54 protein-coding genes are annotated in these 49,380 nt (G+C 29.2%); 21 read left to right on the forward strand and 33 right to left on the reverse strand.

The genetic code is table 11. The features are described from left to right. The coding region (locus CAMP18497_RS05335; RefSeq protein WP_337212946.1) for a rhomboid family intramembrane serine protease at nt 1–391 on the reverse strand (391 nt) is incomplete at its 3' end. A 114-nt stretch (nt 392–505) separates the two neighbouring features. On the opposite strand from CAMP18497_RS05335, the gene CAMP18497_RS05340 reads away from it, so the two are divergent. Next, entirely contained in the window at nt 506–916 is a 411-nt protein-coding gene (locus CAMP18497_RS05340; RefSeq protein WP_074692021.1) for a PepSY-like domain-containing protein, read from the forward strand. 4 nt (nt 917–920) lie between these two features. Here the strand turns inward: CAMP18497_RS05340 and CAMP18497_RS05345 are convergent, their stop codons facing one another. Continuing rightward, on the reverse strand, nt 921–1,889 hold the full coding sequence (locus tag CAMP18497_RS05345; RefSeq protein WP_337212949.1) for a DUF3298 and DUF4163 domain-containing protein: 969 nt from the start codon (nt 1,887–1,889) through the stop codon (nt 921–923). Beyond that, nucleotides 1,890–2,300 carry an rRNA maturation RNase YbeY gene (gene ybeY, locus CAMP18497_RS05350; protein WP_263675504.1) on the reverse strand — a complete coding sequence of 137 codons (411 nt, stop codon included), beginning with the start codon at nt 2,298–2,300 and terminating at the stop codon, nt 1,890–1,892. Between the two features lie 52 nt (nt 2,301–2,352). On the opposite strand from ybeY, the gene queC reads away from it, so the two are divergent. Both queC and CAMP18497_RS05360 read left to right on the forward strand, forming a co-directional pair. After that, the gene (gene queC, locus CAMP18497_RS05355; RefSeq protein WP_337212952.1) at nt 2,353–3,018 is read left to right on the forward strand and encodes a 7-cyano-7-deazaguanine synthase QueC; all 666 of its coding nucleotides are present in this window, start codon (nt 2,353–2,355) and stop codon (nt 3,016–3,018) included. A gap of 62 nt (nt 3,019–3,080) precedes the next feature. Next, nucleotides 3,081–3,653 carry a YceI family protein gene (locus CAMP18497_RS05360; protein WP_337212954.1) on the forward strand — a complete coding sequence of 191 codons (573 nt, stop codon included), beginning with the start codon at nt 3,081–3,083 and terminating at the stop codon, nt 3,651–3,653. A gap of 60 nt (nt 3,654–3,713) precedes the next feature. On the opposite strand, the gene CAMP18497_RS05365 is transcribed toward CAMP18497_RS05360, so the two are convergent. Genes CAMP18497_RS05365 through mobB form a run of 5 tightly spaced genes read right to left on the reverse strand, consistent with a single transcriptional unit; the run spans nt 3,714 to nt 8,087 of the window. Then, complete coding sequence (locus CAMP18497_RS05365; protein ID WP_337212956.1) at nt 3,714–4,655, reverse strand: hypothetical protein; 942 nt, start codon at nt 4,653–4,655, stop codon at nt 3,714–3,716. Then, entirely contained in the window at nt 4,656–6,542 is a 1,887-nt protein-coding gene (metG, locus tag CAMP18497_RS05370) for a methionine--tRNA ligase (RefSeq protein ID WP_337212958.1), read from the reverse strand. Between the two features lie 13 nt (nt 6,543–6,555). Next, complete coding sequence (locus CAMP18497_RS05375) at nt 6,556–6,750, reverse strand: hypothetical protein (protein WP_149062294.1); 195 nt, start codon at nt 6,748–6,750, stop codon at nt 6,556–6,558. Next, entirely contained in the window at nt 6,750–7,598 is an 849-nt protein-coding gene (locus CAMP18497_RS05380; RefSeq protein ID WP_337212960.1) for a class 1 fructose-bisphosphatase, read from the reverse strand. Before CAMP18497_RS05380 ends, CAMP18497_RS05375 begins: the two co-directional genes overlap by 1 nt. A gap of 9 nt (nt 7,599–7,607) precedes the next feature. After that, complete coding sequence (mobB, locus tag CAMP18497_RS05385) at nt 7,608–8,087, reverse strand: molybdopterin-guanine dinucleotide biosynthesis protein B (RefSeq protein WP_220566249.1); 480 nt, start codon at nt 8,085–8,087, stop codon at nt 7,608–7,610. Nucleotides 8,088–8,173: 86 nt separating this feature from the next. Here mobB and CAMP18497_RS05390 point away from each other — a divergent pair, with 86 nt between their 5' ends. Then, complete coding sequence (locus tag CAMP18497_RS05390) at nt 8,174–8,668, forward strand: hypothetical protein (RefSeq protein ID WP_337212963.1); 495 nt, start codon at nt 8,174–8,176, stop codon at nt 8,666–8,668. Here CAMP18497_RS05390 and CAMP18497_RS05395 read toward each other — a convergent pair. Genes CAMP18497_RS05395 through gltX form a run of 3 tightly spaced genes read right to left on the reverse strand, consistent with a single transcriptional unit; the run spans nt 8,556 to nt 11,778 of the window. Beyond that, the gene (locus tag CAMP18497_RS05395; RefSeq protein WP_337212965.1) at nt 8,556–10,193 is read right to left on the reverse strand and encodes a lytic transglycosylase domain-containing protein; all 1,638 of its coding nucleotides are present in this window, start codon (nt 10,191–10,193) and stop codon (nt 8,556–8,558) included. The two genes, CAMP18497_RS05390 and CAMP18497_RS05395, sit on opposite strands and share 113 nt — an antisense overlap. Beyond that, complete coding sequence (locus tag CAMP18497_RS05400; protein WP_012661430.1) at nt 10,194–10,481, reverse strand: YggT family protein; 288 nt, start codon at nt 10,479–10,481, stop codon at nt 10,194–10,196. Nucleotide 10,482: 1 nt separating this feature from the next. Then, a complete protein-coding gene (gene gltX, locus CAMP18497_RS05405; protein WP_337212967.1) occupies nt 10,483–11,778 on the reverse strand; it encodes a glutamate--tRNA ligase in 1,296 nt (431 codons plus the stop codon). A gap of 133 nt (nt 11,779–11,911) precedes the next feature. Between gltX and CAMP18497_RS05410 the strand changes: the two genes are divergently transcribed. Beyond that, nucleotides 11,912–12,334, forward strand: coding sequence for a PepSY-like domain-containing protein (locus CAMP18497_RS05410; RefSeq protein ID WP_337212969.1), 423 nt, complete (start codon nt 11,912–11,914; stop codon nt 12,332–12,334). A 21-nt stretch (nt 12,335–12,355) separates the two neighbouring features. Here the strand turns inward: CAMP18497_RS05410 and CAMP18497_RS05415 are convergent, their stop codons facing one another. From CAMP18497_RS05415 to CAMP18497_RS05435, 5 genes are all read right to left on the reverse strand, one after another. After that, nucleotides 12,356–12,889 carry a HyaD/HybD family hydrogenase maturation endopeptidase gene (locus CAMP18497_RS05415; protein WP_263676787.1) on the reverse strand — a complete coding sequence of 178 codons (534 nt, stop codon included), beginning with the start codon at nt 12,887–12,889 and terminating at the stop codon, nt 12,356–12,358. Next, complete coding sequence (gene cybH, locus CAMP18497_RS05420) at nt 12,886–13,578, reverse strand: Ni/Fe-hydrogenase, b-type cytochrome subunit (protein ID WP_263676788.1); 693 nt, start codon at nt 13,576–13,578, stop codon at nt 12,886–12,888. The genes CAMP18497_RS05415 and cybH overlap by 4 nt, the downstream gene beginning before the upstream one ends. A 15-nt stretch (nt 13,579–13,593) precedes the next feature. Beyond that, nucleotides 13,594–15,309: a nickel-dependent hydrogenase large subunit gene (locus tag CAMP18497_RS05425; protein WP_263676791.1), complete on the reverse strand. Its 1,716-nt coding sequence runs from the start codon at nt 15,307–15,309 to the stop codon at nt 13,594–13,596. A gap of 2 nt (nt 15,310–15,311) precedes the next feature. After that, on the reverse strand, nt 15,312–16,451 hold the full coding sequence (locus CAMP18497_RS05430; protein ID WP_263676793.1) for a hydrogenase small subunit: 1,140 nt from the start codon (nt 16,449–16,451) through the stop codon (nt 15,312–15,314). A gap of 161 nt (nt 16,452–16,612) precedes the next feature. Next, nucleotides 16,613–19,186 (reverse strand): ATP-dependent Clp protease ATP-binding subunit, encoded by a 2,574-nt coding sequence (locus CAMP18497_RS05435; RefSeq protein WP_337212973.1) that lies wholly within the window; start codon nt 19,184–19,186, stop codon nt 16,613–16,615. A 206-nt stretch (nt 19,187–19,392) separates the two neighbouring features. On the opposite strand from CAMP18497_RS05435, the gene CAMP18497_RS05440 reads away from it, so the two are divergent. Genes CAMP18497_RS05440 through CAMP18497_RS05485 form a run of 10 tightly spaced genes read left to right on the forward strand, consistent with a single transcriptional unit; the run spans nt 19,393 to nt 27,094 of the window. Next, nucleotides 19,393–20,709, forward strand: a complete 1,317-nt coding sequence (locus tag CAMP18497_RS05440) for a S41 family peptidase (protein ID WP_337212975.1) — start codon at nt 19,393–19,395, stop codon at nt 20,707–20,709. A gap of 1 nt (nt 20,710) precedes the next feature. Beyond that, nucleotides 20,711–21,424: a phosphoribosylaminoimidazolesuccinocarboxamide synthase gene (purC, locus tag CAMP18497_RS05445; protein WP_337212977.1), complete on the forward strand. Its 714-nt coding sequence runs from the start codon at nt 20,711–20,713 to the stop codon at nt 21,422–21,424. A gap of 8 nt (nt 21,425–21,432) precedes the next feature. Further along, nucleotides 21,433–21,669 (forward strand): phosphoribosylformylglycinamidine synthase subunit PurS, encoded by a 237-nt coding sequence (gene purS / locus CAMP18497_RS05450; RefSeq protein ID WP_039618190.1) that lies wholly within the window; start codon nt 21,433–21,435, stop codon nt 21,667–21,669. Beyond that, nucleotides 21,666–22,316 (forward strand): phosphoribosylformylglycinamidine synthase I, encoded by a 651-nt coding sequence (gene purQ, locus CAMP18497_RS05455; RefSeq protein ID WP_337212980.1) that lies wholly within the window; start codon nt 21,666–21,668, stop codon nt 22,314–22,316. Before purS ends, purQ begins: the two co-directional genes overlap by 4 nt. Then, nucleotides 22,310–23,515 (forward strand): hypothetical protein, encoded by a 1,206-nt coding sequence (locus CAMP18497_RS05460; protein WP_337212982.1) that lies wholly within the window; start codon nt 22,310–22,312, stop codon nt 23,513–23,515. Before purQ ends, CAMP18497_RS05460 begins: the two co-directional genes overlap by 7 nt. Further along, nucleotides 23,493–24,182 carry a lysophospholipid acyltransferase family protein gene (locus CAMP18497_RS05465; RefSeq protein WP_337212984.1) on the forward strand — a complete coding sequence of 230 codons (690 nt, stop codon included), beginning with the start codon at nt 23,493–23,495 and terminating at the stop codon, nt 24,180–24,182. Before CAMP18497_RS05460 ends, CAMP18497_RS05465 begins: the two co-directional genes overlap by 23 nt. Further along, nucleotides 24,179–24,547 (forward strand): fluoride efflux transporter CrcB, encoded by a 369-nt coding sequence (crcB, locus tag CAMP18497_RS05470; protein ID WP_039668336.1) that lies wholly within the window; start codon nt 24,179–24,181, stop codon nt 24,545–24,547. Before CAMP18497_RS05465 ends, crcB begins: the two co-directional genes overlap by 4 nt. Nucleotides 24,548–24,558: 11 nt before the next feature. Next, entirely contained in the window at nt 24,559–26,388 is a 1,830-nt protein-coding gene (gene htpG, locus CAMP18497_RS05475) for a molecular chaperone HtpG (RefSeq protein WP_337212987.1), read from the forward strand. Next, nucleotides 26,385–26,717: a rhodanese-like domain-containing protein gene (locus CAMP18497_RS05480; protein WP_337212989.1), complete on the forward strand. Its 333-nt coding sequence runs from the start codon at nt 26,385–26,387 to the stop codon at nt 26,715–26,717. The genes htpG and CAMP18497_RS05480 overlap by 4 nt, the downstream gene beginning before the upstream one ends. A gap of 2 nt (nt 26,718–26,719) precedes the next feature. Further along, on the forward strand, nt 26,720–27,094 hold the full coding sequence (locus tag CAMP18497_RS05485; RefSeq protein WP_337212992.1) for a rhodanese-like domain-containing protein: 375 nt from the start codon (nt 26,720–26,722) through the stop codon (nt 27,092–27,094). 12 nt (nt 27,095–27,106) lie between these two features. On the opposite strand, the gene mog is transcribed toward CAMP18497_RS05485, so the two are convergent. The 15 genes from mog to CAMP18497_RS05560 form a co-directional block, all read right to left on the reverse strand. Continuing rightward, entirely contained in the window at nt 27,107–27,634 is a 528-nt protein-coding gene (mog, locus tag CAMP18497_RS05490; protein ID WP_263676804.1) for a molybdopterin adenylyltransferase, read from the reverse strand. Between the two features lie 2 nt (nt 27,635–27,636). After that, nucleotides 27,637–29,235 carry an AAA family ATPase gene (locus CAMP18497_RS05495; protein WP_337212994.1) on the reverse strand — a complete coding sequence of 533 codons (1,599 nt, stop codon included), beginning with the start codon at nt 29,233–29,235 and terminating at the stop codon, nt 27,637–27,639. Beyond that, the gene (mtaB, locus tag CAMP18497_RS05500) at nt 29,225–30,481 is read right to left on the reverse strand and encodes a tRNA (N(6)-L-threonylcarbamoyladenosine(37)-C(2))-methylthiotransferase MtaB (RefSeq protein ID WP_263676808.1); all 1,257 of its coding nucleotides are present in this window, start codon (nt 30,479–30,481) and stop codon (nt 29,225–29,227) included. The genes CAMP18497_RS05495 and mtaB overlap by 11 nt, the downstream gene beginning before the upstream one ends. Continuing rightward, nucleotides 30,478–32,007 (reverse strand): mechanosensitive ion channel domain-containing protein, encoded by a 1,530-nt coding sequence (locus CAMP18497_RS05505; protein ID WP_337212997.1) that lies wholly within the window; start codon nt 32,005–32,007, stop codon nt 30,478–30,480. Before CAMP18497_RS05505 ends, mtaB begins: the two co-directional genes overlap by 4 nt. Beyond that, nucleotides 32,004–33,062: a 3-dehydroquinate synthase gene (gene aroB / locus CAMP18497_RS05510; RefSeq protein ID WP_337212999.1), complete on the reverse strand. Its 1,059-nt coding sequence runs from the start codon at nt 33,060–33,062 to the stop codon at nt 32,004–32,006. Before aroB ends, CAMP18497_RS05505 begins: the two co-directional genes overlap by 4 nt. A gap of 7 nt (nt 33,063–33,069) precedes the next feature. Continuing rightward, complete coding sequence (locus CAMP18497_RS05515) at nt 33,070–34,476, reverse strand: COG3400 family protein (RefSeq protein ID WP_263676810.1); 1,407 nt, start codon at nt 34,474–34,476, stop codon at nt 33,070–33,072. Nucleotides 34,477–34,513: 37 nt separating this feature from the next. Further along, nucleotides 34,514–35,764, reverse strand: a complete 1,251-nt coding sequence (locus CAMP18497_RS05520; protein WP_337213002.1) for an MFS transporter — start codon at nt 35,762–35,764, stop codon at nt 34,514–34,516. Between the two features lie 2 nt (nt 35,765–35,766). Further along, nucleotides 35,767–36,594: a cysteine ABC transporter substrate-binding protein gene (locus CAMP18497_RS05525; RefSeq protein ID WP_337213004.1), complete on the reverse strand. Its 828-nt coding sequence runs from the start codon at nt 36,592–36,594 to the stop codon at nt 35,767–35,769. A gap of 78 nt (nt 36,595–36,672) precedes the next feature. Next, nucleotides 36,673–37,410 carry an amino acid ABC transporter ATP-binding protein gene (locus CAMP18497_RS05530; protein WP_337213006.1) on the reverse strand — a complete coding sequence of 246 codons (738 nt, stop codon included), beginning with the start codon at nt 37,408–37,410 and terminating at the stop codon, nt 36,673–36,675. 1 nt (nt 37,411) lies between these two features. Next, nucleotides 37,412–38,071 carry an amino acid ABC transporter permease gene (locus CAMP18497_RS05535; protein WP_039618154.1) on the reverse strand — a complete coding sequence of 220 codons (660 nt, stop codon included), beginning with the start codon at nt 38,069–38,071 and terminating at the stop codon, nt 37,412–37,414. Next, nucleotides 38,064–38,711, reverse strand: a complete 648-nt coding sequence (locus CAMP18497_RS05540) for an amino acid ABC transporter permease (RefSeq protein ID WP_263676815.1) — start codon at nt 38,709–38,711, stop codon at nt 38,064–38,066. Before CAMP18497_RS05540 ends, CAMP18497_RS05535 begins: the two co-directional genes overlap by 8 nt. A 43-nt stretch (nt 38,712–38,754) precedes the next feature. Beyond that, the gene (locus CAMP18497_RS05545; RefSeq protein WP_337213017.1) at nt 38,755–39,357 is read right to left on the reverse strand and encodes a Crp/Fnr family transcriptional regulator; all 603 of its coding nucleotides are present in this window, start codon (nt 39,355–39,357) and stop codon (nt 38,755–38,757) included. Continuing rightward, complete coding sequence (recG, locus tag CAMP18497_RS05550) at nt 39,350–41,173, reverse strand: ATP-dependent DNA helicase RecG (protein WP_263676817.1); 1,824 nt, start codon at nt 41,171–41,173, stop codon at nt 39,350–39,352. Before recG ends, CAMP18497_RS05545 begins: the two co-directional genes overlap by 8 nt. Further along, the gene (locus CAMP18497_RS05555; RefSeq protein ID WP_337213019.1) at nt 41,163–42,383 is read right to left on the reverse strand and encodes a M16 family metallopeptidase; all 1,221 of its coding nucleotides are present in this window, start codon (nt 42,381–42,383) and stop codon (nt 41,163–41,165) included. The genes recG and CAMP18497_RS05555 overlap by 11 nt, the downstream gene beginning before the upstream one ends. Beyond that, the gene (locus tag CAMP18497_RS05560; RefSeq protein WP_039618147.1) at nt 42,383–43,429 is read right to left on the reverse strand and encodes a dehypoxanthine futalosine cyclase; all 1,047 of its coding nucleotides are present in this window, start codon (nt 43,427–43,429) and stop codon (nt 42,383–42,385) included. The genes CAMP18497_RS05555 and CAMP18497_RS05560 overlap by 1 nt, the downstream gene beginning before the upstream one ends. A 104-nt stretch (nt 43,430–43,533) precedes the next feature. Here CAMP18497_RS05560 and CAMP18497_RS05565 point away from each other — a divergent pair, with 104 nt between their 5' ends. Continuing rightward, a complete protein-coding gene (locus tag CAMP18497_RS05565; protein ID WP_337213021.1) occupies nt 43,534–44,727 on the forward strand; it encodes an MFS transporter in 1,194 nt (397 codons plus the stop codon). On the opposite strand, the gene CAMP18497_RS05570 is transcribed toward CAMP18497_RS05565, so the two are convergent. Both CAMP18497_RS05570 and CAMP18497_RS05575 read right to left on the reverse strand, forming a co-directional pair. Then, nucleotides 44,724–45,506, reverse strand: a complete 783-nt coding sequence (locus CAMP18497_RS05570; RefSeq protein ID WP_263676820.1) for a CheR family methyltransferase — start codon at nt 45,504–45,506, stop codon at nt 44,724–44,726. The genes CAMP18497_RS05565 and CAMP18497_RS05570 overlap by 4 nt on opposite strands. Nucleotides 45,507–45,515: 9 nt before the next feature. After that, nucleotides 45,516–46,067 carry a CheB methylesterase domain-containing protein gene (locus tag CAMP18497_RS05575; RefSeq protein WP_337213024.1) on the reverse strand — a complete coding sequence of 184 codons (552 nt, stop codon included), beginning with the start codon at nt 46,065–46,067 and terminating at the stop codon, nt 45,516–45,518. Between the two features lie 141 nt (nt 46,068–46,208). Between CAMP18497_RS05575 and rpiB the strand changes: the two genes are divergently transcribed. From rpiB to CAMP18497_RS05600, 5 genes are all read left to right on the forward strand, one after another. Next, nucleotides 46,209–46,646: a ribose 5-phosphate isomerase B gene (gene rpiB / locus CAMP18497_RS05580; protein WP_337213026.1), complete on the forward strand. Its 438-nt coding sequence runs from the start codon at nt 46,209–46,211 to the stop codon at nt 46,644–46,646. Then, on the forward strand, nt 46,643–46,975 hold the full coding sequence (locus CAMP18497_RS05585) for a hypothetical protein (protein WP_337213028.1): 333 nt from the start codon (nt 46,643–46,645) through the stop codon (nt 46,973–46,975). The genes rpiB and CAMP18497_RS05585 overlap by 4 nt, the downstream gene beginning before the upstream one ends. Continuing rightward, nucleotides 46,975–47,511 carry an adenine phosphoribosyltransferase gene (gene apt / locus CAMP18497_RS05590; RefSeq protein ID WP_263675729.1) on the forward strand — a complete coding sequence of 179 codons (537 nt, stop codon included), beginning with the start codon at nt 46,975–46,977 and terminating at the stop codon, nt 47,509–47,511. Before CAMP18497_RS05585 ends, apt begins: the two co-directional genes overlap by 1 nt. Nucleotide 47,512: 1 nt before the next feature. Beyond that, a complete protein-coding gene (locus CAMP18497_RS05595) occupies nt 47,513–48,106 on the forward strand; it encodes a DedA family protein (protein WP_263676822.1) in 594 nt (197 codons plus the stop codon). Beyond that, a partial coding sequence (locus tag CAMP18497_RS05600; RefSeq protein ID WP_337213031.1) for a leucyl aminopeptidase occupies nt 48,103–49,380 on the forward strand: 1,278 nt, incomplete at its 3' end. The genes CAMP18497_RS05595 and CAMP18497_RS05600, both read left to right, overlap by 4 nt.

The raw sequence follows: 49,380 nt of genomic DNA on the forward strand, positions 1-49,380 counted from the left end.
TTTTATCTAAATATGCATAATATCCCATTAAAACACATATAGCACCACTTGCACCCACTACATTTACAAAACTACCATCAAAACTTAAATACACATAAAAAGCACTAAGTAAAGAACAAAGAATTCCGCCAATTAAATAAAGCAAAGCGAATTTAAAACTTTTTAAGTATTTTTCAAGCATAGAACCAAATTGAAAAAGCACTATCATATTTAAAATCAAATGAGGCCAATTTCCATGCATAAACATTGAGCTTAGAATTTGCCAGTAAAATCCTTGAAAGAAAAATAAATTTAAACCTAAAATAGCATCTAAATTTAAAGATCCAAAATAAAGATAATTAACAAAGACAAATATCACAATATTTAAAGCGATTAAAAAAGAAGCTATCATTGCCCTACTTTGTATTTTTAATAATTATAACAAAAAGCTATTTAAATTCTAGCTTACACATAAAATTCACACTAATAAGATACAATATCGTCAAAAAATAAAATAAGGTTAAAAATGAAAAAACTAGCTTTAGCTTTTTTTATCGCTCTAAATACTCTTAATGCAGGCATAGTCATAGCACCTGATTCTTTACCGGTAAACATCAAACAATTTATTAAAGATTATTTTAATGCAGAAATAGGTCTAGTAGAGCAAGATGGTTATTCTTATGAGATTTATTTAAGCGATGGGAGCGAGATTGAATTTTCACTTAATGGAGAGTTTAAAGAGGCTGAAAATTTTAGATCGCTAAATTATGCGATTTTACCCCTAGCAATACAAAATACTATTAAAAATATCTATCCTAATACAGCAATCATAGAGATAGAAAGAAAAATCTCTTATTATAAAATCAAACTTAATAATCAAATGAAACTTTACATAGATGATAACGGAACGATTTTAAGGCAAAAATTTGATGATTAAAAGCTTATTTGATTTTACTCAAATAAGCTAATTTTGAATTATTTTTCCAAAAAGGTTTTAACTCATCATAACTTATAAAAATTTCAATTACTCCTGTTGAATATGGAGCTATATCATAAGGCTCCCATATCAAAACTAATCCGTTTTTTCTCACTTCAAAAATTTCACTCATTTTAAGCTCTTTAATATCAAATAACTCATTTTCATTATATAAACTTAAAATCTTTTGCTTAATCATATCCTGAAAATCTTCATTTTCTATTTTTAACTCATTTTTCAATCTAAGAAGTTTCATATCATCAATGCTATAAGTTTTTCTTAAAAAATTAGTCATACCATGGGCACCACCTTTATACTCATAAATATTTTTTCCCAAAGAGATAATATGCTCATCTTGATAAAATATATAAGCTTGAGAAAAAAACTCATTATTAGAAATATCTTCTTTATTCCATTTATCAAAACTTTCTTTTGCTTTTTGTTTTAATGAATTTTTATCCAAATTCTCATTAAAATCATCAATAATTTTTTCTAAATTTTTATTTTGACTTGATAGTTTTAATATATCTTCACTAAAATCAAACTCAATATTCTTATTGTCTTCTACTTGTTTTTGTTCTTTAAGTGATAATTGATAAATACTTGCGTTGGATTTATTAGCTAAAAAGCTAAATTCTTTTTTTATACCATCTATTTTACATAGGGCTTCAAATTTATTTTTGTATATATCTTTTAAAACGCAAGTTCCAAAATCTGCTATATCTATATAATACTCATCATTTTTAGCACTACCCCAAAAACTGTATTGTTTTTGTTTTGCTTGGACAAATCCATAACTAGTGTTACTTTTACTAGAGCTATATAGGTAAATATCAAATTCCTTTCCATTTAAAATATTTAAAGTAAATGTATTTTCATTATAAGCATACAAACTCGCACACAAACTTAAGCTAAAAGCAATCTTTTTAAACATTTAATCCCCTTGCACTCTTATAATCAAACTTTTTGGCAATTTAAAATATTCAATCCATTCTTGTTCTTTTTGTCTCATTTGTCCTTGATCTACCTCATGATCATAACCTTGTAAATGAAGCATAGCATGTATAAAAAGCAATGCCATCTCTTCTTCGTTACTATGTTTATATTCCATAGCTTTTTTACTTACTTCATCTAAATTTATCACTATACTTCCAAGTAAATTTTCACAATTTTGCACTAAAGGAAAAGACAAAACATCTGTAGTTTTATCTACTCCCCTTTGATTAAGATTAATTTCATGCATGGTTTTTTCATCTACCAAAACAAGTTCTATATTTTGATCACTCATTTTTTGGGCAATTTTTTCAAGAAAAGAAATATCCATTTCTTCTTCGCAAAAAATCATTATTATCCTTTTGATTTTATAATTTCAAATTATATCAAAATTAAGGAAAAGTATGAAAAAAGCTCTTTGTATTATAAGTGGTGGTATGGATAGTACTTTGTGTGCGTATTTAGCCAAAAAAGAAGGATATGAAATCATTGCTTTACATTTTGATTATAACCAGCGCACCATGTTTAAAGAAAGAGAATGTTTTAATAAAATTTGTGAAAAACTTAATATAAAAACAAAATATATTTTAGATGTTTCATTTATAGCAAATATCGGTGGTAACTCTTTAACGGATTTAAATTTAGAAATTCCCAAAGAAAAACTACACGAAAAAGAAGTTCCAAATACTTATGTTCCTTTTAGAAATGGTATTTTTTTATCCATCGCAGGAGCTATAGCTGAAAAAGAAAAATGCGAAAGTATTTTCATAGGAGTAGTGCAAGAAGATAGCAGTGGTTATCCTGATTGTAGTGCAAATTTCATACAAAAAGCGAGTGAGTTTATCAATGAAGGTACTACAAAAACTTGTAATGTTACAATTAAAACCCCATTAGTTCATCTAAGTAAAGGACAAATAGTTGATTTAGCCTTAAAAGAAAAGGTAGCCTTAGAGCATACTTGGTCTTGCTATGAAAGAGAAGATAAAGCTTGTGGCAAATGTGATAGTTGTTTATTGAGATTAAAAGGCTTTAAAGAAGCTAATGTGAAAGATTTTATAGAATATATTTAAAAATTTACTTTCATTTTATTTTCATTTGTATAATAACCATTTTTAAATATTAAGGAGAAAGCATGAAAAAATTACTACTTGGTTCTTTTTTAGCTGCTTCTATTTTAGCAGGCAATGCTTTAAGTAAAGAATTTAGCTTAGACAAATCACATACAAACGTAGGATTTAAAATCAAACATTTACAAATTAGTAATGTAAATGGAAATTTTAAAGACTATGATGCGGTAATTGATTTTGATAGTGCTAAATTTGAATTTAACAAACTTCAAGCAAATGTAAAAGTTGCTTCTATAAATACTGAAAATAAAGCAAGAGATGCTCATTTACAACAAGATGATTTTTTCAAAGCAAAAACTTACCCAAATATCACTTTTACAATGAGTAAATATGAAAAAATTTCTAATGAAAAAGGTAAGATGTATGGCTCATTAAACATTGCTGGTGTAAGCAAAGATATTGTTTTAGATACTGAAATTGGTGGGGTTATCAAAACAGATAGTGGCAAAGAAAAAGCAGGATTTACTTTGCAAGGACAAATCAAAAGAAGCGATTTTAAATTTGCTCCAGATACCTCTAGTTTGACACTTAGCGATGAAGTACAAATCAACATCGAAGCAGAAATTAACGAAAAATAATTTTAAAAAGCATTTTACTCTAAAGTAAAATGCTAATTTATTACTTGTGAAAATAATATTTTAATCAAATAAACTAATATTTTTTTCTTGAGTAAGAAAGTATTCTAAAAACTCTTCTTTATTTTCTTTAATCAGGCAATATTTAAAGTCAAAAAAATTCTTTAATTCATTTAAATTTGTATAGGAAAAATCACAAAATAATGAATTTCTTAATGCAGTTTTAAAGCCCTTAATATATTGAAGTTTTTGTGCTATAAAATCAAAGTCTTTTTCATTTTCTACAAGTAAAACCACCCTAGAACTACCCCCAAAAGCACAAATTTCATTTTTTGAGTTTAAAAAATAGGCTTTAAAAAGTTCTAATTTTTTATCATTAAAACTAAAGGGTAATTTTTGACTTTCTATAAATTCAATAAAACTAGCAAAAATATCTGCATAAAAAAATGCAAATTTTAAATCTTTAAAATACAAATTTTTACAAAGCAAACTCGTTTGAAATAAAGATTTTGAGCCTAAAATTTCATATTTACAAGCTTTTAAGGTATGAAAATTTGATTTTAATTTTAAAATAAATTTTTCATCATCAGAACAAAAGAAAGTTTTTTCTTTAGAATTTTTTAAAAGATCAAAATCTGATAAAATATTTGAATTTAAGGCTTTAAAATTAAAGGCTTTTGCAAATTTTAATTCTATATGATTGCAATATATAAATTCATAAGATTTTTCTTCGCATAAAAATCTAAAAAGCCTAAAAATAGCTTCTTCAAGATCATCAACTTGAAGATAAAACACATCTTTATCTTCAAGATTTAATTTTTCCTCGCTTACTATAACATAAGCTCCAAGTTTTATAGCAAAACTAGCTTGTTCGTTATTTTTAGCAAAAAATACACTTGCTTGTTTGACTTTGTTTAAATCTATACTAAAATCATAAACACTAGAAGTTGCTCCATAGTTTAAAACTTGGGCATTAACAAGCTCAATAAAATTAGAAATATTCATTTAGCCTATTAAAGCTCCATTTTCGATAAAGCTTTGTGGACTAATTAAAACTAATTTTTCACCTTTTTGGGCACTTAAAATCATACCTTGGCTTTCATGGCCAAAAATTTTAGCTTTTTTTAGATTGGTAATGACACAAACTTGCTTACCTATTAACTCACTAGCTTTATAAAATTTAGCAATACCCGAAAGCACTTGTCTTAGTTCGCCATTTTCAAGTTCAAGTTGAAATTTTAAAAGCTTTTCACTGCCTTCTATATTTTGACAATCTTTTACTAGTGCTACTTTAATTTCAATTTTTTTAAAATCATCAATTTTAATTTGAGGCAAGTTTGACTTCTCTTCTGCTTTTTCTTCTTTTTTGCTTTCTTGAGTTAATTCAACTTTTGGAAATAAAGCTTCACAAGCACTTGATTTTAAATCACATAATTGATTATTTAAAATTAGTTTTTGATAGTTTTCGTTTGAAATTTCAAAATTTAAAGCTTTGGCAATTTTTAAAGCTGTTTTTGGCATAGCAGCTGAAAGTAAAATAGTAACTTTTGTTAAAATATTAGCACATAAAGCCACTAAGGCATTAGCTTTTTGCATTTGATTATTTTTAATTAAATTCCAAGGCTCATACTTACTAATACTTAAATTTGCTAAAGACAAAGCCTTAAAAAGATCTTCTAAATAGCGATTTGGTTGAATATTTTCCAAAGCATTGATCGCATTATCTAAATATTCTTTACATTCGTTTAATTCTTGATTAAAATACAAATTCACATCTTTGCAATCAATAATATTTTGAGAATACTTAGCACTCATACCGATAATTCTATTTAATAAATTTCCAAGCTCATTGCTTAATTCTGCATTTATTCTCGTGATTAATGCTTTTTGTGAAAAATCCCCATCATTGCCAAAAGGAACTTCTCTGAGTAAAAAATATCTAAAAGCTTCTAAACCAAAAGTATCTGCTACTTCTTTAGGTGCTACTACATTGCCTTTAGATTTGCTCATTTTTTCACCATCTTTGGTCCACCAGCCATGCGCTGCTACAAATTTAGGCAAAGGAAGTTCTAAACTCATCAAAAACGCAGGCCAATACACTGCATGAAAACGCAAGATATCCTTACCTACAAAATGAATATGAGCAGGCCAAAGATCCATATTTTTATCATCAAGTCCATAACCCAAAGCACTCACATAATTCATCAAAGCATCAAGCCAAACATACACCACATGTTTTTCATCATTTAGTTCTTTTGGAAGCTTTATACCCCACTCAAAACTCGTTCTTGTAATAGAAAGATCTTTTAAGCCACCTTCTACAAAGTGGATTAATTCATTAGCCTTATTTTTAGGTAAAATCGGCTCTTTTTCTTTATACCATTTAAGAATTTGATCTTGATATTTAGAAAGCTTGAAAAAATAACTTTCTTCTTTTAAAAGCTGTGTTTTTTTACCACAATCTGGACAATGACACTCATTTACAAGCTGAGTTTGGGTAAAATAACTCTCACAAGAAACACAATAAAAGCCTTCATAAGTTCCTTTATAAATATCACCCTTATCAAACATTTTTTTAAATGCTTTTTGTACGCTTAATTTGTGATTTTCATCTGTAGTTCTGATGAAATAATCATAAGAAATCTCAAACTCATCCCAAAGTTTTTTAAATTTAGCACTAATTTCATCTGCATATTCTTTAGGGGTAAAATTTCTAGCACTAGCAGCTTGCTCTATCTTTTGACCATGTTCATCTGTACCTGTTAAAAAGAATGTTTTTTCTCCTTGCAATCGATAAAATCTAGCCAAAGTATCTGCTATAATCGTAGTGTAAGCATGACCTATGTGTGCCACATCATTTACATAATATATCGGAGTAGTAATATAACGCATTTTAAACCTTTAATTAAAAATCAAATCCACCTTCTTTACCTTTAGACATACTCTTATAAACTGCATCAATATACTCTTTTCTTAAAGAGCACTCAAAAATCATAGAGCAAGGTAAACAAGATTTTAAGTTTTTATCATTTTGACAAGCTTGAAGTTCGTTTTTTTTAACTTCCAAAGCTAGTTCAAATTCATCTTTAACTTCAGCCATTAAAGCCCTTTATAAGCTTGTTTTAGTTTTTCAATTTCATATTTTGAACCCAAAAAGCATGGCGTACTTGCATGGATTTTTTCAAATTCTAAATCAAGCAAAGAATCATTTTTTCCATTAGTAGAAAGCCCTCCTGCTTTTTCAAAAATAAAAGCAAAAGGAAATACCTCAAAATATGCTCTTAATTTTCCATTTGGCGCATCGCTTGTTGCAGGATATGAAAATAATCCTCCACCTTTGAGTAAAATTTGGTGCAAATCACTTACCATAGCACCTGAATATCTTAAGCGATATCCTTCATCAAATAAAGCTTTTATAAAAGCTCTATGAGTATTTGACCAATTTTTTTGTGTCCCACCGCTTGCATTTAATTTGCCTTTTTCGTTTAATTTTAAATCCTTAACGAAAACAAATTCATCATTTTCATTTAATCTATAAAGCTTAGGAGTATCTATGCATGCTATAAGCTCTAAGCGCACACCATAAATAGCATAAACTGCTGCTTTTAGATTTTTTGCACTAGCCTTTTGCTCATAAATAGCAAAAATAGAACCTATAGCAAAATTCACATCCACCAAAGATGAACCATCTAAAGGATCATAAGCAACGACGTATTTTTCATTTTCATTGATTAATAATTGCTCTTGCTTTTCCTCGCTAATTAAGCTTTTTATACCTTTGCTTTGCTTTAAAATTCTAGTGATAATCTCATCGCTTTTTACATCAAGTTTTAATTGATTATCTCCGGTTGCATTTTGAGAGGTAGTATAATCAAAATCTTTTAAATATCTAAGTTCTTTTGAAATTTCAATCACTGCTTTTTGTATATCGTTAATTAATTCTTGCATATTTTACCCCTATACTTTTTTTGAATTTTTTAATATAAAATCACAAATACTTTCTAAATCATCCAAATAAAGCCAAGTTAAATTTTTATTTTCGATTTTCTCATAGCTTGCAATAGCTTTAGAATAAGCAAAATAGCTCTCATCTACTTCTTTGCAAAAAACACTAATTCTTGGCATATCTAAGGTTTTTAAGCCCTCTATAAATAAAAAATCAAATTCCCCTAGTTTAGAAATAGCTTCATCTAAAGTACTTGGAGAATGTGTAAATAAAGTTGTCCTTGTAGGACTTAAAACCATTACATCAGCACCGCTTTGAAAAAATTTAAAACTATCTTTTTTTGCTATATCAAAACTTGCTTTATCTTTTGGATCGTGTTTTATAATACATACTTTATAATTTTGCTCCATAAAATATTTAGCAACTTGAGTTATTAAAGTTGTTTTACCTGAATTGGAAGGCCCACTAAAAGCCATTGCTAATCTTTTCATAACTTCCTTAAATCAAAGAAAATAAACAAAATTATATCTTTTTAAAAGTTAAAAGCTTATAATTATAAAAAAATTAGGAATAAAATATGAAAAAAATTTATATGATTATTTTTTTAACACTTATTTTTACTGCATGCTCAAATAAAATCCAAAAACAAAGCGAAATCGATTTAAAAAGCCAAACTCTTATGTACGCACAAAAAATCAATTTTAATTATAAAGATAATAGAGTAGTTGCTTTGTTAAGCTATCTAAATCCTGTATTAGATGAAAAAAGTCAAAAAGAAGTTTTTGTACTTAGTTTTTTACCAAATATCAATATTAAACAAGAACAAATTTCAATACTCATAGATGGAGAAAAAACTAACTTAAAAACCTTAGGTCAAAATGATGAGTTGTTTAAGTATATCATCAAAAGTGATTATGCAAGTTATTACAAAATCACCCTTGATGAGTTGGTGCAAAAACCTATTTTACAACTTGATTTGTGTTTTGAGAATCAGTGTTTTGAGTTAAAGTTTCAAAAAATTTCGAAATCGGTGTATTATCGTTCAGAAGATGCAAATACACAATATAATTAGCTAAAACTTTTTTAGCATACACCCTACTTTCTGCATAAGGAACTAGTTCCATAGATAAAAATGGCTCGTACTTTCCTGCTCTAAACATATCTTCTCTTTTGAGCATTCTAGTGGTAAATCCTATACCTCCATTATAAGCATATGCCACAAATACTGGAGAATTAAGTTTAGATTCTAAGTAATCTAAATGATGATTTGCAAAAGTATAGGCTGTTTTTGGGTCAAAAAGCATATCTTGGTCAAAATTTGGAATTTGTAATTCTTTATTACCTATATGATTAGCTAAAAATGGAATAAATTGCATAATACCCAAAGCATAAGAAGTAGAAATGGCTGTTGGGATAAAACGACTTTCTTGTCTAGCTAAAGCTAAAATCATAGCCTTTCTTTGCGTAGAATAATCTTTTAAATACTCAAAATAAGGCATAATGAAATAGTGTTTTTTAAAACCCTCAGCTCTTTCTTTAATATAAGCATAAATAGCGATATTTTCTTTAGTATAAAAATCTTTTGCAAGCTTTTCTAGCTCATTAGGATTGCCTTTTGCAATTTCTTTTGCAAGTTTTTGCCAAGCAAAAGGATCTTTCATATCAAAATCATTTTTTTGTTTTTTTGGACTTAATTCTTCTATTTTAGGCAAAGGCAAGCCTTTTAACTCTCTTGCATAAAGACTATAAATATTTAAAGAATCACTTTGAGCAAGCTCATCAAGATACTTTTTATCTTGAGTGATTAAATAAATCCAAAAATTTGCATTATCTGCTAAAGGCTTGCTTTTAAAAGTATCTTTTGCTACTTGGAAAAACTCTAGTGCTTTTTTATCATCATTTTCTAAAATAGCATTCACACCTAAGTAAAATGCATTATCTTGAAAAGTTAAATTTGCATCTACATTAACCAAAGATTTTCTTATCAATGGACTTTTTTTCTTAATGATAATTTCTTTTACAAAATTTGTAAATTCTTTTTCTTTTGCTAATTCATCAGCAAAATCTTTTTCTAAGAAAAAATCCTTTTTATCTTTTAAAAAGCCATAAATTTTATAAAAATTTGCACTATCATAATTTAAAATTGCATAACTTAGAGGATCTTTAGCATTAAAAGCTTCTAAAAGCTTTACTAAATTTGGATTATCTTGTGGGATAATTTTTTTCATCTCATTACGCGTTGAAGTATTAAGATCTTGTATAAAAGTTAAACTGTTTAATCTTATAAGCTGACAAGTAGCATTAGCATCTAAGATGTTTTGCGTGTTAAATTTATAACAAGCCTCATATTCTTTATTATATCCCAAAGGTGGAATAATCGTTTCAATAGCATTTTTAATACGCCCTGCATAACGATAAATATGTTCTTTTAAACCTTCAACTTCTTCTTTTTTAAATTCATTTTTTTCTAATAAACGATATAAATAATAATCCTTAGCCAAAGAATTTGGTTTTTGCTCTAATTCTTTATAAGAATACATAGCACTATTTGCAAAAACTACTCCGGCTAAAAGCAATACTACACTTTTTTTCAACACTTATAAACTTCCTAAAATTAAATTTGATAAAAATATTTGAATAAATTTTAATCCTAAAATAATAATTAAAGGTGCTAAATCAATGCTTCCTATAGTAGTAGGAATAAATCTTCTTACAAAAGCATAAGCAGGATTAGTTAAGCGATATAAAATTTGTACTATAGGATTATATGGATCAGGCCTTACCCAAGAAATCAATGCAGCAATGATTATAATCCAAACATAAATTTCAATCACTAAAGAAAAAATTTGCACCAAAGACACAATCAAACTTGTTCCAACTCCCATTTTACTCCTTTATAATTTCTTTAACAAAAGGCTTAATTAAAGTATAAATTTCACTCATTTCAGGTCCGTGAGTAACCCCTGTTAATACTAAACGCAAAGGCATAAAGAAATTTTTACCTTTTAAATTTGTTTTTTCCATCAAAATCTTTTTAAACTCATCATATTCTTGAGGTAAATCCAAATCTTTTAAAACTTCTTTAATCAACTTACACTCATTTTCAAATTCATTATAATTTTTGACTGTAAAAATAGCTTGTATTTTTTCTCTTATCTCATTTAGCGTGCTAGCTTCTTGAGTATAAAATTTTGCAAGCTCCGCTACATCTTTGCCTAAATTTAACAAAGAATTTAATTTATCATTATCAAGCATTTTTATATGCTCACGGTTAATTTGCATTAAACGCTTGGTATCAAATCTAGCAGGAGATTTTGAAACTTTTTTCAAATCAAACCATTCTATGGCTTCTTCTAAAGTAAAAATCTCTTTTGGAGTTTTATTGCCTAAAAGGATTAAATAATTTGCAATAGCACTTGCTAAATATCCATTATCAAGCATCCATTTTACACTAGAATGAGCCTCTCTTTTGCTCATTTTAACACCTTCTTCATTTAAAATGATAGGTAAATGTGCATAAGTCATGCTTTTATCATAACCCAAACTTGCTCTAATATGCTCTTGCTTAGGAGTATTTGAAACATGATCTTCTCCCCTTATAATACAAGTAACGCCTTCTAACATATCATCAACCGCACAAGCAAAATTATAAGTTGGGGTTTTATCCGCTCTCATAATCACAAAACTATCAATATCTTCAGGATTAAAACTAATCTCGCCTTTAATATAATCAGTAAATTGCATTTGTGATTGAGGTTTTTTAAGACGAATTACAAAAGGTTTTTCACAATTTAACACATCAATATCTGCTAATTTTTCACAAGTGCCATCATATCTATATGCTTGATTTTTACTTTTAGCTAATTCTTTTTTATGCGCTAACTCATCCTCAGTACAAAAACAAGCAAAAGCTTTTTTTTCACTTACTAGCTTTAAAGCCATTTGACGATGAAATTTCAAATTCTCACTTTGCACATAATAATGCTGCCAAGTTATACCAAATTCTTTCAAAATAGCTTTTATTTCTTCTTCTTTTCCAGCAATATTTCTAGCATTATCCGTATCTTCAATACGCAAAATAAAATCTGTATTTTCTTGTCTTGCTTTAATATAATTAAACAAAGCTGCTCTTAAATTTCCAATATGCATATCTCCAGTAGGCGATGGTGCAAACCTATACATTGTTTATCCTTTTAAAACTTTTTTATCATTATACAATTAAATACTTGCTATTTATTTTAAAAAAACAAAGTTCACACAAAATTCACTCAATATTTATATGATTTCACAAATAATTCAATTTAAAGGATAAAAAATGAAATTAAAAATAGCTTTAGTGGCATTAACTCTAGCAAGTTGTGTTTTTGCTAAAGATATGGTTGTAGGTGTAAATGCTTTACCGGCAAATTCTAAAAATTTTATACAAAAACATTTTACAGGCTCAAACATTGCTTTAGTTAAACAAGATATTGATAGCTTTGATGTTTATTTAGATAATGGAACTGAACTTGAGTTTTTCATCAATGGAGATTGGAAAGAAATTGATGCAAAATACAGACCTATTGATACTTCTTTTTTAAGTCCAAATGTTTTAGCAACGATTAAAAAAATGCACCCAAATGCAAGTATAATTAAAGTTGAAAAAGAAATTCAAGGTTATAAATTTAAACTAAATAATATGATGGAAATTTATACTGATGTAAATGGAAATTTCTTAGGACAAAAATTTGATGATTAAAAACTAAGCTAAGCTTTTTGCTTAGCTTTTATAAGAATTTAGAGCAAGCTCTTGTATATTATAATTAGCAATTCTCTCATAAGCAAAGCCTTTTTTCTCTAAAAAATCAAGTAAAATTTTCTCCATTTTTTCTAAAGCATTTAAGACTTCTTTTGAAAGTTCAAAACTCAATGGTTCTATGCGTTTTGGCACACAGGCTAAAATTTGAGTTTTAGGCAAATCTCCCATAAGCTCCATATATTGTAAGGTTTGAAGCATCTCAACCTCATGCGCACTACCACTCCAATTAACTTTTTTTGGCATTGCATCATAAGGAAAGAAAAAAATATCTCCGATCTTAGCATCATCTGCTGCAATACAATCAATCACAACCATTTCATCATATTCAGCTATAATATAGCTAAGTTGCAAAGCCAAAGTTCCACCATCTACAAAGCTCACTGAGTCTTTTTCGTGATAAAACTTATAATTTTTTTCTAAAAGTTTGCAAAGATGAACGCCTAAGCCCTCATCTGCAAACATAATATTACCAATGCCTAAAATTAGAAGTTTCAATGATTTTCTCTTACAAATTTATAACCACTAAAGATAGCATCTAAAGCACCATCTTTACCTTTAACTGAGTTAAACACAGCCATATAAATATGCACTGGAACAAAAATCAACACAACCCACATTAAAATTCTATGGTAGGTTCTAACATCAGCTAATCCACCTAGCATTACCTCAATAGGTCTTAAGATATTGTATAAAAATCCACCCAAGCCTTCATGATATACATGCATATAAAGGATTAGACCTGTTAAAATAAGCCCAAACATAACAAGATAAAAGAAAAAATAAGTTGCAAATTGCAAAGGATTGTACACACCTTGTAAATGCGGGTGCTTTCCTAAGAAAATGTAAAATTTAATCTGATCTATCCATAATTTTACATTAAAAATATCTTTGATACTTCTTCTTTCATTTGCACTTTTTGGATCAAAAAAGAACAAATATGTTTTAAAAAGCACACAAGCTATCATGATGAAACCAAAAATTTGGTGCACCATGCGGTATTTTGCCTGCATAAATAAAGTCGGTTCAGATGAAATAGAAGGAGCTTGAAAAACATAAGAAATATAATATCCAGTTCCCACTAAAATCACGATTGCAACCGCTCTTAACCAATGTGTAAAACGAAGGCCGATACTAAATTCGTATTCAGCCTTTCTGTTTGATTTTAAGGAATGTTTAGAATCCATACTAAAGTCCTTTCCTTATAAATTTACATTTACTTTATACTCGCTAAGATTATTGCCTTTAGTATCCATTACATGCACAGCACATGCTATACAAGGATCATAAGAGTGAATAGCTCTTATTACCTCTAAAGGCTGTTTAACATCAGCTAGTTTCATACCGATAAGACATTGCTCATAGCTACCACCTACTCCATTTGCATCTTTTGGACTTGCATTCCAAGTAGAAGGTACTACTGCTTGCCAATTTTCAATTACACCATTTTTAATTCTACACCAATGACTCAACGCACCACGAGGCGCACTTCCCATAAATCTACCTTTGTATTCTTTGTTTTTATCAATTACATAAGTAGCACAAGTACTTTCATCTGTTTTTAAATTTTCAACCAAAGAATTAAATGCTTTTAAACCATGATCAGCAATGATTTTAGCTTCAATTGCTCTAGCACCAGTTCTTCCTAAAGTACTCATAAGTGCTTTAACTGGTAAATTTGTAGCTTTTAAGAATGAATCAACCGCTTCTACTACGATTTTATTACCCTTAGCATAATTAACTAAAATATTTGCTAATGGTCCAACTTGCATAGGTAAATTTTCATATCTTGGAGCTTTAATCCAGCTGTATTTACCTTTGGTATCAAATACCTTACTATGAACCATATTGCCTTTATCATCAATACTTTCACCATCAACTAAGCCTGTATAGTTTGGATTGGTTTTACCATCATAAGGATGTAAAGCTTCATTGTCTGCATACCAAGCTCTTGTAGCCTCTTCAGTGATTTTAGCTTCATCTACTTCTTCAACCTTACTCAAATCACCATTTCTAATAATACCACCTTCAAACAACCACTCATCACTTGAAACTTGGAATTCTCTCTCAGTATAGAAGTTATTTACCCCTACATCATTTAATACGCTTGCTTCTTTAGAGTAAGCTTTTGCTGCCATAATTAAATCCGGATAATAAGCACGATTAATAAAATCAGCTACTTCTTGGAATTTAGTCATATATTCAGCCATTCTTGATGGGTTTAAAAGATCCATAACACAAGTTACACCACCTACTGTTAGGCTTTGTGGATGAGGATTTTTAGCACCAAAAATCGCCATAGCTTGAGCTATTGTTCTTTGAATTCTTAAACATTCTAAATAATGCGAAAGTGCAATAAGGTTTTGCTCAGGAGTAAAGCGATAAGTTGCGTGTCCATAATAAGCATTTGCAAATGGTCCAAGATTTCCTTTATCTACAAAGGTTTTTAGTCTTTGTTGTACTTCTAAAAGTTTATCTGCACCTGTTGCATAAGGCATATCGGTATATTTAAATGCTTCATCACTTGCTTTTTTTACATCAGCACTTAAAGCACTTACAACATCAACAAAATCAAGCCCATGAAGTTGATAAAAATGCACAGGATGATCATGCATATATAAAGCTGCATTCATTAAAGTTCTAGTTAAAACTGCGTTTAATGGTGGAGTAATACCTAAAGCATTTTCCACTGCAATAATCCCTGCTCTATAGTGTGAAAAAGTACAAACACCACAAATTCTTTGAGTTAAAAAGCCCGCATCTCTTGGATCACGACCTTTTACAATAGTTTCTAAACCTCTCCATAGAGTTGATCCTGAATATGCTTCTTTAATGACATTATTTTCATCAACTACCACTTCAACTCTTAAGTGTCCTTCTATTCTAGTAAGTGGATCTATAATAATTCTTTTTGACATTCTTAATCCTTATTCTTTTCTAATGAAGCAATCACAGCATGCGCAGCAACAGCAACACCTGTTACACAAAGCACACCTATACCTATTTTATCTGAAATACTATCAGCACCCAAACCATAAACAGTATCAAATAACCTTCCTGCCATCACTTCTTCAAAAGGTCCCATAGTATCCCAAAAATCCGGTTCAGAACAACCTATACAACCATGTCCAGCTTGTACCGGCCATGAAGTATGTTGATTAAATCTTTCTTTTGAACAGTTATTAAAAGTATAAGGTCCTTTACAACCTACTTTATAAAGACAATATCCTTTTTTCGCTCCCTCATCACCAAATTGTTGCACAAACTCACCCGCATCAAAGCGTCCTCTTCTTTCACAAAGATCATGAATTCTTAAAGCATAAGCCCATTTTGGTCTATTATAAGCATCAAGCGCTGGTAATGTTTGATACAATATATAATGAATCACATTACCTATAATGTTTTTCTCGCTTGGAGGACAACCTGGAACATTAATAACTGTTTTATTTGTAACTTTACTTAAACTCACAGCATTACTTGGATTAGGTCTAGCAGCTTGAATACCACCAAAAGCTGAACAGGTACCTATAGCAAAAATAGCCAAAGCATTATCACAAGCTTGTTGTGCTATTTGTTTTCCTGTTTTACCGTGTGGTCCTATGGTTAAAAAGTTTTCTGTAGCACCTGTTGGTATACCACCTTCTACCATTAAAATATATCTACCTTTATATTTTTCCATAGCAGCTTCAAGATTATGCTCAGCTTGCCAACCTGCTGCACCCATTATAGTTTCATGATATTCTAAAGAAATATGATCAAAAATTAAACTATCAATAGTAGGAGCATCACTTCTTAATAAACTCTCAGAACATCCTGTACATTCAGCCATATGAAGCCAAATCACTGGAAGTCTATCACTAAGCTCAGCAGCTCTTGCAACTACTGGAGCAAAGCTAGCAGGTAGTGCTAAAAATGCAGTCATTGCACTAGCCCATTTCATAAAATCTCTTCTTGAAAAACCTGATTGTTCTAAGGCTTTAGAGATAGAAATCTCATTTTTCAAAAGAGGAAGTTTTTCTAATGCGTCTAAACGGCGATTAAAAATATCTAAATCACTCATTTGTTGTTCCTTAAATAATAGAAATATCATTAAAGATTTTAAAACATTTATTGTTAAGAATAGATAAAAAATAATAATTTTTTAAACAAATATACGAAGTATTTACAATTTAATGCTAATTAGGAGATTTTTACTCTAAAATAAGCAAGTATAATACTTGCTTATTGTTTAATAATGACAATCTCATCATCTTTAGAATCTATAATAATCTCATCATTTTCATTTAATTCATCGGATAATATCATATCACTTAATTTATCTTCTACCATGTCATATAAAGCTCTTTTTAACGGTCTTGCACCAAAATCAACATCAAAACCAATCTTTGTTATTAACCTAGCAGCATTATCACTCAAGCTTGCTTTAATACCTCTATTTTCAAGATTTTTTTGCAAGGTATTAAAAAGTAATTTAACTATTTTTTTAGCTTCACTTTCCCCTAAAGGATTAAAAGTGATAATATCATCTAAACGATTTAAAAACTCAGGTCTAAAAAAGCTTCTAAGAGCTTCCTTGATAGCTTTTTCTCTTTCTTCACCCTTTAATTCCATGATAAAATTTGCACCTATATTAGAGGTTAAGATAATGATAGTATTAGTAAAATCAACTGTTACACCTTTACTATCTGTAGCCCTACCATCATCTAAAATTCCCAAAAGTATATTAAATACATCCTTATGAGCTTTTTCTACTTCATCAAACAAAATCACACTATAAGGCTTTCTTCTAACAGCTTCGGTTAACTCCCCGCCTTCTTCATACCCTATATACCCTGGAGGTGCACCTAAAAGTCTTGATACGCTATGTTTTTCCATAAATTCACTCATATCAAAACGCACCATAGCTTTTTCATCATCAAATAAAAATTTAGCCAAAGCCTTAGCGCTTTCTGTTTTACCTACTCCAGTTGGACCTAAAAATAAAAAGCTTCCTATAGGCTTAGTTGCTTGATTTAGCCCTGCTTTATTACGCTTAATAGCTCTAGCCAAGGCACTTAAAGCCTCATCTTGTCCTACGACGCTTTCTTGTAAATACTCTTGAATGTGTAAATATTTTTGCTTTTCAGAAGTAAGCATTTTTTGCACGCTAATACCTGTCCATTTGCTTAAAATACCTGCTACTAAATCCTCATCTACTTGATTTTTAAGCAAAACTCCTTCTTGGGTCATTTGTTTCCATTTTTCTTCTAAATTTAATACCTCTTTTTCGCACTCTAAAATTTTGCCATATTCTATTTCAGCAGCCTTTTGGAAATCTCCTTTATTTTTAGCCAAAATAGCTTCATTTTTTAAAGTATCGATTTCTTTTTTCTTCGCACTTATGCCATTAAATACTGCTTTTTCATTTTCAAATTTGGCATTAAGTTTGATTTGTTCTTCTTTTAAATTTGCTAGTTCTTTTTTAATTTCTTCTAATCTTTTTTCGTTAGCTTCATTTTCTTCCATTTTTAAAGCTTCATTTTCTACTTCTAAGCTTTCAATTTGCTTTCTAACCTTTCTTAATGAATTTGGCTCACTTTCTATTTGCATTTTTAATTCCGCTGCGGCCTCATCAATTAAATCAATCGCCTTATCAGGTAAAAATCTATTAGCTATATAACGCTTAGATAGCTTTGCAGCTGCTACTAAGGCACTATCATTAATAGTTACATTATGATGAATTTCTAATTTTTCTTTTATACCTCTAAGCATAGCCAAAGCTTCATTTACGCTAGGCTCAGCTACATTTACAGGTTGAAATCTTCTTTGTAAAGCTGCGTCTTTTTCAAAATATTTTCTATATTCTTTTAAGGTTGTAGCACCTATAGTATGAAGCTCACCTCTTGCTAAAGCAGGTTTTAAAATATTTGCCGCATCCATACTTCCTTCATTTGCACCCGCACCTACAATGGTGTGAATTTCATCTATAAATAAAATTATATTTTTATGTTTTATTACTTCATTTACAACAGCTTTTAATCTATCTTCAAATTCACCTCTGTATTTTGCTCCTGCTATTAAAGCACTCATATCCAAAGCTATGACTTTTTTATTTTGCAATGAAGTAGGAACATCTTTTTTTACTATTCTTTGTGCTAAAGCTTCTACTACAGCAGTTTTACCCACTCCTGGCTCACCTAATAAAATAGGATTATTTTTAGTTTTTCTGATTAAAATTTGCATTAATCTTTGAATTTCTTCTTCTCTACCTATAACAGGATCAAGCTCATTGTTTTTAGCTTTCATAGTCAAATCAATACCAAATTTAGACAAAGAATCAAGCGTTTCATCGCTTGTTTTAGTTTCTATTTTAGCTCCAGCTCTAATAAATTCTAATTCTTTTTTAAATTCATTTAAATCTACAAATTTAGATAAAAGTTCTTTAATAACCCCGTTCGTACTTTCTGAAACAAGCCACATATCCACAGCCAAATAGCTATCTTTGTTTTCTAAAGCCAAGCCTTTTGCTTTTTCTAAAGAATTAATAAATTCATTTGAAAATTTAATATTATCTTTATTTACATTTGAGCTAGTAGGAAAAGATGAAATTTTACTTTTTACTTCTAACTCAAATGCCTCTTTAGAAACATTTAATTTATTAAAAACTTGATTTAGCAAACTTGAACTATCAACACTTAAAGCCCATAATAAATGCAAAGGTTTTATTTCACTATTCTTAGAATGAATGGCCAAAGAAATCGCACTTTCTATATTTGAAAGCATAGAATCTGTTAAAAAATCTTGTATATTTGCCATTTTTACTCCTTTTTACTTTTATATGAAGTGTATTATATAGCTTTAGTCTATTATTGTCAAGTTTATTTAGTTATATTTATAAATAATTTTTTATATATACACACTAATATCATAAAAATATTTACTTTATTTACGATTTTTTAAGCAAAAATAACTAAAATTAGATAATTATTTTATGAATTCATATTTATTTTGGAGTTTTTCCTTTGAAGACAAAAAGAAATCTTATTATCGCAGCTAGCATTTGTAGTTTAATAACCGCTTCTTTTATTTTTACTAATTTACAAGCTAAAAACCCCGCTCCTAGTGAAGCAGAAAAGAAAATAGAAGCTTTATCTAAACTCACAAGAACCATGTCCATCATAGAACAATACTATGTTGATGATGTTAATTATACAGATTTGGTTGATAAATCCATAGCAGGTTTGCTAACAAATTTAGATGCTCATTCTTCTTTCTTAGATGAAAAAGGCTATAAAGAACTTAAAGAACAAACTAATGGAGAATTTGGAGGACTTGGCTTTACTATTACGCAAAAAGATGGAGCAATTAGTGTTGTAGCCCCTATAGAAGGAAGCCCAGCAGATAAAGCAGGCATTAAAACTGATGATATTATTTTAAGAATTAATAACGAATCAACCTTAGGTATGACTTTAAATGAAGCTGTTTCTAAAATGCGTGGAGAACCTAAGACAAAGGTTACTCTAACTATCTATAGAAAAGGCGATGCAAAACCATTTGATGTCAATTTAAAAAGAGATATTATAAAAGTAGATAGTGTTTATACAAAACTAATCGAAAATGAAAACTTGCTTTATTTAAGAGTGACTAATTTTGATAAAAATGTCGTAGATGAAGCTAGTAAAGCAATCAAAAAATATTCTAATGTAAAAGGAATTATACTAGATCTTAGAACCAACCCAGGTGGCATTTTAAATCAAGCTGTAGGTTTAGTAAATCTTTTTGTAGATAAAGGAGTAATTGTCTCACAAAAAGGAAAAATAGAAAGTGAGAATGTAGAATTTAAAGCAAACCCTAGTAAAAAAATCACCAACGCGCCTTTAGTAGTACTTGTAAATGGTGGTAGTGCGAGTGCAAGTGAGATTGTAAGCGGGGCTTTACAAGATTTTAAACGCGCTATTATAGTGGGTGAAAAAACCTTTGGAAAAGGTAGCGTACAACTTATATTACCTATGGATGAAAAAGGTAAAGAAGGCTTAAGACTTACTATAGCAAAATATTATTTACCAAGTGGTAGAACCATACAAGCTGTCGGGGTTAGTCCTGATATAGAAGTATTCCCAGGAAAAGTAAGTAAAGAAGAAAATCATGGCTTTGAAATCAAAGAAAGTGATCTAAAAAAACACTTACAAGCTGAACTAGATAAAATCGGACATCAAGAAAAGAAAAAAGACAATAAAGAAGATAAAAATATCATCACCAAAGAACAAATTAATAATGATATACAGCTAAAAACAGCAATTGATGCAATCAAAATTTTAAACATCACAAAAGGAGAGTAAAATGGCAACAAAACTAAACCTTTTATATGAGGGAAAAGGTAAAAAAATGTTTAAAACTGATGATGAGAATTTACTCATCACAGAATTTAAAGATGATTTAACTGCTTTTAATGCAGAGAAAAAAGGTAACGAAGCGGGAAAAGGTGCATTAAATTGTAAAATTAGTACTGAAATTTTTCATCTTTTAGAAAAAGAAGGTATCAAAACACATCTAGTAGAAACTATCAGCGATAAAGAACAAATTGTTAAAAAATGTGATATTATACCCATTGAAGTTATTACTAGAAATGTAGCTACAGGATCTTTGACAAAAAGATTAGGCATTAAAGAAGGCACAATTTTACCTTTTGCTGTAGTTGAGTTTTGTTATAAAAATGATGATTTGGGCGATCCTATTATCAATGATGAGCATTGCTTGATTTTAAATTTAGTAAAAAGTGAAAAAGATTTAGAGCTAATCAAAAAAACTGCAAGACATATCAATTCTATCTTAGTCAAATTCTTTGAATCTAAAGGTTTAAGATTAATTGATTTTAAATTAGAATTTGGTATTGATAGTGAAGGAAATATGATCTTAGCTGATGAGATTAGTCCTGATAGTTGTAGATTTTGGGATAGTAAAACTAATGAAAAATTAGACAAAGACCGCTTTAGACAAGACTTAGGCAATGTAAAAATGGCTTATGAAGAAGTATTAAAAAGAATTTTAAGTTAGGAAAAATAATGAAAGTAACCGTAAACATCACACTAAAAAATGGGGTTTTAGATCCTCAAGGCAAAGCCATAGAAAAGGCTTTGCATTCTTTAGATTTTAATAATATTGCAAATGTTAAAACCTCAAAACAAATTAGCTTTGATATAGCTTGTGATGATAAAGAAGAAGCTTTAAAACAAGTTGATTTAATGTGTAAAGAATTACTTGCAAATACTGTGATAGAAGATTATGAGATAATATTATGAAAGTAGCTATTATTCGTTTTCCTGGAACTAATTGTGAGTTTGATACAACTTATGCTTTTGAAAAACTAGGCGTAAAAACTGAAATCATTTGGCATGAAAGACAAGATTTTAGTGCAGATTTAATCGTTTTACCAGGTGGATTTTCTTATGGAGATTATTTAAGATGCGCAGCTATTGCAAAACTTGCTCCTGCTATGAAAACACTTAAAGAACATGTACAAAAAGGTGGATATGTCCTAGGTATTTGCAATGGTTTTCAAATTTTATTAGAACTTGGTCTTTTAAAGGGAGCTATGAAACATAATAATAGCTTAAGTTTTATTTCTAAAATACAAGCATTGCAAGTAGTATCAAACAATAATGCTTTTTTGAAAAATTTCCAAAAAAATGACATTATAGAATTACCTATTGCTCACGGAGAAGGAAATTATTTTAATAGCGAAGATGGTATTAAAATGCTAGAAGATAAAGATATGATTTTATTAAAATATATCAATAATCCAAATGGCTCTTTAAACAATATAGCTGGAATTTGTGATGAGAATAAAAAAGTCTTTGGACTTATGCCACACCCTGAAAGAATGTGTGATGATATACTTGGCTCAAAAGTAGGACTTAAAATGCTTGAAGGATTTTTAAATTGCTAAAAACCTTCAAAGTTTTTTGTATTTTTTTGCTAGCACTTAATTTATATGCTCAAGAAAACAGTGTTTTTGAAGATTACAACACCTTAGAAAAAAACTACAATCAACTAGACGATCAAGCTAAACAAATTTATCAAACTATCGCTCCAAGCGATGAGAGTAATTATGAAAGTAAAATCAATGATGAAAATTTTATTCCTCAAGGTTCTTTGGTATTAAATGCAAAAGAATACACTGATGAAGCTTATATAGATGAAGCTTTTGCTATAGATCTTGAGGTTATCACCACAACTAATGTAAGTTTTGATTTAAATGTGAGCTTTGAAAAAAATGACGATATGCTTTGGATTAATCCTAATCCTATTTGGGAGCAAAAGGCTAATTCATATCATACAAAATTATGGTTTGAAGCAAAAAGTTTAAATGCCAATTTAAATAAAATCATCGTTTCTTTAAGCAGAAATGATCATATTTTTCAAAGCTCATCAATAATTATAAAACCTATTAGACTTAAAAAAATCGACGCTCCTTCTAACAAATACTCACACATAGTTGCAAGTAATTTAGAAGTAAAACAAGTAAAAGCAAGCCATTTTGATAATGATAATATGATTTTATTTATAGAACTTGCAGGAGAAAACACAAACCTAGCAAGTTTTAATATAAAAGATATTCAAAAACAAGGTGTAGAGGCTATTAAAGGCGATTTTGAAAAACAAAGTGGATTTTATTATGCTATTTTAGATAAAAGCAAAACGCGTTTTGATTTTTCTTATTTTAATTTAAATTCTAAAGAACTAAAAGATTTTTCCTTAAAAATAGAACTTAAAGAAGATAGTATAAGCACACAAAGTGATTTAAATCCAAAAACTAATGATTTTAATTTTTACAAACAAGTGTTTTTGTGGAGCTTGTGTGGTATTTTTGCTTTATGGTTTGTATTTAAGAAAAGCTACGTAGCTTTAGGTTTAGCAATTTTGGCTCTAATAGCAAGTTTTTTAGCCCAAAATAACATATATAAAGCTATATTAAAAGCTGAAAGTAAAGTACAAATTTTACCAACTCTAAACTCAACTCATTTTTATTCTGGAAAATATAAACAAGAAGTAGAAGTGCTAGATTCAAGAGATGAATATAAAAAAATTTTATTTAATAATGGAAAAATAGGCTGGGTGAAAAGTGAAGATTTATCAAAGATTTAAAGCTTTAATATTTTGGATTGAATTTATTTTATCTATTATATTTTTATGTATTGCTTTTTTATTATTGCAATCACAAGAAAAAATTTGGAAAATCAGAAAAGCATGGTCAAAACTACAAAAATATATAATAAATTATAAAATTCAAACCCAAGGATCTATACATCCTCAAGCTAATTTACTTTTAATCAATCACCAAAGCTTGTTAGATATAGTTGTTTTGGAAGATTTATGCCCAAAAAATATATCTTGGATAGCAAAAAAAGAACTTGGTGAACTCCCCGTTTTTAAAAATTTGATTAAAAAGCCTAAAATTATTTGTATAGATAGAAGTCCAAAGGGTCTAGTAAAACTTTTAAAAGAGGCTAAAGAAAGACTAAAAGAAGATAGAATTTTGGCTATTTTCCCAGAAGGTACAAGATCTAAAACACAAAAACTTTTAAAATTTAAAGTTGGAGCTAAAATTTTAAGTGAAAAACTTAATCTAAAAGTCCAACCTGTGGTAATTGTTGATTCAGCTAAAATTTTAGACACACAAAACTTTAGTGCAAAGAGTGGTGTTTTAAAAGTAGTATTTCTTGATCTTGTTGATACAAGTAAAGATGATTGGCTTGATCAAACTAGAGAAAAAATGCAAACAATCTTAGATAACGAAAGGTCAAAAGCTTGATTAGTACGGTTTTGGCTGTAGGTTTTGGTGGCTTTTTAGGGGCTATATCTAGAATGCTTACTAGTAGCTTTTTTAATAAAATCATTCCACATGATTTTCCCTATGGCACTTTACTTGTTAATATCATAGGATCTTTTTTAATGGGCTTGTTTTTTTCTTATGCAAACTCCAAAGGCGTGCATATTTTTACTAAAAGTTTAATTAGCACGGGTTTTTTAAGTGCTTTTACGACTTTTTCAACTTTTTCTTATGAAAATTTGCTATTTTTGCAAAGTGGTGATTATTTTCACTTTTTTCTAAATATTATTTTAAATGTTATCCTTTGTCTTTTGGCAGTATGGATTGGTTTTTTAATTTTTAAATAAAGGAGATATAAATGCAATTTCAAACTGAAGTTAATCAACTTTTACAACTTATGATTCATTCTTTGTATTCAAACAAAGAAATTTTTTTAAGAGAGCTTATTTCTAATGCAAGCGACGCACTTGACAAACTTAGTTATTTAAGCGTGAGTGATGATGCTTATAAAAATTTAAAATTTGAACCAAAAATTCAAATCAACTTCAATCAAGAAGCAAAAACCCTAACCATAAGCGATAATGGTATAGGTATGAATAAAGAAGATTTGATCAATCATCTTGGAACCATTGCCAAAAGTGGTACAAAAAGCTTTTTAGAAAATTTAAGTGGTGATGCCAAAAAAGACTCTCAACTTATAGGACAATTTGGTGTAGGCTTTTACTCTGCTTTTATGGTGGCTTCTAAAATAGAAGTTTTAAGCAAAAAGGCATTAGATGATAAAGCTTATCTTTGGACTTCTGATGCAAGTGGTTATGAAATAGAAGATGCAAATAAAGATGAGCAAGGCACTTGCATAACCTTACATTTAAAAGATGAAGAATTTTTAAACTCATACCGCATTGAAAGTATAGTAGAAAAATACTCAAATCACATACAATTTCCTATTTTTATGGAAAAAGAAGAGTATTTACCACTAGAAGAAGGCGAAAAAGAACCTAAAAAAGAATTAAAAAACACTCAAATTAACACAGCAAGTGCTTTATGGAGACAAAATAAAGCAAGTTTAAAAGCTGAAGATTATGAAAGATTTTATGAACAAAACTTTCATGATTCAAACAAACCTATGCTTTATATCCACACAAAAGCTGAAGGTTCTATAGAGTATAATTCTTTATTCTTTATACCTGCACAAGCTCCATTTGATTTATATAGAGTAGATTATAAAAGTGGTTTAAAACTTTATGTAAAAAGAGTTTTTATCAGCGATGATGATAAAGAATTATTACCAACTTATTTAAGATTTGTACGCGGGATTATTGATGTAGAAGATTTACCGCTTAATGTTAGTCGTGAGATCTTGCAAGAAAATAAAATCTTAAAAAGCGTTCAAGAAGCAAGTGTTAAAAAAATCCTAGCAGAACTTAAAAAATTCAAAGAAAAAGATAAAGAAAACTATCTTAAATTCCATGAGAATTTTGGAAAAGTTTTAAAAGAAGGTTTATATGGTTTTGGCGAAAATAAAGACGCTATAGCTAAGCTTTTATACTTTAAAAACTCAAATAAAGAAGAATTAATTGATCTTGAAGAGTATAAACAAAACTTAGCTGAAGGACAAAATGAAATTTTTTATATCAGCGGAAAAAATGAAAAACTTTTAAGAAATTCTCCATTACTTGAAAGCTATAAACAAAAAAATATCAATGTTTTATTACTTGATGAGGAAATTGATACCATAGTTATGCCTATGATGAATGAATTTGAAGGTTTAAAATTTAGCGCTATCAATCATCTAGCTAGTGAAGAAACTAGCGAAGAACAAAAGGCTGAATTTGCAAGCTTACTCATCAAAATAAAAGAAGTTTTAAAAGATGAAGTTGAAGAGGTAAAACTTAGTCAAAGACTTTCAAATAGTCCAAGTTGTATTGTTTATGATCAAAATAAACCTGATTTTGCTATGCAACAAATTCTTAAACAAATGGGGCAAGAACAGCAAGTTAAACCTATACTTGAAATCAATCCTAATCATGAAATTTTAAAAGCCTTAAAAGAAAATGATATCTTAGCTAATGAAATGGCACATATTCTTTTAAATATGGCTAAGCTTAGTGAAGGTATGGGTATAGATAACCCTAGCGAATTTAACAATGCTTTAAGTAAAATCGTTTCCAAGGCTTTAGAAAAATGAAAAATATAGCTATTTCTAAAGATGTTTTACACGAATTTTGCATTATAGATGTAAGAACCCCAAGCGAATGGAAAAGCGGGGTTATAAAAGAAGCTTTACTCATCGCACTTTGCGATGATAATGGCTTTATGAATGAAAACTTCATCCAAGAGTTTAAAGAAAAAGTAGATTATCAAAATAAAAACATAGCCTTTATATGTGCTACAGGCTCAAGAAGCAAACATACTGCTGTGATGATAGAAGATGCTCTAGGTATAGAATGTACTAATTTAGATGGTGGCATGGTAGCACTTTTATCACAAGGTTATGAAGCAACAAAAGAAGGTTGATCATGAAAAAAATATTTTTATCTTTGGCACTTTGTGCTAGTTTTGTTTTAGCAGAAGTGAAAAATATCGATATTAATGCGGATATTTTGGAAAATTATCAAGTAATTGATGTTAGAAAACCTAGCGAATGGGCACAAACTGGTACTATAAAAAATGCCATTAAAATTAGCTTTTACAATGAAGATGGCAGTGTAAATAAAAATTTCGTTGAGGAAATTAAAAAGATTTCAAGTAACAAACCTATCGCTATAGTTTGTAGAAGTGGCTCAAGAAGTGCTAAAGCTTCTGCTTTATTAGATCAAAATGACATAGAAGTTACTAATTTAAAAGGTGGTATGAACGCACTTTTATCGCAAGGTTATAAAACCTCAAAGTAAGTCTAGTTAGACTTACTTTTTCTTTGGTCTAAATACAGAAATTACCTCTTCATTATTTTCAATATAAGCTCCACCTATTAAATCCACACAATAAGGAATAGCAGGAAATATAGGCTCAATGCATTCTCTTATAGCTTTTGGATTACCCGGTAAGTTGATAATCAATGATTTTCCTTTTATACCTGCGCTTTGTCTTGAAAGTATAGCCGTTGGTACATACTCTAAGCTTTTTGCACGCATTAACTCCCCAAAACCTGGAAGCATTTTATCACACACTGCTTGCGTTGCTTCTGGTGTCACATCACGCAAAGCAGGCCCTGTACCTCCTGTAGTAAAAATCAAATCACATTTTACTTCATCTGCTAAATAAGCTAATTTTTCCATGATTAAATCATACTCATCAGGAATTAGCTCATAATAAAAGCTTTTTTCATTCTTTATATAAGAATCTAAAATTTTTTCTATCTCTACTCCGGATTTATCTTCATAAACTCCACTACTTGCTCTATCTGAAAGTACTAAAATTCCTATTTTTACCATTTTTACTCCATTATGATTTTTTCTACATCTTGTTTTTCTATTTTTTCATTTTCTAAAAGAATACTAGCTAATCTCACTACTTTTTCTTTCATTAATTCTAAAAATTCTTTCACTTCTTGCTTTTGCTCTTGCAATAAACCCTCATTTGCCATAGCAAAAGTTTCCATAAAAGTGAGTAATTCTTTAACCTTTAAAAGATCACTTTGTGCATTAGTGTAACTTTCATTAAAAATAAGCTCCATAGCAACTGAGCCTGCTAGAAAAACTTTTATTTTATTTAATAATTCTGATTTTGATTTGATGGTATTTTCATACTCTTTAAATCTATCTTCAATTAAGGTAATTTTTTCAAATTTAACATCAAAATAAAAAGCACACAAGGTTTTAGCTGCTTGATATGTGGCTTGAATTTTTCTTTCCTTATCACTTAGAGAGAAAATCTTTTTTTTACCCATTAAAACTTTATTAAGCACTGCAAAAAAATCATTTTCTTCTATTAAATCTGATTTTCTTCTTATAGCATTAATAGCCGCTTCATTAACTAAAGTCTCTAAAGCTGCTCCGCTAAAACCCACACTAGCTTTTGCAATTTTTTCTAAATCTACACTAGATTTTTTTTCTTTCATATAATTTTGTAAAATATGCATTCTATCTTTAAAATCAGGTAAAGATATAAAAATTCTTCTATCAAAACGCCCTGATCTTAATAACGCATTATCCATAAGATCGATTTTATTTGTAGCAGCCATTACTATAACCCCGCTATTATCTTCAAATCCATCCATTTGAGTTAAAAGTTGATTTAGCGTATTATCTCTTTCTACATTAGAAAAATCCCCCCTACTTTTACCAACTGCGTCAATTTCATCTATAAAAATGATACTTGGAGCTTTTGATTTAGCTTTTAAAAAAAGCTCTCTAACTCTTTTTGCGCCCATACCCACATAAATTTCTACAAAACTAGCCCCACTTTGATAAAAAAATGGTACCCCAGCCTCACCTGCTACTGCTTTTGCTATCAAGGTTTTACCTACTCCAGGAGGACCTACTAGTAAAACACCTTTTGGCATTTTCACGCCAAAATCTTTATATTTTTGAGGATTTTTTAAAAAATCAACAATTTCTAAAAGCTCTACCTTGACCTCATCAACTCCTGCTACATCTTTAAATTTAACTTCACTTACTACATCTTGTATAGCGCTATTTTGTTCATTTTTTTCTAAAATATTTTTTTCTAAAGAAAGTAAATTTTGTCTATCTTTACTTTTTTTATTAAGAAAGAGTAAAAAACTTACAAGAAAAGCAAGCAAAATAAATATCAAAAAAAACTCACTTAAATTATAATCTTTAGCATATTCTAAAGGAATTTTTTGCCATAAAGCATTTAAATCTACTACATCTTTAGCAATTAAAAAATTTCCTTCTTTGCTTTTTAATAATATTTCATTATTTTCTACTATGGCTTTTTGAATTAAATTTTGCTCTAAAAGCTCTTCATAAGCAGCTTTACTAATATAATCAGGTTGATTTTTTATAAACGCAACTATTACAAAAACACAAAGCAATAAAAATGAAGCTAAGATAATCTTTTTATTTTTCATCCTCTAGCCTTACATAGTTACAATCTTCTTTGCATTCATATTTTTCAATATTTATCCATTGTTTAGCAATATCTTCTTTGCTTGTAATTTTGATTTTATTAAAAAATTGATCATAGCCTTCATAAAAATCATCTTTTTTACTTTCTACTAAAATTTCTAAAGTACCTTTTTGATTTTTTCTAAACTCATAATTATTTTGTGCGACTATATCTTTTAAAATATTTAATCTTTCTTTGGCTATTTCACCATTAATTCGCTCACTCATAGAAGCAGAATACGTTCCATCACGCGGTGAGAAAATAAAAGCATGAATATGCGTAAGTTTAAATTGCTTGAAATTTTCTAAAGCTTCTTGCCATATTAACTCACTTTCTCCAGGGTGTGCTACGATAAAGTCTGTCCCTAAAGCAAAACCTTTTTGACTTAACTCATTAAACAGTGCTAAATCATTTTGCGTGTGTGATCTTCTACGCATTATGCGTAGCATTTTTTCATGGGTGTGTTGTAGGGCAATATGCAAATGCTTTTCAAGCCAAGGCTCATTTAAAATTTCTTTAAAACTCTCATCAATTTGAGCAGGCTCCAAACTCCCAAGTCTTACTCTTTTTATACCATTAACCTTGCCTATTTCTTGTAATAACTTTCCAAGTGTAGTTTTATCTTTTAAACCATAACTTCCTATATTAGTACCCGTTAAAACTACTTCACTATAACCATTTTGAGCCAAAAGTTTGATTTGCTTTATTATTTCCTCACTTGGCATACTTCTTGATTTACCTCTAACACTTGGGATTATACAATAACTACAAGCAAAGTCACATCCTTCTTGAATTTTTACAAAAGCTTTAGTGTGATTTTCATAATTACTTACGATTTTTGTATCGATAAAGCGTAAATTTCCAAGCTCATAAAAGGCTTTATCTTGCGAGATTAACTCATTAATTTTATCTTTATTAGAAGCTCCTAAAACTCCAAAAATTTCTTTTTTATCAAAAAAATCCTTTCCCTTGCTTACAGCACCACAGCCTGTAAGTATAACCTTAACTCCATTTTTCTTTACACCATTAATATAGCTTCTAAGCCCGCTATCAGCACCATTTGTAACCGTGCAAGAATTTATCACTATCACATCAGCTTCTTGCTCGTTTTGTGTAACAATATGATCTTTAATATAAGTTTTTAATAATTGCGTATCATAAATATTAGTTCTACAACCAAAAGTTTTAAAATATACCTTTTTTTTCAAATATCTTCCTTATTTTCTATAAATTCGTGTTTTGCCATATATAAATTTTGCGATGGATAAGCTATTTTTATATCATCATGTTTATTAAATTCATTGATAATCTCTTTACTTATATTACTTCTTAAAATCAAAGCCGCATAAGAATTTGTCATATACCAAGCAGAAATTCTCATGCCATAACCTTCTAAAAATGTAAAAAACCTAGGCTCTACTTTAGGATTTCTAATGCTGTATTCATTTCTTAACTTACTCATAGATTCTTTTGCTATTTTTGTATAACCTTTAGAAGCTTTTATAACGATTTCTTCTACTATTTCTAAGGCTTTTTGATGATTTGAATCAAAAGTTAAAGTAATATCAAGTCCATCCCAAACTGTCTTCATGCCATGATGAGTATAATTTGATATGAGATTAGTAAATATAAAATTATTTGGTATGAAAATTATCCTACCACTTCTTCTATTATCTGTATAAGTTAGTAAAGAAATATCTTCATATAAGGTTATTCTTAAAAATGAAATGTCGATTATATCACCGATATAATATGTATTGTTTTGAAAAACTCTAACTCTATCGCCCACTCTAAAACTTCCACCAAAAACTATCACACACCAACCAAGCATAGACATAAACATATCTTTCATAGCAATAGCCAAACCAGCAGAAGCAAAACCAAGCACAGTAACCAAATAGCTAATATTTTCAATATACCCAAAAAGCAAAATCAAAATAATCACATTAATATTAATAAAATTAATGATTTTATTTGCTGTATAAAAGCGATCATTATCGCCTATATATTTTCTAGCTATAAATTTGAGTAAAAATGCTATGGCTACAACGATAATAATAGCCAAAACTATATTAAAAGCTCTTACGCCTTGAATTTTAATAGAAGCTGTTGTTTTCTCAATTTCTTCTTGAATTTTTTTCTCATACACAGAATAAGAAATTTCTCCAAAACGCAAGGTTTGTAAAAAATCTCTTACCATTTGATTAGATATTTTTAAATGCTCATCATGTTCTTTACTTGGAGCTAATTTAGCTATCTCAGCAACCAAAACATTTTCTTTTATAAGCTCATCTAAAGTCTGCTTAAAACTATTCAAAAGATTAATATATTCTTCTTTATCGCGTCGTAGTTTTTTTATGTGTGAGTATGCTGAAATGATGACTAAAGGATTAGTTAGTTTATCTATTTTATCAACTTCTTCAGGTGCTAAAACCATCTTTGAAAAATTTGCACTTTTATACTCACTTAAAAGCTCTAATCTTTCTTTTAAAATTAAAATTTGCCTTTCTATAATGCTTTTATTGCGTTCATTAGCCTTTAAACTTTCTTTTTCTAAAGCTAAAATCTCATCTTGGGTTTTTTTATAAATATTAAAATTATTATATTTAATCACCCAAGTATTGTAAGCTAAATTATTATGTAATTCATTGAGTTTTTGATCTAAATGTTCTATATCATCTTGTGCTAAAAGCACTATAAATGGTAAAAATAAAAGCAAAAAAATCTTTTTCATACAAACACCTCTAAAGTGTGTAAAATATCTTCTTTGCTTATATCATTTTTTATGCAAGCTTTTCCCAAACCACAAGCTAAAATGAAATTAATCTTTTGAAAATGTGTCTTTTTATCCAAGAAAAAGGCATTATAAAACTCTTGTGTATTTGCAATTTTATAAGATATGGGTAATTTAAATTTCATAAGTAAATTTTGTAGTCTTTGGCATTCTTGCTTACTTAATAATCCTAAATTTAACGCTAGAATATTTGCCATATTCATACCTATAGCCACGGCTTCTCCATGTAAGTACTTTTTATACCCTGTTTGATTTTCTATAACATGAGCAAAAGTATGCCCATAGTTTAAAAGCATTCTTAAGCCACTTTCTTTTTCATCTTGTGAAACCACATTAGCTTTAAGCTCTATGCTTTTTTGGATGATTTGAGCCAAGGTAATATCATCAAGTTTAGCATTTAAAAATTTATCCTCATCTAAATTTTCTAAAAAAGATAAAATTGCTTCATCAAAAACCACAGCCATTTTGATAAATTCAGCCATACCAGCAGCTAGTTCTCTTGAAGGTAAGGTTTTTAAAAACTTACTCTCACAATACACCGCTTTTGGTTGATAAAAAGTACCTATTAGGTTTTTGCCAAATTTATTATTCACTCCAGTTTTACCGCCCACACTTGCATCCACACAAGCTAGTAAAGTTGTTGGGATATTGATAAATTCTATCCCTCTTTGATATATACTTGCTACAAAACCACCCATATCAGAGATCACCCCACCACCAAAGCTTATAAGCAAGCTTTTTCTATCTAACTTATAAGCACACATTTGATCTAAGATATATTCTATAGTTTGTAAATTTTTATACTCTTCACCATCTTTGATTTTTATAACAAAAAGTTCTTTAGCTCGAATTGTTTCCAAAAGTATATCTAAATGTAATTTTGCTACTAATTCATTAGTTAAAATCACGACTTTAGTATCAAAATTTAACTTTTCTAGCTCATTTATATAGACATTATAACTTGTATTTTTATCTAAATTTACCTTAACTTGCATTATTTTCTCACAGTGATGGTATAAATAATTGATAATTTTTATTCATCTTATAATATATCGTATTTAAATCCGTTTTTAAAATTTTATTGAAGTTACTACCTAAAATTTTTTCATTAAATGGTACAAAATGCAATATATTTTGTTTATAAGAAAATTTATTGATAGGATTATGTTCTTTTTCTTCTATTAAAAGTAATTTTTCATCATGAAGTTTTGAAAGGCTTTCAAAATACTGATGATATTCAAAAATTTCGGCTTTGTTTAATTTTAAAGCATAATAATACAAAGTAAGTCCTAGTTGAATTTGCTTATTTAAATCAAGCATAATAGAAGCAATACCTTCTATATCTTCAAAATTTGAGCTTAAAACCACCGATGATTTTAAATCCGCAAAATCCCCTTTACCTGCTTTTAACACAGGAATTTTTAAAGTAAAAAGAAAACTTTTTTCTTTTTCAAAAAGATAATCCTCCACCACTAGCAAACCTATGCTAGTATTTTCCATAAAAGGTTTAATGTTTTTTATATTTGTACTTTCAAAGTCAAATATCACTTCAGTACTATTTTTATGCAAGGCTTTAAGTTTATAATACATAGGATTTAAAGTAGGATTAATCACTTTAAAATAAAGCTTTTTACTATTAATCCTTATATGCAAAAGCAAGCTTGCAAAAATAAGCTTTTCTATGGCAAACTCACTCATTTTTTTCATATCTATAATACAAAGTATATTATCCCCAAAAGGCGATGGAAAGCGTCCTAAACTTGTTTTAACATTAGTAAAAACACTTTGTAAAACTTTAGGATCGCCTACGATTAAAATACTATCATTTGGCATTAAAATAAGCCCAGGTCTTGCTAAAATAAATTCATTATTTCTATAAACCATTACGATTTTAAAGCGTTTTTGACTAATAGAACTTATATGTCTGTAAGCAAAGCTTGATCCTGCAGGAATTCTAACCTCCATAATCTCACCTTGCCCAAGTCCTATAAATTGAGCAGTTGATGGCATATTATCCAAACAGCCTGTTAATCTCGTGCTTAAAGTATCATAGATATTAATCACTTCACAAAAATTATCATCAATTTGAGTATTCCATAAATCCATGATAACTATATTTAATCTTGGGTGTAATTTTCTTAAATTTTTATAGCAAGCTAGCATATCAGCTTCTTCTTGCATGTAAATGATAGCTTGATGGAATTTTTCTTTTAATAAATTTTCTAGCTTAATCAAACTCGTAGGATCAAACTTATAAAAAGAGATTTGTTCATTTTCTAAGCTTAAATCCACACTATCATCATTATAATAAACAACACTCAAAGACTCTTTGAAAGTTTTATTGCTATGAATTTTCCTTAAAAAATCTTTCGCATAAACTCCATCAGCTAATAATAAAATTTTATTCATTTACACCTCTAAAATATAAAGTATAATTATAGCAAAGTTATAGTTTATATTTTAAAGTTTTTAATACTGGTTTTTGTTTTAAAAATACTTTTATCAAAAATATGCTTAACAAACTAGCAATCACTATAAAAATAATATAAATATAAAAATATTTCTCATATATAAAATTAACAACAAAGGGAGTTAAAAAACCTAAAATCGCATATGAGATATTATAAGCAAAAGAAAGACCACTTGATCTTAACTCTGTAGTAAAAATTTGAGTCATAAAAATAGGAGCAAAAGCTATAATACCTTGCGCAAAACAAGCAAGTAAATAAAATGATAAAAACCACTCATTATAAAAGCTAAAACTTATACCAAAAGCTCCAAAAACCACAGTAAAAATCAAGCAAATCCTAAAATGTCCTAAAAAATCCGCTAAATACCCTTGTGCTAAACTTCCTAATATGATCATAATTATGGCCAAATTTTGATATGTCAAAGCAGTAGTTTTACTAACTCCTAATAAGCTTTCAAAATATTGCGGTAGTATCATTAAAGTAGCTACCCCGCTTGTTAAAACCACAGTAAGTAAAGCACATATTAACATACTTTTTTTATGTGTTTTTAAAGCTTGTAAAAGTGGAAAATTTAAAATTTTTTCTTTTTCTTTTATGTTTTTAAAAGCCGGCGTTTCATTAAGTTTTGTGCGTAAAAATAAAGCTAATATACCAAAAAATCCCCCTATAAAAAAAGGAATTCTCCAAGCAAAGCTTTCTACTTCTTCTTTATCAAAATACGCATATATACTTAAAGTCGCTAAATTTCCAAGTAATAAACCTAAAGTCAAAGTCGCTGAAATAAAACCAAGTGCCAAACCAAGTCTTTTTTTACTTACAAATTCACTCACAAAAATCCAAGCACCACTAACTTCAGCTCCTATGGCTAATCCTTGAGCTATCCGTATGATAAAAAGCATAAAAGTAGCTAAAAGTCCTATGCTTTCATAAGTAGGTAAAAAGACCAAAATAAAACTTGGCACAACCATCAAAAGCATGCTAATATAAAAGACATTCTTACGCCCTTTAATATCTGCAAAATGTGCTAAAACAACAGCACCAAAAGGTCTAGCTAAATACCCTGCTCCAAAGGCTACATAAGTATAGATTAATGGCCAAAAATCATCATTTTGAGGAAAGAAAATTTTTGCAAAAACACTTGCAAAGAAGATAAATAAAACAAAATCATAAAATTCTAAAATACCACCTAAAGAAGCATAGATGGTATTTTTAAAAGCTTTTTGCATTATTAAATTTTGCCACCTTCGATTACCACATCATCAGCTTTTATATCATCACTAAAAAATGGCTTTAAGGTTTCATCGTAAGCTTTGTGAAAAAACTGCTCATTTTGTAATTTTACAATCAAATCATTGATAAATTTCAACATAGCTTCATCGCCTTTTTTTACAGCAGGAGCTATGACATCATGATTTCCAAGTTCTTTAATCACCACTTCAAAATTTGGATTTTCTTTAGCCCATGCAAAAAGCAATGCATTATCATGACTTAGCGCATCGCCTCTTTTGCCGATTAAAGCTGCAAAGGTTTCTGTGTTTTGATCAAATTTAATCGTTTTAATTTCTGGCATATTTTTTGTAAAATACGCATCAGCTGTTGTGCCTTTATTTAAAATCAAAGTTTTATTTTTTAAATCATCTATAGTTTTAATATCTGATCCTTTAGGAGCCACTACTCCAAGAGCAACTTTCATATAAGGTAGTGCAAAATCCACCACAGCTTCTCTTTCTGGAGTTTTAGTAAAATTAGCTAAGATTAAATCTACTTTATTTGACTCTAAAAACTCCACCCTATTTGCTGCTTCGACTAAAACAAATTGCACTTTAGACTCATCCCCTAAAAGCTCTTTTGCTATACGTTTAGCAAAATACACATCATAGCCTTGATTTTTCCCTTGTGCGTCTAGGTAGCCAAATGGAGGTTTATCACCAAACACACCTATACGGATAACACCTTGTTGTTTGATTTTTTCTAAGGAGTTTTCATTAGAACTTGAATTTGAGCAGGCGCTAAAAAAAAGTGCCATTAAAAACGATAAAAGAAAAATCTTTTTCATATTTTTTTCCTTAATGATTGAAATTTAAATTTTTAAACCTTATATTAATTTTTTAAACAAATCTTTTCTAAAATAAAATTAACAATGAAAATCAAACAAATTGAGAAATTTCTTCACACGATCTGTCTTTGGATTTTCAAAAAATTCATCAGGCTTTGAAATTTCTACTATTTTTCCATCATCCATAAAAACTATTTTATCAGCAACTGCTCTTGCAAAACCCATTTCATGGGTAACTATAAGCATAGTCATGCCATCTTTTGCTAAATTTAAAATCACATCTAAAACTTCACGCACAATTTCAGGATCAAGCGCTGCTGTAACTTCATCAAAAAGCATAATTTCAGGATTCATACAAAGGCTTCTAACTATGGCTATACGTTGTTTTTGCCCACCACTTAACTCTTTAGGATAAGCTTTTAATTTATGCAAAAGCCCTACTCTATCAAGCCAGTATTTTGCTTCTTCTAAAACCTCTTCTTTTTTTCTTTTTTGAACCTTTAAAGGTCCTAAAAGTATATTTTGCTCCACATTTAAATGATCAAAAAGTTCATAAGATTGAAACACCATACCTATTTTTTGGCGAATTTGAGTCCATTTTTTATAATTTTTATCAATTTTCTCATCATCTACAAAAATAGCCCCATCAGCCATTTCTTCTAAGCCATTAATACATCTTAAAAGTGTAGATTTCCCACAGCCACTTGGACCTAGTATAACCACTACTTCTTTTTGATTTACTTCTAAATTTATATCTTTTAAAACATGATGATCATCATAATATTTTTGTAAATTTTGTATTTTTAAAATGCTCATATTAGCTCCATTTTTTCTCTAAAAACTTTGAATATACTGACAAAGGATAACAAAGTATAAAATAAATCAATAAAATCAAACCATAAATCACAAAAGCTGCGTAAGAATTTTGAAATAAATTAAGCTCAATCACTTGTTGGCCTACTTTAATAAGCTCTATACCACCGATTAGATAAATCACTGAAGTGCTTTTAATAATTCTTGTAAAAAGATTAATACTCATTGGTAATAATCTTCTTAAAGATAAAGGTATAATGATAAAAAGATAAACTTCAAATTTATTAAAACCTAAAGAAAGCCCTGATTCATACTGGTGTTTTGGTATGCTTGCTAAAGATGATCTAACTAAATCCATCATCTCAAACACGCCCCAAATACTAAAAACAATAATACTAGAACCCAAAGCACTCAAATGCCATCCAAACCATTTCGCCAAGCCAAAATGCACTATGAAAAGCCAAACAATCAAAGGCATAATACGTACAAATTCAAGCATAAAACGACAAAAAGCATAAAGGATTTTATTTTTAGAATGCATTAAAATTCCAAAAAATACTCCTCCTATGAGTGAAATTAAAACACTAATTAACGAAAGCTCTAAAGTAACCTTTAAACCTTGTGCTAGTCTAAAAAAGGTATCTTGATTTAAAATTTCAAACATAATTTAACCTTTTTTCTATACGGTTTAACACTAAAGATAAAGGTAAAATCAAAATCAAATAACAAAGCACCAAAGCAAATAAAGCTTCATTACTTTTATAATAAAGTCCTATAAGATCTTTAGCCACATATACTAAATCTGCTAAAGCAATAATGCTTACTACTGAAGTTTCTTTGAGTAAAAAAATGATATTTGCACTAATGCTTGGCATAGCTATACCCAAAGCTTGAGGCATGATAATATAGCAGAAATTTTGCCATTTACTCAAACCCAAAGAAAGTCCTGATTCGTATTGTTGTTTTTTCACTGCTTCCATGCCTGCTCTTAAGCTCTCAGCCATATAAGAACCACCTAAAAAACTAAGTCCTATCACAGCACAAGCAAAAGAACTAAGGTGTATCCCAAACTCAGGCAAGGCATAATATAAAAAGAAAAGTTGGATTAATAAAGGTGTGTTTCTTGAAAATTCTATATAAATTTTACAGATTGTATTTAAAAAAGAAAATTTAAAATAACTTACTCCCACACAAAATAAACCTACTAAAAATGAAAAAAATACTCCATAAATAGCAAGTTTTAAAGTAAGCCAAGAAGCTTGTATAAACATAGGGCTAAACTTGATTAAAAAATCAAAATCCATAAAACCTTCCATACTTTAAATACAATATTGTAACAAATAAGACTTAAAAAGACTTAATTAAATTTTGCATTTTTTCTTTATTTAAAATTGCTATTTTACCTTTATTTGTGCAAATAAGCTCATTTTGTTTTAATTCTTTTAAAAAACGCGACAAAGATTCTGGAGGTAAATTTAAAATCACAGCGATTTCTTTTTGCTTTAAATTTTGTAATTTTTCTTCATTTTCTAGTAAAAAGCTTACTAGTCTTGATTTTAAATCCAAAGATTTTTGTCTGATGAAATTTTCTAAAATTCGAATTTTACCGATTAAAGAAGTCAAAAGCAAAAAGCTAAATTCTCCATTTACTAAGCATAATTTTTTAAATTCATCAAAATCAAAAACACAAATTTCACAATCTTGCTCACAAATAGCATTAGCTGGGTAATTAATACCATCAAACACAGGCATTTCAGCTATAAAATTTACTGGAGTTAAAGTATGCAGTGTTAGTTCAAAACCTTTTGCATTCACCTTATATATACGCACTTTTCCACTTAGTAAAATATAAATTTTATTTGCTTTTTCACCTTGAAAAAATAAAATATTCCCTTTGTTAAAATGTTTTTTCTTGCCTTTAGAAATTAAAATTTCAAAGTGTTTATCCATTTTCTTTTTCCATATTTTTAATACTTTCTTTTGCTTTTAAAACTAATTCTTCATCATCTGCAAAATCAAAGAATTTAAAATGATTGCCATGTTGCACTCTACCATCTAGCAAATCCCCGCTTAGTCTGTTTTTTAAATCAAGCTCAGCTATTTTAAATCCATCTAAAGTTTTAGCAAATTCAAGCAAACGACTTGGAATTTCTTTTTGCTTAGTATATAAATAACAAAAACTCTCAAGCCCTACTCTGCCTACCCTACCTCGAAGCTGATGTAAGGTAGCAAGCCCAAGTCTTTCAGCTCCAACAATAACAATCACACTAAGTCTTGGTAGAGAAATCCCCACTTCAACCACCGTTGTAGAAAGTAAAATCGTGCCTTTTTCTCTAAATTCTTGTAAAATTTGATCTTTATTTTTATCTTTTCCATGTGTTACATAAACATTTTTGTATTTGTTTATCCAGTATCCTTGTGCTTGTTCTAGTGATAAATAATCTATATTTTCACTTTCATTTACCAAAGGATAAATGATGATTACTTGATGATTTTTAGCTAGCTCATCGTCGATTTTTTTAAGCAAATATTTAAAATCTTTATCTTGTATGCAAAAAGTTTTAATGTCTTTTTTAAAAGGCATTTGTTTAATAAAACTAAAATTTACAAGCTCACTTTGTATCATAGAAAGAGTTCTTGGTATAGGTGTAGCAGAAAATTGCACGATATGCGGAGCATATTGAGAGTTTTTGCTAAGCTCACTTATTTTTTGTCTTTGATTAGAACCAAAACGGTGTTGCTCATCTATCATCACTAAAACTGCTTCAAATTCTTCTTGATGAATGAGTGCATGTGTACCTATGATAAAATGAGCTTGTTCTTTTAATTTTGCTAAATCTTTATCTTTTTTACCACCTTTTAAAAGCAATACATTAACAAAATCAGGCAAAAGTCTTTTTGCTTCATGATAAATTTGCTCTGCTAATATACTAGTTGGAGCCATTAAAATGGCCTTTTTAGGATACACTAGCAAACTTGCAGCAAGTATAACCAAAGTCTTACCACAACCCACATCGCCCATTACCACACGCCTTTTAGCAACTTTATTTTGTAAATCTTTTTTAATATCTTCTATCGCTAAAAGCTGATCATTTGTAGGGCTAAATTCTAAACCTTTAAGCCAAGATCTTATATCAAAAAGTTCTATTTCATAAGCATTTTGTGATATTTTTTTACCCTTTAAACGCCTTAGATGATTAAAAATTTCTATATATTTTAAGTCTTTAACTATGGCGTTAAAATTTTCATAAAGAGTTAAATCATCATAATTGTGTAAATTTAAAAGTAAATTAATGTATTTTTGTTCTAAATTTAGTGCTTTTAAATTAGCTTCATTGACATATTTTAAAATAAGTTTTTTTATACTTTCATCTTTAATAGAACTAATTTGGTATTTAGGGACTATTTGACCTATATTTGTTACTATTTTTGGGTTTATAAACTGCCAAATTCCATTAAAAAAATTCATCTTTGCATGGATACAAACCAAAGCATTATGCTTAAAAATTTTAAAATGCCATTTATTAGGATGAAAAATTACTATATTTGCTTTTATACCCCATTCTAAACATTCACAAAGCATAAAAAGCTGAGAGTGATGATTTTGCGTGCTGATAATTTTTACATTTTGGGTACAAAATGTATCTTTTGGAAACTTTGAAATTCTAAAATCATCAAATTTTTTAGGTAAAATCAAAGCCAAATCGATACAATTTTTAACCCCTAAAGCATGAAGTAGTTTTAAATCCTTTTCTTCAACTTTCATTTTCTATACTTGCAAAACTCACTTTTGTAATTTCACTATGAGCTTTAATAAAGTCATTTAGTTCATCTAAGGTAGTGTTTTTGATCTTTTGCATTTCTTCTTTTAAATTTCCAAGTTTTAAACCATGTAAATATTCATTTAGCATTATATCTAGTCTTTTAGCCAAGCTTTCATACCTTAAAGGCATAGAACCTACTAAAAATTGCTTAGCTAGTTGAAATTCTTTTTCACTCACTCCATTTTGGACAAAATTTTCAAAAACTTCCTTAACTAAAGCTTTAGCCTCATTAGAGCTTTCATTTTTAGTTTGCAAATACCCAAAAACTCTACTATAATTTAAATTTACATCAAGCATAGCATATGCTGAATACGCCAAGCCTCTTTTCACACGCACTTCTTCCATCAAACGCGAACCAAAACCACCTTGACCCAAGATAAATAAAGCAAGTTTAGCTAAATACATTTTTTCATCATTAATTTGTATATTAAATGGAGAGCAAAAGTATATATAAGCTTGTTCGGTACTTTTTTGCTCAGTTACTTCTATACTCTCATCAATGAGTTTGTAACTTTTGTTTTGATTTGGAGTATTTCTTTTTAGAATTTGGCAAATTTTTTCTACTTTAATCTTTACTTCATTTTCTTTAATATCTCCACCAAAAACAAATAAAGCATTATCAAGCACTAAATTTTCACTCATAAAATCTTGCAATTCTTTTAAGCTAATCTTTTCTATGCTTTCTTTAGTCCCATCAAGACCACTAGCAAAAATTTCATCTTTGAAAACATTTTTATTTAAAAGTCTTTTTGCTTGATAATCATAATCAGTGTTTAAACTTGCAAGCTCACCTAAGGCTAAAGTTTTTAATCTTTGTAAGATTTTTTCATCAAAACGCACATTTAAAAACAATTCTTGCAATTTTTCTAAAGCAAAATCAAAATGTTCTTTCAAGCATTTAATACTAATTTGAAAATGCTCAAAACTAGCCTTAGCATAAAGCTCTATAGCACGGTATTCTAAGTTTTTAAAAAACTCATCATCACTTCCTTCGTTTAAAAGCCTAGCAAGCATACTTGCACAACCTCTATTGTGTTTTTCTGCTATTTTTCCACTATTTTTAAAAATGAGTTTGAAAAATACTACAGGAAGCTCATTTTCATACTCATATATTACGCCTATTTTAGTATTATTAAAGTCTAAATTTAGCATTAAAACCTTTCTAAAATATTATAAGCTGTATCGCGTTTAGCAGGTAATTCCCCTATATCTTTGATAAGTTCTATCATTTGTTCTTGATTCATTCTGTATTTTGCACCCGCTGCAGCTACAACATTTTCTTCCATCATAGTCGAACCTAAATCATTTGCACCAAATTTTAAAGCAAGTTGGCCTATTAAAGAGCCTTGTGTTACCCATGAACTTTGTAAATTTTTAAAATTATCCAAATACAATCTTGCTAAAGCTAGCAATCTTAAATATCTATTAGAGCTTTGTTTGATGATTTCAGGGTGTTTTTTGATTAAAGGGGTATTTTCACTTTGAAATGACCACAAAATAAAAGCTCTAAAGCCATTTGTTTTATCTTGTAAATTTCTTAAATGATCAAAATGTTCGATAATTTCCTCATCATTTTCAACCGTACCAAACATCATTGTAGCAGTACTTTTCATACCTATATTATGCGCACTCTCATGCACCCTAAGCCAAGTAGCTGTGTCACATTTGTGTGGTGCGATGATATCTCTTACCCTATCGCTTAATACTTCAGCACCCGCTCCAGGTATAGAAAAAAGTCCTTTAGCTTGTAATCTTTTTAAAACCTCTTCTATAGAAATTTTAGAAACTCTTGCTATATAAGCTATCTCTACTGCTGAAAAACCATGCACAGTGATGGTTGGATAATTAGTTTTTATATAAGAAAGTAAGTCTTCATACCATTCTATTTTAAGTTTTGGGTGTACTCCGCCTTGAAATAAAATTTGCGTTCCACCTATGGCTTGTAATTCTTCTATTTTTTGCCCTATTTCTTCGTATTTTAAAATATAAGAATCATCATCTTTTTCTTTTCTACAAAAAGCACAAAAATCACAATCAATACAGCAAATATTTGTATAATTTATATTTCTATCTACCACAAAAGTAGTTATTTTTTCAGGGTGAAGCTCTAATTTTTTCTCATATGCCATTGCGCCTAATTCATACAAAGGTGCATTTTGGAGCAAATTTAATGCTTCTTTTTTGCTTAATCTATTCATTATTAACCTTTTTTATAAAAAGAATTATTATAGCATTTAAATGTAAAATAATCTTAAAAACGCTATAATCAAGCCCTTTAATTTCATATATTCATAGGATACTCATGACTTATAGGTCTTTATTTAAAAACAATAAAACTTTTCGTCTTTTAGCAACAGTACAATTTATAAGTTATTTTGGTGCATGGTTTTCTCAAGTAGGTGTTTTTACTCTTTTAACTAAAGAACTACAAGCACCTGCGAATATCATAGGTTTTTCAGCTATTTTTGTTTTTTTACCTTCTATTATACTTGCACCTATAAATGGAGTTATAGTAGATAGATTTAAACCCAAGAATTTATTGCTAACAATGATTAGTATTGAGATGATTTCTATTTTTATGCTAATTTTTGTAAATTCTTTAGCTATGCTTTGGTTTTTATACTTTTTAACCTTTGTGCGTATGGCGGTTGCAAGTATGTATTTCCAAACAGAAATGTCAGTTTTACCTAAAATTTTAACCCCACAAGAATTAAAACTAGGTAATGAACTTCATAGTATTATATGGGCTGTATCATATGCTTTGGGTATGGGTGCAGCAGGACTTTTTATAGATCTTTTTGGAGTAAAACCAGCTTTTATAGCCGATACTTTAATGTTATTTTGCGCTATGCTTATACTTAAAACTTTAATCTTGCCTGATGAAAAAAACACCACACAAAACAATCTTTTTATACTAATTAAAGAAGGTTTAGCTTATGTATTTAGCAATAAAAAAATCATTCATTTGATTTTGCTTCATGGAGTTGTAGGGATAACCGCTTATGATGTTTTAATCACTCTTTTAGCTGAATATGAATATGCAAAAGTTATTTCCATACCTCTAGCCATAGGGCTTTCTAATGCCATAAGGGCTATATCTTTACTCATAGGACCTTATGTTCTTAGTCCTTATATTAATAAAAACACTTTAGTATATTTATATTTAGCGCAAGGCGTAGGCATAATACTTTGGGCTTGTTTGCAATTTAACTTTTATCTTGCCTTTATAGGCTTAGTAATGGCAGGTTTTTGCACTTCATCTTTATGGAGCTATACTTACACACTTTTACAAAATGATTGCGATAAAAGATACTATGGTAGAGTGATTGCCTATAATGATATGGTGTATTTAACCTTTAGTGCAATTATTGCTTTTTCAACAGGATATTTATTTGAATTTTATGGAGTAAAATTAAGCCATTTTACTTTTGGCTTAGGAGTATGTTTTATCTTTGCGGCAATTTATTGGTGGTGGTTTAATAAAAAATATAATTAATCCACCTTAGAATAATAAACCCCGCCCGCTGAAAAGTTCTTATCAAAATACGCTGTTTCAGGCACAAGATCTGATTTTCCTGGATATATTCTACCCTCTCTATTTAATATCTTATAAAAACGCTCCATAAGTCTTATTTTAAAATCTTGATCAAAATAAATCATCATATTTCTTGAAAAAATCACATCAAATTTCCCAAGCTTAAACAAAGAATCATCAAAAACATTACAAAGCTCAAAACGACATCTACAAGCTAAAGTCTCTTTTTTAAGCTGATACATCCTATCTTTTACATCAAAATAACGCGTTTTTTGCATAGTGTTTAATCTAGCTACTGAACGCTCTGAATATATCATTTCGTTGCATTTATCTATCATTTTTTTATTAATATCTATACCAACTATATTCATACCTTTAACAAAATTCTCACTTGCTAAAATAGCTAAAGAATACACTTCTTCACCACTTGAACATGGGGCACAAAGCACATTTACAGGTCGATCAAGAGATTTTATATAAAAAATTACATCTTTTAATTGTTCTAATTCTCTAAAAAAATATGTCTCACAAACTGTGATAAAATCCATAGTTTCTTGTTTTAAATTTCTTTGAAACTGCACTTTTTCATTTAATTCACTAAGACTACTTAAACCTAATTCTTGTAAAAATTTAGGAAGTTTTATAGATAAAATATCTTTTTTAGTATTAAGGTTATTTCCGCTTATTTGTTCTACTATTTTTATAAAATCATTCATTTCATTTTCTGTAATTTTTATCATCTTTCCATCCTATGACTTGATAAAATTAATTATTTCTTTTTTGAGCTCTATTAAACTCATAGGCTTTAAATTTGGGTTAGTATCTCTAGCTTTTTTTGGCATTCCATATACTATAGAATCTGCCTCATTTTCACACAAGCACCTTACCCCAACCTTATAAAGCTCAAACAAAGATTTAGCACCATCATCACCCATTCCTGTCATAATTAAAGCTAAAATTTTATGATATTTGTAAAGATTTACAGCCGAATGAAATAACACATCTATCCCTGGATTAAAACTACTTGTTTGCTCTGTAGCATTTAATACCAAAGCATTATTTCCGCTTAAAACCATATTTCTTTGACAAATATAAATTTTATTTTTTAAAACTTCTTTATCGCTTGGTATAACCACATCACTTTTTGCTTCTTTGTTGAATTGATTTACAAAAGAAGGAATAAAAGCTGGGTTCATGTGCTGAGCAATCACCACCGCGCAGTCTTTAAGTTCTACATCGTTTAGTAAAAACTTTAGTTGGCTTGGACCACCCGTTGAAGAACCAATCAAAATAAGCTTCATTTTTTACCTTAAATAATTATTGTTATTATATCAAATAAATATTTGAAAATATCAAAAAATAATTATATACAAGAAAGAAAAATTTTAATTAAATATGATAAAATTAATACTTTAAAATTTCAACGATAAAGTGATTATTAAATGTTAAGAGAGAAAATTTACATAGCAAGTGACCATGCTGGCTTTATTTTAAAGCAAGAAATTATCAATTTTTTACAAGAAAAAAATATAAGCTTTGAAGACTTAGGTCCTTTTAGTGATGATCGCTGTGATTATCCTGATTATGCACATTTATTAAGCTCTAAAATTGATGAAAATAGTTTTGGAATTTTAGTATGTGGTTCAGGCATTGGTATGAGTATAGCAGCAAACCGCCATACAAACATACGCTGTGCATTATGCAATGAACCTTTAAGTGCTAAACTCTCAAGAGAACATAATGATGCAAATGTTTTAGCCTTAGGAGCTAGACTAACCGGAGCTGATATGGCTTTTGAAATCATCTCAAATTTTATCAATACTTCTTTTAGTGGTGGAAGACATTGCATGCGAATTAGCAAAATAGAGGCAAAATTATGATTTTAAGTTGGCTTGTATTAACTATATTAATTTGTGTTAGCATTTATATGACTATTATGTTGCTTTATTATAAAACTTTACTTCATAAAGAAAAAGTAGCAAAAGAATTTATAAAAAACAACCTTGATGATACTGAAATAGTTATTAGAAAACTACAAGTACAGCTTCAAAGAAGTTTAGGCAATATTGACATTTTAACTGAGGAATTAAACAAAAGCAAAGCAGACTTAACCTCTCTTAGAACAAGAAATTCACAATATCGTATCGAAAATGAAAAATTAAGACAAAGAATTAAAGAATTAGAAGCAAAAATCGAGGCATTATTATGATGAAAGAACAAGATAAAAAATACTTATTAGATAGCATTAGAGCTATTAAGGATTTTCCAAAAGAAGGGATTATCTTTAGAGATATCACTACTTTGTTAAACAACAAAGAAGCATTTGCATTTTTAATGGATCACTTGGTAGAAAAGTATCAAAACGCAAAGCTTGATTATATCGTTGGTATAGAAAGTAGAGGTTTTATTTTTGGAGCTGCGCTAAGTGCTAGATTAAAACTACCTTTTGTGCCTATTAGAAAACCAGGCAAATTACCTTCAAAATGCTTGCAAGAATCTTATAGCTTAGAATATGGCAGTGACACTATAGAAATTCACATTGATGCATTTAATAATCAAAAGGCGAATGTTTTACTTATAGATGATCTCATCGCCACAGGTGGCACGGCTATCGCTGCTGTTAAACTCATAGAAAAACTCAATGCAAAATGCGTTGAAGCTTGTTTTTTACTAGAATTAAAAGATCTTGATGGGGCTAAAGAATTAGCTAAATTAACTTCTATTTATAGTGTTTTAGAGGTTTAAAATGGAAGAATTTTTAAAACAACTTTTGTATGATTATAAAAACTGGGCTTATATCATCGTGTTTTTATGGTGCATACTTGAGGGAGAACTTGCACTTATTTTAGCAGGTATTTTTGCACATGAAGGCCATGTGAATTTAGGACTTATCATCTTTGTAGCAGGTTTAGGTGGTTTTGTAGGTGATCAAATATATTTTTATATAGGAAGATATAACAAAAAATACATTCAGAAAAAACTTCGCACCCAAAGGCGTAAATTTGCCATAGCACATTTGCTCTTGCAGCGTTTTGGTTGGCCTATTATATTCATACAAAGATATATGTATGGCTTTAGAACCATTATACCTATGAGCATAGGACTAACGCGTTATAGTGCGAAAAAATTTGCTTTTATTAATCTCATTAGTGCTTGGGCTTGGGCTGCTATAACTATCTTGCTTGCTTGGTTTTTTGGGAAAGAAATTTGGCTTGCAGTGGAATGGGCTGGAGATCACTGGTATTTTGCAGTGCCTATTATTGCTTGTTTCTTACTTGCTTTATTTTTAGGTATGAAACAAATAGAAAAATCAATACTTAGAAAAAGGACTCATAAATGACTTTTAATTTTAAAGAAGAAGCTATAAATTCTATAAATGCTGATTTTGAAATCATTTTAATACAAGATAAAAAGATAGAAAAATACGCTCAAAGCCAAGAACTTTTTAAACTTTCAAACTACAAAGGCGAAGGAATTTGCATAGATATGCAAAATAAAATTCTTTATAGCGAACTTAAAAGCTTAGAATATGAAGATATAAGACTTGCTTTTGCAAATGCCTATAAGGCTTTAAAAAAACTTGAAATTCAAAGTGTTAAAACAAAAAGTGTTGTAGGAAAATGCGTAGTAAATAGTTTTAATGCTATGATTCAAGGATTTACTTTTGGTGCTTATGAGTTTGATAAATACAAAAAAGAAAAAACACCGAGTAAATTAGAGAATATTTTCATCTCAAAAGATGAAATCAATGACAAAACATACAACCTAGAAGAAGCTTGTATAGGTATAAACTATGGTCAGGTTTTTTCAAATGCTTGCGATTTTGCAAAAAATATCGTAAATGAAATTCCTCAAATTTATACTCCTGCAAAAATGGCTGAAGACGCACTTAGTTTAAGTCAAAATGATTGCAAGATTTCATGTAAAATTTATGAAAGTGATTTCTTAGAGCAAGAAAAAATGCAAGCATTTTTAGCGGTAAATCGTGCTTCAATCCATCCTCCAAAACTCATTCATCTTTCATATAAACCACAAAATCCAAAAATGAAAGTAGTGTTTGTAGGCAAAGGGCTAACTTATGATAGTGGTGGACTTAGTTTAAAACCTGCTGATTATATGCTAACGATGAAATCTGATAAAAGTGGCGGTGCGGCGGCAATGGCTATTATTAAAGGTGCAAGTGAATTAAACCTTGATATAGAAGTGCATTCTATCATCGGTGCAACTGAAAATATGATAGGTGGAAATGCTTATAAGCCTGATGATGTGCTTATTTCAAGAGAAGGTGTGAGTATAGAGGTTAGAAATACCGACGCAGAAGGAAGATTAGTTTTAGCAGATTGTCTTTCACTTGCTCAAGATCTAAAACCTGATTTATTAATAAATCTTGCTACTTTAACCGGAGCTTGCGTGGTAGGACTTGGAGAATACACAAGTGCCATCATGGGAAATAATGAAGATTTGCAAAATGATTTTTTCAAAGTAAGTAAAAAAAGTGGAGATTTAGCTACTATTTTACATTTTAACCCACACTTAAAAGAGCTTATAAAATCAAATATAGCAGATGTTAGCAATACCTCTTCAAGTCGTTATGGCGGGGCTATTACTGCAGGG

Source organism: Campylobacter sp. W0066.1 (assembly GCF_024723635.1).
Classification (GTDB): domain Bacteria; phylum Campylobacterota; class Campylobacteria; order Campylobacterales; family Campylobacteraceae; genus Campylobacter_D; species Campylobacter_D lari_C.

Bases quoted from the DNA above. Each gene is read 5' to 3' on its own strand.
- CAMP18497_RS05515 (WP_263676810.1), bottom strand. From the start codon at position 34,476: ATGAATAAAATTTTATTATTAGCTGATGGAGTTTATGCGAAAGATTTT.
- CAMP18497_RS05430 (WP_263676793.1), bottom strand. From the start codon at position 16,451: ATGAGTGATTTAGATATTTTTAATCGCCGTTTAGACGCATTAGAAAAA.
- CAMP18497_RS05575 (WP_337213024.1), bottom strand. From the start codon at position 46,067: ATGAAGCTTATTTTGATTGGTTCTTCAACGGGTGGTCCAAGCCAACTA.
- CAMP18497_RS05425 (WP_263676791.1), bottom strand. From the start codon at position 15,309: ATGTCAAAAAGAATTATTATAGATCCACTTACTAGAATAGAAGGACAC.
- CAMP18497_RS05570 (WP_263676820.1), bottom strand. From the start codon at position 45,506: ATGATAAAAATTACAGAAAATGAAATGAATGATTTTATAAAAATAGTA.
- queC (WP_337212952.1), top strand. From the start codon at position 2,353: ATGAAAAAAGCTCTTTGTATTATAAGTGGTGGTATGGATAGTACTTTG.
- CAMP18497_RS05345 (WP_337212949.1), bottom strand. From the start codon at position 1,889: ATGTTTAAAAAGATTGCTTTTAGCTTAAGTTTGTGTGCGAGTTTGTAT.
- CAMP18497_RS05360 (WP_337212954.1), top strand. From the start codon at position 3,081: ATGAAAAAATTACTACTTGGTTCTTTTTTAGCTGCTTCTATTTTAGCA.
- CAMP18497_RS05480 (WP_337212989.1), top strand. From the start codon at position 26,385: ATGAAAAATATAGCTATTTCTAAAGATGTTTTACACGAATTTTGCATT.
- cybH (WP_263676788.1), bottom strand. From the start codon at position 13,578: ATGGATTCTAAACATTCCTTAAAATCAAACAGAAAGGCTGAATACGAA.
- CAMP18497_RS05560 (WP_039618147.1), bottom strand. From the start codon at position 43,429: ATGAATAGATTAAGCAAAAAAGAAGCATTAAATTTGCTCCAAAATGCA.
- mobB (WP_220566249.1), bottom strand. From the start codon at position 8,087: ATGAAAAGATTAGCAATGGCTTTTAGTGGGCCTTCCAATTCAGGTAAA.
- CAMP18497_RS05585 (WP_337213028.1), top strand. From the start codon at position 46,643: ATGATTTTAAGTTGGCTTGTATTAACTATATTAATTTGTGTTAGCATT.
- CAMP18497_RS05495 (WP_337212994.1), bottom strand. From the start codon at position 29,235: ATGAAAAATAAAAAGATTATCTTAGCTTCATTTTTATTGCTTTGTGTT.
- CAMP18497_RS05565 (WP_337213021.1), top strand. From the start codon at position 43,534: ATGACTTATAGGTCTTTATTTAAAAACAATAAAACTTTTCGTCTTTTA.
- recG (WP_263676817.1), bottom strand. From the start codon at position 41,173: ATGAAAGTTGAAGAAAAGGATTTAAAACTACTTCATGCTTTAGGGGTT.
- CAMP18497_RS05390 (WP_337212963.1), top strand. From the start codon at position 8,174: ATGAAAAAAATTTATATGATTATTTTTTTAACACTTATTTTTACTGCA.
- CAMP18497_RS05595 (WP_263676822.1), top strand. From the start codon at position 47,513: ATGGAAGAATTTTTAAAACAACTTTTGTATGATTATAAAAACTGGGCT.
- apt (WP_263675729.1), top strand. From the start codon at position 46,975: ATGAAAGAACAAGATAAAAAATACTTATTAGATAGCATTAGAGCTATT.
- CAMP18497_RS05380 (WP_337212960.1), bottom strand. From the start codon at position 7,598: ATGCAAGAATTAATTAACGATATACAAAAAGCAGTGATTGAAATTTCA.
- CAMP18497_RS05545 (WP_337213017.1), bottom strand. From the start codon at position 39,357: ATGGATAAACACTTTGAAATTTTAATTTCTAAAGGCAAGAAAAAACAT.
- CAMP18497_RS05365 (WP_337212956.1), bottom strand. From the start codon at position 4,655: ATGAATATTTCTAATTTTATTGAGCTTGTTAATGCCCAAGTTTTAAAC.
- CAMP18497_RS05530 (WP_337213006.1), bottom strand. From the start codon at position 37,410: ATGAGCATTTTAAAAATACAAAATTTACAAAAATATTATGATGATCAT.
- CAMP18497_RS05535 (WP_039618154.1), bottom strand. From the start codon at position 38,071: ATGTTTGAAATTTTAAATCAAGATACCTTTTTTAGACTAGCACAAGGT.
- gltX (WP_337212967.1), bottom strand. From the start codon at position 11,778: ATGTATAGGTTTGCACCATCGCCTACTGGAGATATGCATATTGGAAAT.
- CAMP18497_RS05525 (WP_337213004.1), bottom strand. From the start codon at position 36,594: ATGAAAAAGATTTTTCTTTTATCGTTTTTAATGGCACTTTTTTTTAGC.
- CAMP18497_RS05555 (WP_337213019.1), bottom strand. From the start codon at position 42,383: ATGCTAAATTTAGACTTTAATAATACTAAAATAGGCGTAATATATGAG.
- rpiB (WP_337213026.1), top strand. From the start codon at position 46,209: ATGTTAAGAGAGAAAATTTACATAGCAAGTGACCATGCTGGCTTTATT.
- CAMP18497_RS05505 (WP_337212997.1), bottom strand. From the start codon at position 32,007: ATGAAAAAGATTTTTTTGCTTTTATTTTTACCATTTATAGTGCTTTTA.
- CAMP18497_RS05400 (WP_012661430.1), bottom strand. From the start codon at position 10,481: ATGGGAGTTGGAACAAGTTTGATTGTGTCTTTGGTGCAAATTTTTTCT.
- CAMP18497_RS05540 (WP_263676815.1), bottom strand. From the start codon at position 38,711: ATGGATTTTGATTTTTTAATCAAGTTTAGCCCTATGTTTATACAAGCT.
- CAMP18497_RS05375 (WP_149062294.1), bottom strand. From the start codon at position 6,750: ATGGCTGAAGTTAAAGATGAATTTGAACTAGCTTTGGAAGTTAAAAAA.
- CAMP18497_RS05520 (WP_337213002.1), bottom strand. From the start codon at position 35,764: ATGCAAAAAGCTTTTAAAAATACCATCTATGCTTCTTTAGGTGGTATT.
- aroB (WP_337212999.1), bottom strand. From the start codon at position 33,062: ATGCAAGTTAAGGTAAATTTAGATAAAAATACAAGTTATAATGTCTAT.
- purC (WP_337212977.1), top strand. From the start codon at position 20,711: ATGGCAACAAAACTAAACCTTTTATATGAGGGAAAAGGTAAAAAAATG.
- htpG (WP_337212987.1), top strand. From the start codon at position 24,559: ATGCAATTTCAAACTGAAGTTAATCAACTTTTACAACTTATGATTCAT.
- metG (WP_337212958.1), bottom strand. From the start codon at position 6,542: ATGCGTTATATTACTACTCCGATATATTATGTAAATGATGTGGCACAC.
- CAMP18497_RS05340 (WP_074692021.1), top strand. From the start codon at position 506: ATGAAAAAACTAGCTTTAGCTTTTTTTATCGCTCTAAATACTCTTAAT.
- mog (WP_263676804.1), bottom strand. From the start codon at position 27,634: ATGGTAAAAATAGGAATTTTAGTACTTTCAGATAGAGCAAGTAGTGGA.
- CAMP18497_RS05485 (WP_337212992.1), top strand. From the start codon at position 26,720: ATGAAAAAAATATTTTTATCTTTGGCACTTTGTGCTAGTTTTGTTTTA.
- purQ (WP_337212980.1), top strand. From the start codon at position 21,666: ATGAAAGTAGCTATTATTCGTTTTCCTGGAACTAATTGTGAGTTTGAT.
- CAMP18497_RS05410 (WP_337212969.1), top strand. From the start codon at position 11,912: ATGAAATTAAAAATAGCTTTAGTGGCATTAACTCTAGCAAGTTGTGTT.
- CAMP18497_RS05435 (WP_337212973.1), bottom strand. From the start codon at position 19,186: ATGGCAAATATACAAGATTTTTTAACAGATTCTATGCTTTCAAATATA.
- ybeY (WP_263675504.1), bottom strand. From the start codon at position 2,300: ATGATTTTTTGCGAAGAAGAAATGGATATTTCTTTTCTTGAAAAAATT.
- purS (WP_039618190.1), top strand. From the start codon at position 21,433: ATGAAAGTAACCGTAAACATCACACTAAAAAATGGGGTTTTAGATCCT.